General features: G+C 69.2%; 44 protein-coding genes. 22 read left to right on the plus strand and 22 right to left on the minus strand.

What is annotated here, in order from left to right:
- Nucleotides 1-127 precede the first annotated feature (127 nt).
- Nucleotides 128-973: a hypothetical protein gene (locus A5767_RS01400; protein WP_006554307.1), complete on the minus strand. Its 846-nt coding sequence runs from the start codon at nt 971-973 to the stop codon at nt 128-130.
- Nucleotides 974-1,047: 74 nt separating this feature from the next.
- Between A5767_RS01400 and A5767_RS01405 the strand changes: the two genes are divergently transcribed.
- Entirely contained in the window at nt 1,048-1,638 is a 591-nt protein-coding gene (locus A5767_RS01405; RefSeq protein WP_006554308.1) for a suppressor of fused domain protein, read from the plus strand.
- A 52-nt stretch (nt 1,639-1,690) separates the two neighbouring features.
- Here A5767_RS01405 and A5767_RS01410 read toward each other — a convergent pair whose 3' ends face one another.
- On the minus strand, nt 1,691-3,499 hold the full coding sequence (locus tag A5767_RS01410) for a hypothetical protein (RefSeq protein WP_064851484.1): 1,809 nt from the start codon (nt 3,497-3,499) through the stop codon (nt 1,691-1,693).
- Nucleotides 3,496-4,551 carry a magnesium and cobalt transport protein CorA gene (locus tag A5767_RS01415; protein ID WP_064851501.1) on the minus strand — a complete coding sequence of 352 codons (1,056 nt, stop codon included), beginning with the start codon at nt 4,549-4,551 and terminating at the stop codon, nt 3,496-3,498. The genes A5767_RS01410 and A5767_RS01415 overlap by 4 nt, the downstream gene beginning before the upstream one ends.
- 132 nt (nt 4,552-4,683) lie before the next feature.
- Between A5767_RS01415 and A5767_RS01420 the strand changes: the two genes are divergently transcribed.
- From A5767_RS01420 to A5767_RS01435, 4 genes are all read left to right on the plus strand, one after another.
- On the plus strand, nt 4,684-5,538 hold the full coding sequence (locus A5767_RS01420; protein WP_006554311.1) for a PHP domain-containing protein: 855 nt from the start codon (nt 4,684-4,686) through the stop codon (nt 5,536-5,538).
- Entirely contained in the window at nt 5,535-5,957 is a 423-nt protein-coding gene (locus A5767_RS01425; RefSeq protein WP_006554312.1) for a hypothetical protein, read from the plus strand. The genes A5767_RS01420 and A5767_RS01425 overlap by 4 nt, the downstream gene beginning before the upstream one ends.
- Before the next feature lie 469 nt (nt 5,958-6,426).
- Nucleotides 6,427-7,620, plus strand: coding sequence for an NAD(P)-dependent malic enzyme (locus A5767_RS01430; RefSeq protein ID WP_033097302.1), 1,194 nt, complete (start codon nt 6,427-6,429; stop codon nt 7,618-7,620).
- Between the two features lie 132 nt (nt 7,621-7,752).
- Nucleotides 7,753-8,709 carry a glycine betaine ABC transporter substrate-binding protein gene (locus A5767_RS01435; protein ID WP_064851485.1) on the plus strand — a complete coding sequence of 319 codons (957 nt, stop codon included), beginning with the start codon at nt 7,753-7,755 and terminating at the stop codon, nt 8,707-8,709.
- An 18-nt stretch (nt 8,710-8,727) separates the two neighbouring features.
- On the opposite strand, the gene A5767_RS01440 is transcribed toward A5767_RS01435, so the two are convergent.
- From A5767_RS01440 to A5767_RS01450, 3 genes are read right to left on the minus strand one after another with little or no spacing between them, the layout of a single operon-like run.
- Nucleotides 8,728-9,639 (minus strand): alpha/beta hydrolase, encoded by a 912-nt coding sequence (locus A5767_RS01440; RefSeq protein WP_006554316.1) that lies wholly within the window; start codon nt 9,637-9,639, stop codon nt 8,728-8,730.
- Between the two features lie 8 nt (nt 9,640-9,647).
- Nucleotides 9,648-10,475, minus strand: a complete 828-nt coding sequence (locus A5767_RS01445) for an SDR family NAD(P)-dependent oxidoreductase (protein WP_006554317.1) — start codon at nt 10,473-10,475, stop codon at nt 9,648-9,650.
- A complete protein-coding gene (locus tag A5767_RS01450; RefSeq protein WP_064851486.1) occupies nt 10,472-12,034 on the minus strand; it encodes a flavin-containing monooxygenase in 1,563 nt (520 codons plus the stop codon). Before A5767_RS01450 ends, A5767_RS01445 begins: the two co-directional genes overlap by 4 nt.
- Before the next feature lie 70 nt (nt 12,035-12,104).
- On the opposite strand from A5767_RS01450, the gene A5767_RS01455 reads away from it, so the two are divergent.
- Nucleotides 12,105-12,800, plus strand: coding sequence for a TetR/AcrR family transcriptional regulator (locus A5767_RS01455; protein WP_033097304.1), 696 nt, complete (start codon nt 12,105-12,107; stop codon nt 12,798-12,800).
- On the opposite strand, the gene A5767_RS01460 is transcribed toward A5767_RS01455, so the two are convergent.
- The 7 genes from A5767_RS01460 to A5767_RS01495 form a co-directional block, all read right to left on the minus strand.
- Nucleotides 12,757-14,550 (minus strand): thiamine pyrophosphate-requiring protein, encoded by a 1,794-nt coding sequence (locus A5767_RS01460; RefSeq protein WP_064851487.1) that lies wholly within the window; start codon nt 14,548-14,550, stop codon nt 12,757-12,759. The genes A5767_RS01455 and A5767_RS01460 overlap by 44 nt on opposite strands.
- A gap of 170 nt (nt 14,551-14,720) precedes the next feature.
- A complete protein-coding gene (locus A5767_RS01465; RefSeq protein WP_082937566.1) occupies nt 14,721-18,497 on the minus strand; it encodes a multifunctional oxoglutarate decarboxylase/oxoglutarate dehydrogenase thiamine pyrophosphate-binding subunit/dihydrolipoyllysine-residue succinyltransferase subunit in 3,777 nt (1,258 codons plus the stop codon).
- 203 nt (nt 18,498-18,700) lie between these two features.
- Nucleotides 18,701-22,543, minus strand: coding sequence for an ABC transporter ATP-binding protein (locus A5767_RS01470; RefSeq protein ID WP_064851489.1), 3,843 nt, complete (start codon nt 22,541-22,543; stop codon nt 18,701-18,703).
- Between the two features lie 81 nt (nt 22,544-22,624).
- Nucleotides 22,625-23,404: an ABC transporter permease gene (locus A5767_RS01475; protein WP_024103462.1), complete on the minus strand. Its 780-nt coding sequence runs from the start codon at nt 23,402-23,404 to the stop codon at nt 22,625-22,627.
- Complete coding sequence (locus A5767_RS01480; RefSeq protein WP_064851490.1) at nt 23,401-24,477, minus strand: ABC transporter ATP-binding protein; 1,077 nt, start codon at nt 24,475-24,477, stop codon at nt 23,401-23,403. Before A5767_RS01480 ends, A5767_RS01475 begins: the two co-directional genes overlap by 4 nt.
- A 217-nt stretch (nt 24,478-24,694) precedes the next feature.
- Nucleotides 24,695-25,489 (minus strand): alpha/beta fold hydrolase, encoded by a 795-nt coding sequence (locus A5767_RS01490; protein ID WP_064851492.1) that lies wholly within the window; start codon nt 25,487-25,489, stop codon nt 24,695-24,697.
- Between the two features lie 2 nt (nt 25,490-25,491).
- A complete protein-coding gene (locus A5767_RS01495; protein WP_006554327.1) occupies nt 25,492-26,226 on the minus strand; it encodes a hypothetical protein in 735 nt (244 codons plus the stop codon).
- A gap of 57 nt (nt 26,227-26,283) precedes the next feature.
- Here A5767_RS01495 and A5767_RS01500 point away from each other — a divergent pair, with 57 nt between their 5' ends.
- The gene (locus A5767_RS01500) at nt 26,284-27,144 is read left to right on the plus strand and encodes an AraC family transcriptional regulator (RefSeq protein ID WP_033097311.1); all 861 of its coding nucleotides are present in this window, start codon (nt 26,284-26,286) and stop codon (nt 27,142-27,144) included.
- Nucleotides 27,141-27,605: a VOC family protein gene (locus A5767_RS01505; protein WP_039586280.1), complete on the plus strand. Its 465-nt coding sequence runs from the start codon at nt 27,141-27,143 to the stop codon at nt 27,603-27,605. The genes A5767_RS01500 and A5767_RS01505 overlap by 4 nt, the downstream gene beginning before the upstream one ends.
- A 33-nt stretch (nt 27,606-27,638) precedes the next feature.
- Here the strand turns inward: A5767_RS01505 and A5767_RS01510 are convergent, their stop codons facing one another.
- Both A5767_RS01510 and A5767_RS01515 read right to left on the minus strand, forming a co-directional pair.
- Nucleotides 27,639-28,658, minus strand: a complete 1,020-nt coding sequence (locus tag A5767_RS01510; protein WP_006554330.1) for a glutathione S-transferase family protein — start codon at nt 28,656-28,658, stop codon at nt 27,639-27,641.
- A gap of 25 nt (nt 28,659-28,683) precedes the next feature.
- Nucleotides 28,684-29,379 carry a hypothetical protein gene (locus A5767_RS01515; protein WP_024103467.1) on the minus strand — a complete coding sequence of 232 codons (696 nt, stop codon included), beginning with the start codon at nt 29,377-29,379 and terminating at the stop codon, nt 28,684-28,686.
- Between the two features lie 94 nt (nt 29,380-29,473).
- Between A5767_RS01515 and A5767_RS01520 the strand changes: the two genes are divergently transcribed.
- From A5767_RS01520 to A5767_RS01535, 4 genes are all read left to right on the plus strand, one after another.
- Nucleotides 29,474-30,949 (plus strand): MFS transporter, encoded by a 1,476-nt coding sequence (locus A5767_RS01520; protein ID WP_064851502.1) that lies wholly within the window; start codon nt 29,474-29,476, stop codon nt 30,947-30,949.
- A gap of 133 nt (nt 30,950-31,082) precedes the next feature.
- Nucleotides 31,083-32,126, plus strand: coding sequence for a class I adenylate-forming enzyme family protein (locus tag A5767_RS01525; RefSeq protein WP_082937569.1), 1,044 nt, complete (start codon nt 31,083-31,085; stop codon nt 32,124-32,126).
- Nucleotides 32,127-32,204: 78 nt separating this feature from the next.
- Nucleotides 32,205-32,966 (plus strand): crotonase/enoyl-CoA hydratase family protein, encoded by a 762-nt coding sequence (locus A5767_RS01530; protein ID WP_024103470.1) that lies wholly within the window; start codon nt 32,205-32,207, stop codon nt 32,964-32,966.
- A gap of 77 nt (nt 32,967-33,043) precedes the next feature.
- A complete protein-coding gene (locus A5767_RS01535) occupies nt 33,044-33,976 on the plus strand; it encodes an adenosine deaminase (RefSeq protein WP_019288092.1) in 933 nt (310 codons plus the stop codon).
- Between the two features lie 27 nt (nt 33,977-34,003).
- Here A5767_RS01535 and A5767_RS01540 read toward each other — a convergent pair whose 3' ends face one another.
- Nucleotides 34,004-35,311 (minus strand): D-arabinono-1,4-lactone oxidase, encoded by a 1,308-nt coding sequence (locus tag A5767_RS01540; protein ID WP_033097315.1) that lies wholly within the window; start codon nt 35,309-35,311, stop codon nt 34,004-34,006.
- A 76-nt stretch (nt 35,312-35,387) separates the two neighbouring features.
- On the opposite strand from A5767_RS01540, the gene A5767_RS01545 reads away from it, so the two are divergent.
- Genes A5767_RS01545 through A5767_RS01555 form a run of 3 tightly spaced genes read left to right on the plus strand, consistent with a single transcriptional unit; the run spans nt 35,388 to nt 37,958 of the window.
- On the plus strand, nt 35,388-36,032 hold the full coding sequence (locus tag A5767_RS01545) for a TetR/AcrR family transcriptional regulator (RefSeq protein ID WP_024103473.1): 645 nt from the start codon (nt 35,388-35,390) through the stop codon (nt 36,030-36,032).
- Between the two features lie 30 nt (nt 36,033-36,062).
- Complete coding sequence (locus A5767_RS01550) at nt 36,063-37,256, plus strand: alanine racemase (protein ID WP_064851494.1); 1,194 nt, start codon at nt 36,063-36,065, stop codon at nt 37,254-37,256.
- Between the two features lie 27 nt (nt 37,257-37,283).
- Nucleotides 37,284-37,958 (plus strand): alpha/beta hydrolase, encoded by a 675-nt coding sequence (locus A5767_RS01555; RefSeq protein ID WP_064851495.1) that lies wholly within the window; start codon nt 37,284-37,286, stop codon nt 37,956-37,958.
- Nucleotides 37,959-37,986: 28 nt separating this feature from the next.
- Here A5767_RS01555 and A5767_RS01560 read toward each other — a convergent pair whose 3' ends face one another.
- The 3 genes from A5767_RS01560 to A5767_RS01570 all read right to left on the minus strand — a co-directional run bounded on the left by A5767_RS01560 (nt 37,987) and on the right by A5767_RS01570 (nt 42,034).
- Nucleotides 37,987-39,789, minus strand: coding sequence for an AMP-dependent synthetase/ligase (locus A5767_RS01560; protein WP_019288095.1), 1,803 nt, complete (start codon nt 39,787-39,789; stop codon nt 37,987-37,989).
- 151 nt (nt 39,790-39,940) lie between these two features.
- The gene (locus A5767_RS01565; RefSeq protein ID WP_024103477.1) at nt 39,941-40,651 is read right to left on the minus strand and encodes a phosphoribosyltransferase; all 711 of its coding nucleotides are present in this window, start codon (nt 40,649-40,651) and stop codon (nt 39,941-39,943) included.
- A gap of 39 nt (nt 40,652-40,690) precedes the next feature.
- A complete protein-coding gene (locus A5767_RS01570) occupies nt 40,691-42,034 on the minus strand; it encodes a TrpB-like pyridoxal phosphate-dependent enzyme (RefSeq protein WP_064255826.1) in 1,344 nt (447 codons plus the stop codon).
- Between the two features lie 158 nt (nt 42,035-42,192).
- Between A5767_RS01570 and A5767_RS01575 the strand changes: the two genes are divergently transcribed.
- Nucleotides 42,193-44,073 carry a DEAD/DEAH box helicase gene (locus tag A5767_RS01575; RefSeq protein ID WP_006553923.1) on the plus strand — a complete coding sequence of 627 codons (1,881 nt, stop codon included), beginning with the start codon at nt 42,193-42,195 and terminating at the stop codon, nt 44,071-44,073.
- A gap of 60 nt (nt 44,074-44,133) precedes the next feature.
- Here A5767_RS01575 and A5767_RS01580 read toward each other — a convergent pair whose 3' ends face one another.
- Together A5767_RS01580 and A5767_RS01585 are read right to left on the minus strand one after the other, a co-directional pair.
- On the minus strand, nt 44,134-46,035 hold the full coding sequence (locus A5767_RS01580; protein WP_064255825.1) for an ABC transporter ATP-binding protein: 1,902 nt from the start codon (nt 46,033-46,035) through the stop codon (nt 44,134-44,136).
- Between the two features lie 89 nt (nt 46,036-46,124).
- Nucleotides 46,125-46,715: an AMIN-like domain-containing (lipo)protein gene (locus tag A5767_RS01585; RefSeq protein ID WP_064851496.1), complete on the minus strand. Its 591-nt coding sequence runs from the start codon at nt 46,713-46,715 to the stop codon at nt 46,125-46,127.
- A 125-nt stretch (nt 46,716-46,840) separates the two neighbouring features.
- Here A5767_RS01585 and A5767_RS01590 point away from each other — a divergent pair, with 125 nt between their 5' ends.
- Genes A5767_RS01590 through A5767_RS01600 form a run of 3 tightly spaced genes read left to right on the plus strand, consistent with a single transcriptional unit; the run spans nt 46,841 to nt 48,938 of the window.
- Nucleotides 46,841-47,578, plus strand: coding sequence for an ABC transporter ATP-binding protein (locus A5767_RS01590; protein WP_064851497.1), 738 nt, complete (start codon nt 46,841-46,843; stop codon nt 47,576-47,578).
- The gene (locus A5767_RS01595; protein ID WP_033097325.1) at nt 47,575-48,330 is read left to right on the plus strand and encodes an ABC transporter permease; all 756 of its coding nucleotides are present in this window, start codon (nt 47,575-47,577) and stop codon (nt 48,328-48,330) included. Before A5767_RS01590 ends, A5767_RS01595 begins: the two co-directional genes overlap by 4 nt.
- Nucleotides 48,327-48,938, plus strand: a complete 612-nt coding sequence (locus A5767_RS01600) for a TetR/AcrR family transcriptional regulator (protein WP_019288104.1) — start codon at nt 48,327-48,329, stop codon at nt 48,936-48,938. Before A5767_RS01595 ends, A5767_RS01600 begins: the two co-directional genes overlap by 4 nt.
- A gap of 100 nt (nt 48,939-49,038) precedes the next feature.
- On the opposite strand, the gene A5767_RS01605 is transcribed toward A5767_RS01600, so the two are convergent.
- Nucleotides 49,039-49,809 (minus strand): deoxyribonuclease IV, encoded by a 771-nt coding sequence (locus tag A5767_RS01605; RefSeq protein WP_064851498.1) that lies wholly within the window; start codon nt 49,807-49,809, stop codon nt 49,039-49,041.
- 78 nt (nt 49,810-49,887) lie between these two features.
- On the opposite strand from A5767_RS01605, the gene A5767_RS01610 reads away from it, so the two are divergent.
- From A5767_RS01610 to A5767_RS01620, 3 genes are all read left to right on the plus strand, one after another.
- The gene (locus tag A5767_RS01610) at nt 49,888-50,664 is read left to right on the plus strand and encodes an SDR family NAD(P)-dependent oxidoreductase (RefSeq protein WP_064851499.1); all 777 of its coding nucleotides are present in this window, start codon (nt 49,888-49,890) and stop codon (nt 50,662-50,664) included.
- A gap of 91 nt (nt 50,665-50,755) precedes the next feature.
- Nucleotides 50,756-51,517: an ABC transporter ATP-binding protein gene (locus A5767_RS01615; RefSeq protein WP_006553930.1), complete on the plus strand. Its 762-nt coding sequence runs from the start codon at nt 50,756-50,758 to the stop codon at nt 51,515-51,517.
- A gap of 11 nt (nt 51,518-51,528) precedes the next feature.
- Nucleotides 51,529-54,054, plus strand: coding sequence for an ABC transporter permease (locus tag A5767_RS01620; protein ID WP_064851500.1), 2,526 nt, complete (start codon nt 51,529-51,531; stop codon nt 54,052-54,054).
- The last annotated feature ends 163 nt before the right edge of the window (nt 54,055-54,217 follow it).

The raw sequence follows: 54,217 nt of genomic DNA on the forward strand, positions 1-54,217 counted from the left end.
TGGCGGGCGGCCCCCCGCCCCCCCGGCCGGTTTCTCCCCCGCCCCGCCCCCCCCCCCCCCCCCCCAGCCCCCCCGGGGGGGGGCCCCCCCCCCCCCCCCCGGGGGGGCCCCCCCCCCCCCCCCCCCGTCAGCGGGGTGCGCGGCTACGGAGCTCGTCGACGATCTCCTCGCTCCACACGTGCCGCCGCACGAGCCGGTACCGCTCGCTCGCGATCCACAGATACACCTCGGCGTCGGTGCGTGAGCGCAACATCCCCGCTTCCCGGGCCATCGCGACGACGGGGACGAATTCCTCCTCGTACCAGCGCCGCGCGACCTCCTCGCGGGTGAGGTACTCGCCGAGATCCTGCATCAAGCGGAAACCCCACGCCTCGACGGCCTCGGCCAGTTCGGCGTATCCCCACGGGTCGGACACGCGGATCGTGTCCTGGGCCGCGCCGTGCAGGGGAACGCGGCCGAGAAACATCCTGAAGTGGTCCTTGCGCACGAGATCGGGACGGGCGGTGATGCCCTCCGCGGGCACCTTCGTGGTGATCTCGGTGACGTAGGCGTCGATGGTGCGGTCGCCCTGCGCGTAGGCGATGGACACACGGTGGTGCCCGTCCTGCACGAAATGCATCGGTCCCACCCGGTACACGGAGATCGGGGGCATGGCCTCGCCGCGCCGCCGCGCGGCCGCGATGCGTTCCCACCTGGCGCGCAGGCGTGCCGAGGTGGGGCGGAAACGACGGTCGAAGTCGTCGGCACGGTCGACGCTGCCGACGATCGAGGCGACCTCGATGATCTGCAACCCGAGTCGCCGTTCACCGAGGCGTCCGAGGGCTGCGACGACGTCGTCGAAGGGCAGCACCGTGTTGACGTCGGCCGGTTCGCGGCGCAGCCATGCGATCAGCCGGGCGTACTCGGCGCGCCGGCGTTGCCGGGCGAAATCGTCGCCGGCATCGGAGACCGGAAAACCGGTGTCGCGAGCCACGCGTCGACGGTACCGCGCGGTGCACAGGTCCGGGTGTGAACCGCATGTGCGGGGACGGGGACTACATTGCAGGGGTGACCGACGCAGTTCTCGCCACCGTCCGCAGCCACCTCACCGAGCATCTGACCGTGCCGGGGGATCCGGAGCCGGAATCGGCGTCGGTGACCTTCCTCGGTCTCGAACCGATCGAGGTCCTCCGCTTCCGTGGTGCAGAGCTCCTGCGGTACGCCACTCTGGGGTGCTCACGGCATCCGATGGGCGATCCGACCGACATGGTGGCCGACCCGACGCGCGGGCCGCGGGCCGAACTGGTCCTCAGCCTGCGCGACGACGAGGGCGTCACCGCCGGTGTCCACCGCACCCTCGCGGTGCTCGCTGCGCTGCCCGCCGTGGAGGGCGTGGTCCTCACCGACGACGCCCTGCTCGATCTCGGGGAGCCGCTGTGGCCGGGCGCTCCGTTCACCGCGGTGTTGCTCGAGACGGCCGACGTGCCGTCGCTGGAGTTGCCCGAGCCCTCCGATCCGGTCCACTTCTTCGAGGCCCGCCCGATCACCGGTACCGAGGCGGCCTGGAAGCGGCTGAAGGGAACCGAGGCGCTGCGCGAGGCGTGGGAGGAAGCGGGCATCGACCTGAGCGACCCGCGCCGGGCGCAAGCACGTCTGTGACCGTCCCGGTTCTCACGGACCGCGCGCTCGGACGCGCCACGCTGGCCCGCCGTCACCCCCGCGGCACGACCACTCCGAGCGATCCGGCACCGAGGCACACGGTCGTGCCGGGGGTGGACGAGCGCGCCTGCAACGCCGACCCGTCCCCGGAGACGCGGACGTACACCGTCCCGAGTCCTTCGGTGACGGGGACCGGAACGGATGCGCGGCCGGGGAAGCCGAGGTCGATCGTGCCGTCGGCGGAGGCCCGGTAGTTCACCTGCACGGTCCACTCCCAGTCGCCCGCGGGGGAATCGAGCGGCACGGCCGTGACGGCGTCGGTGGTGACGCGATGGCCACAGTCGGGCTCGGGGCCGGGCGGGACGAGGCGCAGCGGCAGCAGGTCGGCAGGAGTGCGGTGACCGAGATCGTCGAGGACCCACAGGTCGGTCGCGTGGTTGCGGATGTCGGACCGGACGGGCAGCGCGGAGAAGACGGACCCCACCAGGTTGTGCGGGTAGGTGACGGGCAGCAGGATCCATACCGACACCGGGTGATCGAGCACGGGCTCGTCGGGCCGGGCCGTGAGCGCCGCCTTCGCCGCCCCGAGATAATCGCCCGTCGGATTGTCCGACCAGCTGCGCGCGAACGTCGCGGTCGACCACAGGGAGCCGACGGTGAACACGGCCGCGCAGGTCCAGGCGGCCGCACGCACGGCACGAGGACGGGACGTCGTGCCTCGTCGCGGGGCGCGCAGGATCAGCGCCGCGGCGATCGCGACGACCACGGCGGAGTCGGCGAAGTAGCGCAGAGTGCGCGCGAGTTCGTAGGTGGTCTCCGGACCGAAGCGGGTGCTGATCATCGCCGCGAGCGAGGCCAGGATGTAGGCGATCACAGCGAACCACACGGGCCCGGTCCGCCGTCGCCGGCGCACCGTCCACGCTGCGGCGCCCGCGACAGCGAGCCACGCGACCACGACGAGCACGAGCGGGGGATCGGCCCAGGGCGGGCTCGGATTCCACCGCTCCCATTCCCAGGGACCCCCGAGCAGCGACGGCAACAGCCCGTAGGAGATGCCGTGATGGGTCAACCCGGCCACCATCGACCACGGCGGGATCCCGAACCGGGATTCGACGATCGTCGAGTAACAGACCGCCCACACGACCAGCACGGCCGCCGAGCCGAGCCACAACGGCCGGGCCTGCGCCCACGTGCTGCGGATCGGCCGAACGAGTCCGTCGACGTGGTGTGCGAGGGCGACCGTCGCGAACGCGGCGAACGGAACGAGGACCGACTTCTCGAAGAACACCAGCGCCACAGCGGTGACGACGAGGGCGCTCACGATATGACGGCGCCGGCCGGTCCTGCTGTACTGCAGCGCATCTCCCGCCACCCAGGCCAGTGCGGCCTGCAGCGGCAACGCGTTGAGCGCGGCCGACCACCACGCGAAGGCCGGAAGCGTCAGCGGCGTGAGGAGATAGAACAGCAACGGTCCCCACAGAGCGCGTCGCGGGCCGAGCAGCAACCAGAGCACCCGCAGCACCGCCAGCGAGGCGAGCAACTGACCGATCACGAGCGAGGCCGCCGCCGGCCACCATTCCAGCGGCGCGATCGCCGTGGCGATCCCCGCCACGAGGAAGGCGGCGGGCATCAGGTGACCGTCGTGGTCATACCGCAGGAAGGCGTCGGACAGCAGCGGATACGACCCCGCGCGCCCGACGAGGATCAGGTCGTCCCAGTAGAACTCGCCGGTCGCGGCCACCACGGTCCGGAGGATCGTCTGCAGCAGGATCAGCGCGAGGGCGACGGCGAGCACGTGGCGCCGAGGAGATCGCGCAGCCTGCGCAGCGCGTGTCGAGGGGCGGTCGAGTTCGGTGGTCACAACCAGTTGTTGCGCCTGAAGGTGACGAACAGTCCCACGGTGATCGCGACGATCGCGGAGAGCACGACGTAATAGCCGTATTGCCAATGCAGTTCGGGCATGCGATCGAAGTTCATGCCGTAGATCCCGGCGATCATCGTCGGCACGGCGGCGATCGCGACCCACGCGGAGATCTTGCGCATGTCGGTGTTCTGCTGCACGGTGACCTTCGCGATCGCCGCGTCGAGCAGCGTGCCGAGCGTCTCGTCGAAGGCCGCGATGCGGTCGGACACCGTGGTGTGGTGGTCGGCGACGTCGCGGAAGTAGCGCCGGACGTCCTTCGGGATCGGGTTGCCCGGCGCCCGGATGAGTTGCTGCAGTGGTTCGGCGAGCGGCAGGACGGCGCGGCGCAACTGCACGATCTCGCGCTTGAGCATGTAGATCTGGTCGACCGCGATCCGCGTGTCGGGGGTGAACACGAGTTCCTCGATGTCGTCGACGTCGGGTTGCACGGCCGTGGTGACGGCGAGATAGGAGTCGACCACGTGGTCGGCGATCGCGTGGAGCACGGCCGCCGGACCGCGGGACAGATGATCGGGGTCGCGTTCGAGGCGCTTGCGCACGTGCGAGAGCTCGGAGTGGTCGCCGTGCCGCACGCTCACGATGAAGTCGGGGCCGGTGAACAACATGATCTCGCCGGTCTCGACGATGTCCTTGGTGGTCGTCACCGACTCGTGCTCGATGTAACTGACGGTGCGCAGCACCAGGAACAGCACGTCGTCGTAGCGCTCGAGCTTCGGGCGCTGGTGGGCGTGGACGGCGTCCTCGACCATCAGCTCGTGGAGTCCGAAGGTGTGCGAGACGTTCGTCATCTGCTTCTCCTCGGGGTGGTGCAGCCCGAGCCACACGAATCCCGTACCGCGCCGACGTACCTCTGCCACCGCCTCGGTGTGGCTGTAGCGGCCGGGCAGGCGGTGCCCGTCGACGTAGACCGCGCAGTCGACCACCGCTTGCTCGGTGGGGACCGGGGGAGTGGGGCCGCGACGGGTGGCACGAGAAGGCTGGTGCGGCATGTTGTCCTTCCTCACGGCATGCCGCTGGGACGCGGCCCGGTCGCAGGCCCGCGGCGCGGCGGTCGCCCGTCGACGGGGACCGGGCGGGGCAGCTCCAATCATGCTAGCCCGCCGACCTGACAGACTGGTGGCGTGCGTATCGATCTCCACACCCACTCGTCCGCATCGGACGGCACCGACCGTCCCGCGGAACTGGTCCGTGCCGCTGCCCGGGCGGGTCTCGACGTCGTGGCCCTGACCGACCACGACACGACCGCGGGATGGGACGAGGCCGCAGCGGCCCTGCCGACGGGCCTGCGTCTCGTCCGGGGAATGGAGATGTCCTGCACGGGACGCGGGGAGGACGGCGCCCCGGTCGCCGTGCACCTGCTGGCCTATCTGTTCGACCCGCACGATCCGGTCTTCGTCGCCGAACTCGAGCGGCTCCGTGGTGAACGGGTGTCGCGGATCCGGGCGATGGGTGTGCGGATGGCGGACGATGGTCTGCCGATCGACATCGACGCAGTGCTCGCCGAGGCGGGCCCCGCCGCGGGCCGGCCCCATCTGGCGCGGGCGCTCGTCGCCGCCGGTGTGGTGCCCACGGTGGCCGACGCCTTCACCGAGCTGCTGTCGCCGCGCGGCCGTTACTACGTACCGAAGGCTGATACCCCGCTCGCCGACGCCGTGAAGATGGTGACGGCCGCGGGCGGTGTGCCGGTGGTGGCGCACGCCCGGGCACGTGCGCGTGGGCGGCTCCTCGCCCTCGACCACATCGAGGAACTCGCCGAACTCGGGCTCGGCGGTGTCGAGGCCGATCATCCCGATCACGACGAGCAGGATGTGCGGACGATGCGCGATCTCGCGCGGTCGCTCGGGGTCGTCGTCACGGGATCGTCCGACTATCACGGCGACAACAAGACCATCAGGCTCGGCAGCTTCACCACGGCTCCGGCGGCGTACGAGGCGTTGCTCGACTGCGCGACCGGTGTGGAGGTGCTCGAGGGATGAGGCGACGGGGTGCGCGGTATCCGGACGAGGAGTACGGGTCGCCGAACGACGAAAACTACTACGACAGTGAGTACTACAACGAACCGTATTACCCGGACGAGGGGTACTACGCCGATCCGTACGAACCCGCATCGCGCCGCGCGAGTCTGCCCGTCCGCGCCCTCCGCGCTCTCTCCGGTGTGGTGTGCGGGGCGGTGCTGGTCCTGACGTTCGTGGTGTGCGGGGCCCAGTACCTCGCCGGCGACCGCGGTTTCCCCGGCCCGGGCGCCACCTCGGTCGCCGCGCACGTCGTCGCCGCGCTCGTGGCCGTGATCGCCCAGGTGACGGCGGATCGACGCTCGGGTGGCACAGCACTCCTGTCGAGCCTTGTGGTGATCTTCACTGCATCGATTCTGATGATCACTCAGTGGTGGGGATGACGGCCCCGAGTGCCGTCTCGGCTACCCGTCGGTAGCCATCGTGTAACTGCGGAAATTCATCGCGGTGCGCCCGCGGCGCGGTGTTCACGGCACGTAAACTCACAGGTGAGGCGACAAAACCGTGAGACCTTCGCAATCGATGCCGATTTGATTGTTCGTCTGCGAAGGTGGCAAACTTGCGGCAATCCGAAAGCCGGAATACCCCGGAATCGGACGAAGGATGGCAGACCCACCCAGGGCTAGATCACCCAGGGCTCGATGCCAGGGCCACCCGCCCCGGCTCCATCACGTTCCGGAAGCCGTACAGCGTTGTACAGCGGCAGTCGTGATCGCGCCCGGAAGCTTCAATCCAATGTCCTTGGCGAAGCGCTGCAACTCGATGCATGCACGTGTGTGAGATGCATCGAACTGCGGTGTTTTCGCAGCAACCGAGTCCAGAGGTCGACTCGGAACACGCAGGAGTGTCATCGTGTCAATTGTGTCTGATGCACCTACCCCTCAGAAGCTCGAGTTGACGGACGAGGAGATCTTCTCGAGTCACGTCGACGGCAAGCTGTCGGTCGAACTGACCGCGCCGCTCGAGAACCAGCGCGATCTGTCCATTGCATACACCCCCGGTGTCGCCCAGGTCTGCCGGGCCATCGCCGCCGACGAGACCCTCGTCGACCGTTACACCTGGACCAACCGCCTGGTCGTCGTCGTCTCCGACGGCACCGCGGTCCTCGGTCTCGGCAACATCGGCGCACGTGCCTCGCTGCCGGTGATGGAGGGCAAGTCCGCGCTGTTCAAGAAGTTCGCGGGCCTGAACTCCATCCCGCTGGTGCTCGACACCACCGATCCCGACGCGATCGTCGAGACCCTCATCCGGCTGCGTCCGTCCTTCGGCGCCGTCAACCTCGAGGACATCTCGGCTCCGCGCTGCTTCGAGATCGAGAAGCGCGTCATCGAGGCGCTCGACTGCCCGGTCATGCACGACGACCAGCACGGCACCGCCATCGTCGCCCTGGCCGCCCTCAAGGGTGCGGTGAAGGTGCAGGGCCGCGACATCGCCGACCTGCGCATCGTGATCTCCGGCGCCGGAGCTGCCGGCGTGGCGTGCACGAACATCCTGCTCGCCGCCGGTGCGCGCGATGTGGTGGTGCTCGATTCGAAGGGCATCATCTCCTCCGACCGCACCGATCTCGGTGAGATCAAGGCCGATCTGGCCTCCCGCACCAACCCGGAGGGCCGCAAGGGCGGCATCGCCGAGGCGCTCGACGGCGCCGACGTCTACCTCGGCGTGTCGTCGGGCACCGTGCCCGAGGAGATCGTCGCGACGATGGCCGACGACGCCATCATCTTCGCGATGTCGAACCCGGATCCGGAGATCCACCCCGACATCGCCCACAAGCACGCCGCGATCGTGGCGACCGGTCGCAGCGACTTCCCGAACCAGATCAACAACGTGCTGGCTTTCCCCGGTGTGTTCAAGGGCGCTCTCGACGCAGGTGCCCGCCGCATCACCGAGGGCATGAAGCTCGCCGCCGCCGAGGCCATCCTCTCGGTCGTCGGTGACGAACTGGCTGCGGACAAGATCGTCCCGAGCCCGCTCGATCCGCGCGTGGCGCCCGCCGTCGCCGAGGCCGTCGCGGCCGCGGCGAAGGCCGAAGGCGTCACCGACTAGGGATTCGCTCCCGGCGAGATCGCACCGAACGCCCCGATCCGAACCGCACAAGGGTTCCGGACCGGGGCGTTCGGCGCCTCGGCGGGCCGGACGGTCGGGCACGTGCGGACCGTGGCGCACCGGTGGGCGACAATGACCGCCGTGGCGAACGAAGCGAGACGGATCCGGCCGGTCGCGGCGACGGTGCTCACCGCATGCGCGGCGGCGGCCGTGCTCCAGGGGTGTGCGTCGCCCGTTCTCGACGAGGCGGCACCGTCGACGACAGTGATCGTCGGGGCGGGGGAGCGGCCCGACGAGGAACTGCTCGCGCAGCTGTACGCGGGAGCGCTGCGCAGTAGCGGGATCGACGTGCAGGTCCGCTCCGGCGTCGCCGATCCGACCCCAGCGCTCGACGCCGCCGATCTCACACTGATCCCCGGCTACACGGGACGGCTGCTCGCGTCCTACGATCCCGGTGCCGACGCGACCGACGCCGAGGACGTCTTCGAAGCGCTGGCGCGCGCACTGCCCGACGAACTGACCATCTCCGATTACGCCTCGGCGCAGGACCGCGCGGTGCTGCTCGCCGACCGCGAACGGCTCACGCAATGGTCGGTGAGCCGCGTGGCCGACCTCGCCGGCCGCTGCGCCGACCTGACCTTCGCGGTGACCGAGGACTTCGACACCGCCGGTGGACTCACCGCCCTCGAACGCGCCGACTGCCGCCCGCGCGAGGTGCGACGGATCGAGGATGCACAGTCCGTCGCCGTCGCGTCGGAACCCGACACGGTCGTCGGAACCACCACGACGTCGTCCGCCCTCGCGGAGATCGACGCGGATTCGCCCGTGAGCACCGTGCCCGACGCACCCGACCGCAGCCCGCAGGACGACACGAACGCCGACGATGTGCCCGCCCCGGTCCTGCCGGCCCAGAACGTCGTCCCGGTCTTCCGCAAGGGCACCCTCGACGAGGCACAACTCGACGCGTTGCGGACCATCGCGGGTGAACTGACCACGAGCGATCTCACCGAACTGCGTGCGCGTGTCGAGGAGGGAGACGATCCCGAGACCGTGGCCCGCGAATGGATCGACGAACACGCCGGAGCGTGAACGGCACCCCGCGAGTACTCAGCCCGCGCGGGTGCCCATCCGGTCGCGGAGGAACACACCGAAGTCGGAGATCGCCGCGGCGGCCTCGGGAACGAGCGACGCCTGCAACGGCGCGACGTGCCACAGCTCGGGTTGTTCGACGAGGGTGACCTCGACGCCCGCCGCCCGGAGCTTCTCGGCGTACTGCCGCACCTGTGGGTGGAACATCTCCGCGGTGCCCACCTGGATGAGCGTCGGCGGCAGACCCGTGGGATCGGCGTGGATGGGCGCGTAACCGGGATCGGTGGGATCGCCTCCGGCGAGATACGCCTCGGCCGAGGAATACACCCAGCCCTTGTTCAGAACGACGTCGTTCACGTCGGGCAGGTCGCGGGCGGCCGGATCGGTCCACGGCGACAACAATCCGAGCGCCGGCGGGGTGATCCCGTGACGGTCGACGAGCCGGTGTGTGGTGGCCGCGGCGAGGCCACCGCCGGCCGAGTCGCCGGCGATCGCGATGCTCGACACCTCGAAGCCGTGCTCGCTGACGAGTTCGAGATAGGCCGCCTCGGCGTCGTTCAACGCCGCCGGATAGGGATGCTCGGGCGCGAGCCGGTAGTCGAGGACGTACACGGCCGCTCCGGACGCGGCGGCGAGATGCGCCGCGAGCGAGCGGTGCGTGGCGAGCGACCCGCCGGTGTACGCCCCGCCGTGCAGGTACAGGATCGCCGTGGTCCGCTCGGTGGCGCCCACCGTGATCCGCTCGGCGGGGCGTCCCGCCAGACCGATCGGGCGCACCACGGTGTCCTTCGGGAGGAACTGCAACGGCGCCGCGAGGTCGAGCAACCGGCGCTGCGTGGCGAACGACCAGCGCGGCGACAGCAGGGCACGGAAGAGAGGACGCAGGGCGGTACGCGCCACCCGCGGTGACAGCTGCGGTGTCGGAGGCATGCCGCAGCCTATCCCCTCGGCACGACCCGGGAGGTCACGGTGGCGACGACACGCTGATAGGCCGGTCCGGCAACGCGGACGAAGGCGTCGAGCAGCTTCGCATCGGCGCCGATCAGTACACGCGCCTTGTTCTTCCGCACACCGGTGAGGATGGTCTTCGCCGCGTCCTCGGGGGTCGTGCGTGCGAGCTTGCGGTCGAAGAACTCCGCGAAGGTCGCCTGGTCGTCGCCGTCGGGGACGGCGGCGTTGCGCGCGATCGCGGTTTTGATACCACCGGGATGCACGCACGTGACCTGTACGGGATGCCGCGCGACGAGCATCTCCTGCCGCACCGCCTCGGTGAAGCCGCGCACGGCGAACTTCGCCGAGTTGTACGCCGCCTGACCCGGGATGCTCAGCAGACCGAACAGGCTCGAGACATTGATCAGGTGGCCGTCGCCCGACGCGATGAGATACGGCAGGAAAGCCTTGGTGCCGTTGACGACTCCCCAGAAGTCGACGTCCATCACGCGCTCGATGTCCTTGAACTCGGTGCGCTCGAGGTCGCCGTGATAGGCGATGCCCGCGTTGTTGTACACCTGGTTGACCGCGCCGAAGTGGGCGGCGACCTGCTCGGCGTACTCGAGGACCTTCTCGCGCTGGGTGACGTCGAGATGGTCGGCCTTCACCTCGGCGCCGAGTTCCCGTGCGCGACGCGCGGTCTCCTCGAGCCCTGTGGTGTCGACATCCGAGATCGCCAGGCGGGCGCCTCGGGCCGCGAGGGCGAGGACGAGGGCCCGGCCGATCCCGGAACCCGCGCCCGTGACGACGACGACCCGGCCTGCGACATCACTCATCGAACTGCTGCCTCTCGGGACGTGCGCTCCTGCGCGGGACGGTCGGTGGCGACGGGGAGATCCGATTCGGCGACGCTACGGTACGCCTCGAGGTCGAATCTGCGGGTGATACGGCGGAATTCGAAGGTGAATCCCGGCCACAGCGTGGTGTTGTTGCCGTGCTTGTCGAGATACCAGCTCGCGCACCCGCCGTTGTTCCACACGCTCGACCGCATCGCGCGCTGCAGGTCGCGGTTGTACTCGTCCTGCACGTCCTCGCGGACCTCGACCGTGCCGATGCGGTTGCGATCGATCGTGCGAATGGCGTCGACGACGTATTCGAGCTGCGACTCGATCATGTACACCATCGAGGTGTGGCCGAGTCCGGTGTTCGGTCCGACGAGGAAGAACAGGTTCGGGAAGCCGGCGACCGAGCTGCCCTTGTACCCCCGCATGCCGGTCTCGTCGAAGACCTCGGCGAGCGAACGGCCTTCCTCGCCGAAGATGCCGGCGAAGGTCGGCGAGTCGGTGACGTGGAAGCCCGTCGCGACGACGATCGCGTCGACCTCGCGTTCGGTGCCGTCCTTCGTGACGATGCCGCGCGGGGTGACGCGGGCGATGCCGTCGGTGACGAGGTCGACGTTCGGCCGGTCGAGCGCGGGGTAGTAGTTGTTCGAGATCAGCATGCGCTTGCAGCCGATACCGTAGTTCGGCGTGACCTTCCGGCGCAGTTCCTTGTCGCGGATCTGCCGCCGGACCTGGATGCGCGCGGCGAGCTCGAGCGGCTTCATGAAGGCCTGCGCCTTGGCCAGACCCACGACCTGCGTCTCGCGGGCGGTGTACTGCAGGGCGCGTGAAAGGCGCTGGAAGCCGGGGATGAACCGGAAGGCGAACCGCTCGGGAGCGGTGTACTCGCGGTCGAAGCGGGGGAGGATCCACGGTGCCGTGCGCTGGTAGACGTCGAGATGGCCCACGGTGCCGGCGATGGCCGGCACGATCTGGATGGCGGAGGCGCCGGTGCCGATGACCGCGACGCGCTTGCCGGCGAGGTCGGCGTCGTGGTTCCACCGTGCCGAGTGGAAGATCTCGCCCTCGAAACCGGAGATGCCCTCGATGTCGGGCAGCGACGGCTCGCACAGGGCGCCCACCGCGGAGATCACGACCTTGGCGCTGTACTTCCCGCGCGTGGTGGCCACGTCCCAGCGGTGCGTCGCGATGTTCCAGCGGGCCGTCTGCACGTCGCACTCGAAGACAGTGCGTCGCCGCACGTCGTACCGGTCGGCGACCGAGCGGATGTACTCCTGGATCTCCGGCTGCGGCGAGAACGAGCGCGTCCAGCCGGGGTTGAGGGCGAACGAGTAGGAGTACAGGTTCGACGGCACGTCGCACGCCGCGCCGGGGTAGGTGTTGTCGCGCCAGGTGCCGCCCACCTCGGAGGCGCGTTCGAGCACGAGGAAGTCCTTGCCCGCCTGCGACAGTCGGATGGCCGCACCGAGCCCGGCGAACCCGCTGCCGATGATCAGCGTGTCGACCTGACGGATCTCCGCGTCGGCGACGGTATCTGTAACCGGAAGACTCATGTACTCGAGGTTAGAGCGTTCCAGTGACCTGGTCAACACTTGTTGACCATAATTCAATAACGGTGTTTGCATGGTGGACGTGACAGACGACAGTCCCGGACCCCGCCGGACCCGCCTCGGTCCCGCCCAACGCCGGGCCCAGCTGATCGAACAGGGTCTCGAACTGCTCGCCGACCGGCCCCTCGAGCAGATCTCCGTCGACGAGGTCGCCGACCGGGCCGGGGTCTCGAAGGGGCTGCTGTTCCACTACTTCGCCTCGAAGCACGACTACCACGTCGAACTCGTGCGATGCGTCGGCCAGGACCTCGTCGAGTACACCGCACCGGACGAAGGTCTCGAACCGATCGAGATGCTGCGCGGCACGCTCGTCGCGTACGTCGACTACGTCACCCGGCGCCGCGACATGTACGTCTCGATCCTGCGCGGCGCCACCAGCGGCGACCCCGACATGCGGGCGGCCTTCGAGGACACCCGCACAGCGCTCGTCGACCGGACCGTCGCGCACCTGCCCGCCATCGGGATCGAGCCGACGCCCGCCGTGCGGCTCGCCGTGCGCGGCTGGGTGGCCTTCGTCGAGGACACGACCATCGCGTGGCTACGCGATCCCGAACTCACCCGCGACGAGTTCGTCGAACTGGCCATCGCGGCGCTGTCCGGCGTTGCGCTGGCGGCACATTCGCTCCACTCATCGGCTGGTGACGCTGCTCCGGCCGGTGGGTTTCTCAGCGATCGTTTCCGGGAAGGTACTCCTGCAGCTTCGTCTTGACGCCCTGTTTCACGAAGCCCCAACGGTTCTCGTCACCGGCGAGCACGGCCTTGGCGACATCGGTGAACTGCTCCCACGTCGCGTGCGGCGGGATCGGCGGCATGTCCGGATCGGTGTACACGTCGAGCACCGTCGGACGGTCCGCGGCCAGCGCGCGATCCCAGGCCGAGCCCATCTCGTCCGAGGACTTCACGGTTTCGCCGCCCAGCCCGAGACTGCGCGCGAAGGCAGCGTAGTCGACGTCCGGAAGCGACTGGGACTCCGCGAATTTCGGTGCCCCACCCATCGCACGCATCTCCCAGGTGACCTGGTTGAGATCGTTGTTGTGGATGATCGCGACGACGAGCCGCGGATCGGTCCATTGCTGCCAGTACCGCTGGATGGTGATCAGCTCGGCCATGCCGTTCATCTGCATCGCCCCGTCGCCGGCGAACGCGACCACCGGACGACCCGGATGCGCGAACTTCGCGCCGATCCCGTACGGCACCGCCGGACCCATCGTCGCGAGGGTGCCCGACAGCGAACCGCGCATGTCACCGCGGAACTGCAATTGGCGCGCATACCAATTGGCGGCCGAACCCGAGTCGGCGGTGACGATCGCATCGTCCGGCAGTCGTGGTGAGGCCTCGGCGAACATCCGCAGCGGATTGACGAACTCCGTCTCGACCTCCGCCTGCTGTCCCATGGTCTGCCACCAGCGCTGCACGTTCTGCTCGATGCCCTCACGCCATGACCGGTCCTCCTTGCGCTGCAGCAGCGGGACGAGCGCGTCGAGCGCGGCGGCGGCATCCGCGACGAGGTTGACCTCGTTCGGATAGCGCATCCCGATCATGTTCGGGTCGATGTCGATCTGCACGCAGCGGGCCTGGCCGTATTCGGGCAGGAACTGGCTGTAGGGGAGGGACGAACCGACGATGAGCAGCGTGTCGCAGCCGGTCATCATCTCGTGGGTGGGCCGCGTGCCCAGCAACCCGATCGATCCGGTGACCCACGGCAACTCGTCCGACAGCACGTCCTTGCCCAGCAGGGCTTTCGCCACCCCGGCGCCGAGCAGATCCGCGACCTGCTCGAGTTGCGCCCGCGCACCGCGGGCGCCGCTGCCGACGAGCATCGCCACCTTGCCCCCGGCGTTGAGGATCTCCGCGGCCCGCCGGATCGCGTCGTCGTCCGGTGCGATCCGGGGACGGTCGAAGCCGACGCTCGACGGCACCATCTTGAACTCGTGGCCGGGCGGGGAGTACTCGAGTTCCTGCACGTCGCCGTGGATGATGACTGCCGTGGGAGTGCGGTACGCGATGGCGGTGCGCATCGCCCGGTCGAGGACGTTCGGCAACTGCTCGGGCACCGTCACCGTCTCCACGAACGCCGACGCCACATCCTTGTACAGCGTGTGCAGGTCCACTTCCTGCTGGTACGACCCGCCCATCGCTGAACGGTCGGTCTGGCCCACGATCGCCACCACCGGAACGTGGTCGAGTTTCGCGTCGTACAGGCCGTTGAGCAGATGGATCACGCCCGGGCCGGAGGTCGCCATGCACACCCCGGGCCGGCCCGTGAACTTCGCATAGCCCACGGCTTCGAAGGCGCTCATCTCCTCGTGCCGGGACTGCACGAAGACCGGATCGTTGCCGGTGCGCGTCCAGGCGGCGAGGATCCCGTTGATGCCGTCACCGGGATATCCGAAGACGTGGTCCACCCCCCACGCGCGCAGGCGGTGCAACAGGTAGTCGGCCACGGTCGGATTTGCCATCGGTAGCTCCTCGCAGGACACGATCGGGGGTCCTCCGGAGGGTGCCCGTCGTGCCCGGTCCGAAACACACCGGAAAAAGGCGTGAGCCGGGTCGATCGCCCCTCGCGGGGACGAACCGACCCGGCTCACATGAGAACCGTCAAGGACCCGAAGGATCCGAAACGGAGCTTCTAGCGACCGAAGGCCTTCTCGATGATCTCCTGCTGCTCGACAGCGTGGACCTTGCTCGAGCCGGACGAAGGTGCCGACATCGCGCGACGCGACACGCGCTTGATACCGCTGAGCTTGTCGGGCAGCAGTTCCGGCAGCGCGAGGCCGAGGAACGGCCAGGCACCCTGGTTCGCCGGCTCCTCCTGGACCCAGAAGAACTCGGTGGCGTTCGGGTACTGCTCGAGCGTCTCGGCGATGCGGCGACGCGGCACCGGGTACAGCTGCTCGATGCGCACGATCGCGACGTCGTCACGACCTTCCTTCTGCTTCTTCGCCAGCAGTTCCCAGTAGATCTTGCCGGAGGTGAGCAGCACACGAGTGGCCTTCGACCGGTCGGCCGTGCCCTCCTCGTAAGGAACCTCTTCGAGCAGCGAGCGGAACTTGCCCTGCGTGAAGTCCTCGATGTTGCTGACCGCGGCCTTGTTGCGCAGCATCGACTTGGGCGTGAACACCACCAGCGGGCGGCGGATGCCGTCGAGGTGATGGCGGCGCAGCAGGTGGAAGTAGCTCGCCGGGGTCGACGGAACCGCGACCGTCATCGAACCCTCGGCGCACAGCTGCAGCCAGCGCTCGATGCGGCCCGAGGTGTGGTCGGGACCCTGGCCCTCGTGGCCGTGCGGCAGCAGCAGCACGACGTCGGAGAGCTGACCCCACTTGGCCTCACCGGACGAGATGAACTCGTCGATGATGGGCTGCGCGCCGTTGACGAAGTCGCCGAACTGCGCCTCCCACAGCACGAGCGCGTCGGGGTTGCCCACCGAGTAGCCGTACTCGAAGCCCAGACCCGCGAACTCGGTCAGCGCCGAGTCGTAGACCATGAAGCGGCCGCCGTTGCCGGCCTGGTTGGCCAGCGAGGCGAGCGGGTTGTACTCGTCGCCCGTCTTGCGGTCGATGATGACCGAGTGGCGCTGCGTGAACGTGCCGCGACGCGAGTCCTGACCGGCCAGGCGCACCAGGGCACCTTCCTCGGCCAGCGAACCGAACGCGAGCAGCTCGGCGAACGCCCAGTCGATCTTGCCGTTGCGTGACATCTCACGACGCTTCTCGAGCACCGGCTTGACGCGCGGGTGGACGGTGAAGCCCTCGGGCGCCTCGGCGAAGGCGTCGCCGATCCGCTCGAGCACCGGCCGGTCGACGGAGGTGTCGAGACGCTTCGGCGGGGTCTGGTCGAGCTCGACCGACTCCGACGGCTCCGGCGGGTACTTCTCGAGTTCGCGGACCTCGTTGAAGACCCGTTCGAGCTGTCCCTGGTAGTCGCGCAGGGCGTCTTCCGCTTCCTTGAGCGAGATGTCGCCGCGGCCGATCAGGGCCTCGGTGTAGCTCTTGCGCACGCTGCGCTTGGTGTCGATCACGTCGTACATCGCCGGCTGGGTCATCGACGGGTCGTCGCCCTCGTTGTGACCGCGGCGGCGGTAGCAGATCATGTCGATGACGACGTCCTTGTGGAACTTCTCGCGGAAGTCCACGGCGAGCTTCGCGACCCACACGCAGGCCTCGGGGTCGTCGCCGTTGACGTGGAAGATCGGCGCGCCGATCATCTTCGCCACGTCGGTGCAGTACTCGGACGAACGCGAGTGCTCCGGCGCGGTGGTGAAGCCGACCTGGTTGTTGACGACGATGTGCACGGTGCCGCCGGTGCGGTAGCCGCGCAGCAGCGCGAGGTTGAGGGTCTCCGCGACGACGCCCTGACCGGCGAACGCAGCGTCGCCGTGCAGGAGCAAGGGCAGGACGGTGAAGCCGTCCTCGCCCTTGTCGAGGATGTCCTGCTTGGCGCGGACGAGGCCCTCGAGCACCGGGTTGACCGCCTCGAGGTGCGAGGGGTTCGCGGTGAGCGAGACCTTGATGTCGTTGTCGCCGAACATCTGGATGTAGGTGCCCTCGGCGCCGAGGTGGTACTTCACGTCGCCGGAACCGTGCGCAGCGGCCGGGTTCAGGTTGCCCTCGAACTCCGAGAAGATCTGCGAGTACGGCTTGCCGACGATGTTCGCGAGCACGTTCAGGCGACCGCGGTGCGGCATCGCGATGGCGACCTCGTCGAGCGTGTGCTCGGCGGCCTGGTCGATGATCGCGTCCATCATCGGGATGACGGACTCGGCGCCCTCGAGCGAGAAGCGCTTCTGACCGACGTACTTGGTCTGCAGGAACGTCTCGAACGCCTCGGCGGCGTTGAGGCGGCTCAGGATGTACTTCTGCTGGGCGACCGTCGGCTTGACGTGGTGCGCCTCGACCCGCTCCTGCAGCCACTGCTGCTGCTCGGGCTCGAGGATGTGGGTGTACTCGACACCGACGTGGCGGCAGTACGCGTCGCGTAGCACCGACAGCACGTCGCGCAGCTTCATCTTCTGGCGGCCGTGGAAGCCACCGACATTGAACTCGCGATCGAGATCCCACAGCGTCAGGTCGTGGGTCGTGACGTCGAGGTCGGGATGCGACCGGAACTTGTCGCGCACGAACTGCAGCGGATCGGTGTCGGCCATGAGGTGGCCGCGGCTGCGGTAGGCGGCGATGAGCTCGAGCACACGGGTGTGCTTGTCGACGAGACCTTCCGGCACGTCCTTGCGCCAGCGGACCGGCTCGTAGGGGATGTGCAGGGTGTGGAAGATGCCGTCGTAGAAGTCGTCGCTGATGAGCAGCTCGTGGATCTTCTTCAGGAACTCACCCGACTCCGCGCCCTGGATCACGCGGTGGTCGTAGGTGGAGGTGAGCGTCAGCAGCTTGCCGATGCCGATCTCGGCGAGCCGCGCGTCGGACGCACCCTGGAACTCGGCCGGGTACTCCATGGCGCCGGCGCCGATGATCGCGCCCTGGCCCTGCATCAGACGCGGGACCGAGTGCACGGTGCCGATACCGCCCGGGTTGGTCAGCGAGATCGTGACGCCGGAGAAGTCGTCGCCGGTGAGCTTGCCGTCGCGGGCGCGGCGCACGATGTCCTCGTAGGCCGAGTAGAACTGCGCGAAGTTCATCGTCTCGCAGTTCTTGATGGCCGCCACGACCAGCGAACGCTGGCCGTTCTTGCCGGGCAGGTCGATCGCGAGACCGAGGTTCGTGTGCGCGGGCACGACGAGGTTCGGCTTGCCGTCGACCTCGGCGAAGTGGTTGTTCATGTTCGGGAACGCCTTGACCGCCTGGACGATCGCGTAACCGAGGATGTGGGTGAACGAGACCTTGCCGCCCCGGGTGCGGGCGAGGTGGTTGTTGATGACGATGCGGTTGTCGAACATCAACTTCGCGGGCACCGCGCGAACACTGGTGGCGGTCGGGATCGACAGCGAGGCGTTCATGTTCTTCGCAACGGCAGCAGCGGCGCCGCGCAGAACCTTCTTGTCCTCGGTGGCCTGGCCCGACGGGGCCGCAGCGGGCTTGGGAGCCGGCTTCGCGGGCGCGGCCTGGGCCTTCGGCTGCGTCGCAGGCTTGGTCTCCGCCTTCGGTGCAGGCTTGGCCGGCGCGGCCTCGGCCTGCGGTGCGGGCTTCGCCGACGCGGTCTCGGTTTTCGGTGCAGGCTTGGTGGGGGCCGAAGCGGAGGAACTCGGCGCAGATGCTGTGCTCGGCGCGGGCTTCTCGGTCGTGGCGGTGTCGGAGCCGTTGGTGCCTCCGGCCACCGCGGCTTCCGGCGAATAGTCGGTGAGGAATTCGTGCCAACTCGCGTCCACGGACGAAGGGTCGTCCTGGAAGCGCTGGTACATCTCGTCAACCAACCACTGGTTCTGTCCGAACTGTGATGTAGAGCTGCTGCTCACGGCAGTTGTTCGCCTCGTTTCTTTCTTCGGTACCCGATCGGAGCGCCTGTGAATATGAGGCTAGCCCGTGGCATGTGACGATCCGAACTGACCGCGCATGTCGGTGGGCTACCTCACAATCTGGTGCGATGGGGTCTCCATCGATGACGGTTCTCGAGAGCCGATTATTCCCTCTAAGGTGCATCGGCGCAGCGCGCACCCCGTTACAAACGTGAGGACGATCTCATGTTCGATCCTTCCGTCGTCGAAGTGAGCAGGATCTCGGGCTCCTCCGGAACGAGACCACCGGTAGCGAGTTGCCACAAAGTGGTGTACAGACCTCCCGCTCGGCGGAGCTCGTCGTGGGGCCCGCACTCGACGATACGGCCGTCGTCGACGACCACCACGAGATCGGCGCGTGCGGCAGTCGCGAGACGGTGCGCCACCACCACGGCCGTCCGCGAGCGGGCCACCCGCGCACCCGCCTCGAGCACCGCCTTCTCGGTGGCGGGATCGAGGGTCGCGGTGGCCTCGTCGAGCAACAGAAGATCGGGGTCCACCAGTTCGGCGCGCGCGAGTGCGATGAGCTGACGCTGCCCTGCCGACAGACCCTGACCGCGCTCACCCACCGGATGGTTCATGCCGCCGGCGAGTCCCGCGATCATGTCCAGCGCCCCCACGGCGCGCGCGGACGATTCGATCTCCTCGCGCGTCGCCTCGGGTCGGCCGTAGGCGATGTTGGTCGCCACCGTGCCCGTGAACAGGTGCGCCTCCTGCGGCACCACCCCGAGCCGGCCCCGATAGTCGCGCAGACGGTAACTGCGCAGATCGGTGTCGTCCACCCGCACCGAACCGGAGGTCGGGTCGTAGAACCGGGCGAGCAGTTTGACGACCGTCGACTTCCCGGCACCGGTGCGGCCCACCAGGGCGACCGTCGAACCGGCCGGGATCGACAGGTCCACATCGCTCAACGCGTCACGGTCGGCCTCGCTGTACCGGAAGCCCACCTGCCGCAGGTCGACGTCGCCGCGGAGGTGCCCGGTGATGGCGACCGTGCCCTCCTCGGCAGACTCGAGCGAGCTCTCGGTCCGCAGCAGGTCGCCGATCCGGCGCAGACCGACGCGCGCCTGCTGGTAACCGTCGAAGACCTGCGACAACTGCTGGATGGGTGCGAACAACAGGTTCAGATACAGCACGAACGCGATCAGCACACCGGGGCCGACCGCGCCCGACGCCACCTCGCGGGCGCCGACGAAGACGACCGCCGCGAGCGCCAGATCGGACAGGAAAGTGATGAAGGGGAAGTACAGCGAGATGGCCCGCTGCGACCGCAGGCGACTGCGCCGATAGGCCTCCGCGCGCTCGGCGAACCGCCGCGCCGCGGACTCCTCCCTGCGGTAGGCCTGGGCGGCGCGCAGACCCGTGACGTTCTCCTGGAAATCCGCGTTCACCAGGGAGATGCGTTCGCGGGACTGCGCGTACGCCGTCCCGGAGACCTTCCGGAACCACAGGGTCGCGCCGACCAGCACGGGCAGCACCGCCAGCACTACCAGGGCCAGCGACAGATCGGTGGCGATCAGCGCGATCGAGATACCGGTGAGCGTCAGCACCGCCACGACCGCGGTGGACAGGCCGGTCTGGATGAACTGCGACAGCGCGTCCACATCGGTCGTCATCCGCGTCATGATCCGGCCCGACAGTTCGCGTTCGTAGTAGTCGAGCCCGAGCCGTTGCAGGTGCGCGTACGAGCGCACGCGCAGCCCGAACAACACCCGTTCGCCCGCCCGCGCGGTGAGCACCGTGAGGATCGCGACCACGAACCAGCCGAGCAGCGCGAGCACCACACCCGCGGCGGTCGCCTGCCACAGCCGGGACGGATCGCCCGGGGTCACCCCGCGGTCGACGGCGTACCGCACCAGCGACGGGAACGCGATGCTCGTCAGCGACTCCACCGCCAGGCACAGCACGACGACCGCCAGCAGTGCGCGCACCGGGCGCAGCGTCGTCCACAATCGGAACTGCGGGTCGGGCAGGCGCAGGGCCTCGGACCGCAGGGCCGGATCGCGTCCGGGGGTCTCGGTGGCCGGGGGAAGCGCATCGACGGCCGCGCGCAGTTCCGGGGTCGGAGCCACCGCGCCGAGCGCCCCGGACACCGGCCCGCCGCGGCCACCACTGCCCGCCGGTCCGCCGCGACCTCCACCGACCGCCGGAGGATTCCGAACGGTACCGGACGGCTCATCGTCGTCCGGTTCCTCGGGCCACAACTCACCGGCGGGAACCGGGCGTTCCGGTGCCGGTGCGGCGTCGTCGTCGGTCGAGAGCAGACGCCGGAAGACGGGACTGCGCTCCTCGAGTTCGTCGACCGTCCCGATGTCGACGATGCGTCCCTCGTCGAGCACGGCGACCCGGTCGGCGAGTGCGAGCGTCGACCGCCGATGGGCGAGCACGAGGGTCGTGCGGCGCCGACCCGCCCGCAACGCGCCGTAGATCGCAGCCTCGGTCTCGGCGTCGACCGCAGAGGTCGCGTCGTCGAGGATCAGCACCCGCGGATCGACGAGCAGTGCCCGCGCCAGCGCGACCCGCTGCCGCTGCCCACCGGACAGTGTCAGGCCGCGTTCACCGACGACCGTGTCGTAACCCTCGGGGAGGGCCTCGACGAAGTCGTCGGCGCGTGCCGCCGCGGCCGCGGTTCGGATCTCGTCGTCCGACGCGTCGGGCCGGCCGAGCGCGATGTTGGACGCGACCGTGTCGGAGAACAGGAACGGCTCGTCGAAGACGAGGCCGACCGCCCCGCGCAGATCGTCGGCGCGGAGCGTGGCGACGTCGATGTCGCGGCCGTCCGCGGTCAGGCACACCGACCCGCGGTGTGGCGCGTAGAAGCGGGGGAGCAGCAGCGACAGCACGGTCTTGCCCGACCCGGCCGGGCCGACGATCGCGACGGTCTCGCCGGGCGCGATCTCCAGGTCGAGGCCGCGCAGTACGTCCCGGTCGTCGTCGAAGCCGAACGTCACGTCCTCCAGGTGCACCCCGAGCGGACCGTCGGGCAGTTCGACGGGATGCGGGGGATCGGCGACGTCGGGTTCGGTGTCGATCACCTCGTACACCCGCTCGACGGCGGCGCGGGACAGCTGCGCCATGATCACGACCTGCGAGAGGGTGCGGGTCGTCCCCGTCATCGTCGCCACATAGGCGGTGAACGCCACGAAGGTGCCCACGGTGATTCCGCCCTCGAGGGCGAGCCAGCCGCCGAGAGCGATGGTGGCGACGAGCCCGAACTGCGGGATCGCACCCATCGGCGCCGAGAACCACGCGTTGATACGGGCGGCACGCAGACGCTCCGCGTACAGCCTGCGACCGTGCTCCTCGAGTTGGTCGACCGCGTGCGATTCCTGCCCGAATCCCTTCACGACCCGCACGCCCGTGACCGTCTCCTCGACGTGCTGGGCGAGATCGGCCGCGCGCTGCTGCGCCGACCAGGTCGCGGCGAACAGCCTCGGGCGCACGACCCGCACGAGACCCGCGATGATCGGGACGATGACCACCGCGACCAGCGTGAGCAGCGGCGAGAGGGTCGTCATGATCACCAGCGCGAGCACGAATTGCAGCAGCGCACCCGCCGACATCGGCACCATCGCGAGCAGCCCTTGCACGAGCTGCAGGTCGGTGATGGACCGCGAGACCACCTGACCCGTGCGGATGCGGTCCTGACCGTGGCCGTCGAGACGTTGGAGTGAGCCGAGCAGGCGCAACCGCAGGTCGTGCTGCACGTCGAGCGACAGGCGTCCGGCGAGCATGCGGCGCCCGTACTGGCAGCCGAACCGGATCACCGCACCTGCCGCGATCGCAGCCGCGGCCAGCCCGATCAGGCGCAGGTCGTCGGCGGGCACGTCGCCCTGCCCGGTCGCGCTGTCGACCGCGACCTTCGTCAGCAGTGGGAAGGTGATGTCGATCAGGGCGGCGACGACGGTGACGGCCAGCGCCCCGACGGCTGTTCTGCGGTGTTTCAGGCATTCGGCGACGAGCCGGGAAATCCATCCCGGCGAGCGCGGAATCGGGTCGTGTGCCATCGAACCGACATTAGCGCCGAGCGACGACAGGGCACGTCGGAGCCGCCCGGGGAGGGCCGGTGACGCAGGTGATCGAACGTGTCAGACGACGTCGGCGGTGCGGGCGCGCCACCAGCCGAGGCCGCCCAGCACCACGGTCCAGAGGAGCAGGAGCAGCGGGGCCGCCGGCCACGTCATCTCGAGTGTCACGTCCTCGGGCATCGACACCGCGGAGAACAGCACGTACCAGGTCACCTGCGCCGGCAGGTACGACGCGATCGCGCCGAGACCGAGACCGTGCAGGACGACCGAGACCATCAGCTCCCCGAACGGCACCCACGCGCAGATCGCGAGCACACTGCCCGTCGTCGACCGTGTGAGCAGACCCAGCCCCGCTCCGATGAGCGACCACATCAGCGCGCAGAACAGACCGATGCCCATCACCTTGGCGACCGATCCGAGGTCGGCACCGTCGAAGCCCCCACCGAACAACACGAGCGTCGCGGCCGCCGCGACTTCCGTGACGATGCAGTACAGCAGCCCGATCACGGCGACGGTCGCGAACTTCACGCCGACGACCCGGTCGCGTCCCCGCGCGGTGAGGAAGGTCGTCACGATCGTTCGGTGCGCGAACTCGCTGCCCGTCGCCACCGCGCCGAAGATCGCGGCGAACAGGAACACCAGCGACAACGAGAGGGAGATGCCGACCGCGGCGGCGACGGCCTCGGCGAAACCGTCACCGAAGCCGAGTTCGAGTTGCCGCGCGACCGGCAGCGTCAGCGCCCCGCAGAACAGTCCCACCAGCAGCGGTGCGATGCCGAGGATCCACCAGTAGCGCAGGCTCAGGACCTTGCGGAACTCGGCGGTGAGAAGCGCGGTCATGCGGTAGGACCTCCTTGCCCGGTCGGCGGTCGGTTCGGCTGTCCCCACTGCGACTGCGGGTACTGCTGTGAGTTCGGGTACTGCTGTGAGTTCGGGTACTGCTGTGCGGTCGGGTACTGCTGATACTGCTGGCCGTTCGGATACGGCTGGGCCTGCGGGTGCTGCTGGGCACTCGGGTACTGCGGGCCCTGCGGATACTGCCCGCCCGGCGGATGGTGGGCTCCGTGCCCCGGATACTGCGCGACCGGCGCGGCCGCGTAGCGACCGGCCGTCATCGCCAGGTAGACCTGCTCGAGATCGACGTGCTCGACACTCGTCCCGAACAGCGTCACCTCCGCGGTCGCGGCGATCTCGGCGATGCGGTCGGAAGTCACACCGACGACCGCGAGCCGTCCGTCCTGCTGCACCTGCGCGTCGGTGTGCCCGGCCGCGGCGAGTGCGGTCGCGAGACGGGCCGGGTCGGAGGCCGCGGCGAACACCCGCGAGCGGTAGGCGTCGCGCAGATCGGTCATCGAGGTCTCCGCGACCAGGTGACCGTTCGCGATGATCACGAGGCGGTCGGCCATCTGCTCGATCTCCCGCAGGATGTGGCTCGAGATCAGCACGGTCCCGCCGTTGGCGGCGAATGCGCGGAGGAAGTCGCGCAGCCAGGCCATGCCCTCGGGGTCGAGTCCGTTCGCCGGTTCGTCGAGCACGAGATAACGCGGTTGTCCGAGCAGGGCCGTCGCCAGGGCGAGTCGCTGCCGCATGCCGAGGGAGAACTCGCCGATGCGACGCCGCGCGACCGACCCCAGGCCGACGAGGTCGAGCATCTGCCTCGCCCGTTCGTCGGGCACGCCGATCGCGGCACAGTAGATCTGCAGGTGTGTCAGCGCCCGGTGTTTGGGGTGGGCGCTGCGCGCGTCGAGCACCGCTCCGACGACCTGTGCAGGCTGCTGCAGGGAGGTGAACGGCACGCCGTCGACGAAGGCGTTCCCGGCGCTCGGCCGGACGAGGCCGAGCATCATGCCGAGGGTGGTGGTCTTGCCCGATCCGTTGGGTCCGAGGAAGCCGGTGATCGAGCCCGGCGGCACCGTGAACCACAGATTCGATACGGCCGTGTGGTCACCGAACGTCCTGTTCAGGCCGTGGACGGCGATCCCCGCGCCCGGTGCCCCCGGTGCCCCCGAGGGCACCCGGGGATCGGGTGTGCCGTACGGCGGTTGCGTTGACGGTGCTGTCACGGATTCGGACCCCCGCGTCGTCGAGATATGGGTGCGGCTGGTGCCGCGGTCGCCGTGAGCTTACGGGTCAGTCCAGGAAGGGCAGGACGGCGTCGAGGAATTCGCGGGGCGCGTCGAGCTGAGGACAGTGCCCGGCATCGGGGATGATCACCACCCGTCTCCGGCCGCCGGCCTGCACCCGTCGTGCGGCGTGAGCGGGCGTCAACCGGTCTTGTGCACCCCACACCAGCAGGGCCGGCATGTCGAGGGCGTGCACCATCTCCGGGATCGGCAGTCGGCCGAGCTCACCGATCGCGTGCCGGCCCACGGTCAGCAGCGTGTCGACCTGCTCGCGGGTCGCGTAGTTCGCCGCGAACGCCGTGCGCGCCGCCCGGTCGAAGGTGCCGCGCCGGTGCACGGCGGCCCGCGCGTACAGGGCACCCATGGCCTGCTGCATCACCGGAGCGGGCAGCAGGCGCGACAGTTCGACCGGCATGCGTGCACCCTGCGTCCACCACCGGGGGATCCCGGCGAGACCCGGCATGTCGGCGAGCACCACGCGGTCGACCCGGGACGGGTGGACCGACGCGAACACCAGTGCGGTGACCGCACCGAGCGAGTTCCCGACCAGCGACACCGGTTCGGGAACGTCGTCGACGAGCTCGTCCAGGACGTCGACATAGTGGTCGAGCACGGGGGTCTCCCAGTGCTGCGCGCTACGCCCGAAACCGGGCAGGTCGACCGTGAGCACCCGGTGCCGTTCGGCGATCGCGGGCGCGACCTTGCACCACGTACCGCCGTGATCGGAGAAGCCGTGCAGCAGAACGACGGTGCGTGGTCCCGCACCGGACTCCCGTACGAACACCTTCCCGTCGGCCGGCACGGTCAGTCCTTCGGGACCGGAACACCGGTGTCGAGCGCCGGTGCCTCTCCGCTCGCCGGGAGGACGGGACGTGCGACGGGCCACGCGGCCGGCGGTGGACCGAAGGCGTCGCGGGCGTTCTGGATCGTGCGCTTGCCCAGCGCACGGTTGCCGACGCCACCGATCGCGGCGCCGATACCAGCGGGGACGAGCTTGCCGATCAGCAGCGGACTGCGCTTGGCGAAGTACCGGCGGATGAATTTCTTGACCAGGGAATTGTTCAGCGTCTTCAGCTGGGTGCCGCCCGCGCCGGTGGTCAGCGCCTTGGGCCAGTTGCGCAGCGACGCGCCGGTCGCGGTCGCGACGATCTCCCGGCCGGCGTCACCGAGGGAGACGGCGAGCACCAGCGCGCGGCGCTGCTCGTGGTTGTGGGGTTCGATCCCGTGCACCGATGCGATGGCCAGGGTGAGCAGCGCGGACGCCTCGAAGAAGAAGGCCGTCTCGGCGCCGACCGCGCCGATGGCCGCGAGTGTCCCGATGCCGGGGAAGGCTGCGGTCGCGCCCGCCGCGGACCCGCTGCCGGTGACGGTCAGCAGGAACTGCTTCTCGAGCCGCTCGATGATCTGCGCCGGGGACTCGTCGGGGTGCGAGCGCCGCATGAGATCGACGTACTTGGCCACCGCAGGGCCCTGCAGCCTCGCGCCGTTGTCCAGCATCTTGACGATAAAGGCCTCTGCGACGCCTGCCTTGTTGCTCATCGTGCCCCTGTTCTCCGGTGCTCTTGTCTTCCGGACTGCTCTCACTACGCTGGTGCCATGACCGGGTCCGCAGTCGGTGAGTCTGACGGCGCCAGGCGGCGTCCGACACCCCTGCTGACACCCTACGTACGGTCGTACGAGGGGTATCGGCTCGACGGTTTCCCGTCGGGGACCCATCTGGGTATGCCCTCTCCGGAGGTCACCGTAATCCTCACGATCTCCGAACCCGTCGAACTCTCGCGGGGCGACGGACGGTGCCCGGAACGTTTCGACGCGCTCGCCGGAGGGTTGTCGACGCAACCGGTGCCCATCGTCCACCACGGCCGGCAGCACGGGATCCAACTCGCGCTCACCCCCGCGGGTGCGCGCGCCCTGCTGGGTGTGCCCGCCGCCGCGCTCGGGCCGTGGGCCGTCGATCTCGAGGACGTCATCGGCGCCGACGGCCGGGAGTTGTTCGACCGGATCTCCGCGGTCGAATCGTGGGACGAGCGGTTCGCCGTCCTCGACCGGATTCTCACCCGCCGCCTGGTCGCCGCACGGTCGACGAGTCCGGACGGGCACCTCGTCCACGCCTGGCACCTGCTCGTGACGCACCCGGCTCGCCCGGTCCGCGCTGTTGCGGACGAACTCGGATGGAGCAGGCGACACCTCGCGAACCGGTGCGCCGCCGAGTTCGGACTGTCCCCGAAGGACGTGGCCCGGGTGGCGCGCTTCGACCGGTCGCGACGGATGCTGCGGGCCGACCCCGGCCGCCGCCTCGCCGATGTCGCCGCCGAGTGCGGCTTCTACGACCAGGCGCATCTCGCCCGCGACTGGCGCGATCTGGCGGGCGTCCCGCCGTCGCGGTGGCTCGAGGACGAGGTGTTCCCATTCGTCCAAGACGACCGGGGGGTTCCGGGCCGACACTCGGAGACATGACGTACACAACGAATTCCACGCAGCAGTCGACCACCCTCACACCCACCGTCGACACGGTGTGGCCGTGCTTCGCCTACACCGACGCCCGGGGCGCGATCCGTTTCCTCGTGGACACCCTCGGGTTCGCCGAAGCGGAGGTCTACGGGGAAGGGGATCGCGTCGACCACGCAGCCCTGCTCTGGCCGCACGGCGGAGGGGTCATGCTCGGCTCGACCGGTCGCGGGTCGCCGCTCGACCAGCACGCCGACAGGGGCGCCGCCTATCTCGTGCTTCCCGACGACGTCACCGTCGATGCCCTGTACGAGAGGGTGCTCGCCTCGGCGCAGGCGGAGGACCCGGCGGTCCGCGCGACCGTGACCGTCGAACTCCGCGACGAGGACTACGGATCGCACGGGTTCACCTGCCGGGACCCGCACGGTGTGTACTGGACGATCGGCACCTACCGGCCCCGCCGGCCGTAGGAACCGTCGCAGGGGGGTCAGCGTCGCAGGGGATCAGCGGGCGACCGTGCCGTGCCCTTCGGGGACCACCTCGCTCGGACGCGGCGGGGGCGGCGGTGTGCCGTCCCCGAACGGCCGCCCGCCGAGCGCCTCACGGCCGTGCGGATCGAGCCAGTTCGACAGGTCCGGTCCCTTCGGCACGATGCCCGTGGGATTGACGTCGGTGTGCACGAGGTAGTAGTGCTGCTTGATCTGAACGAAGTCGATGGTGTCGCCGAAGCCCGGTGTCTGGAACAGATCGCGCGCGTAGGCCCACAGCGCCGGGAAGTCCGCCAGCCGGTTCCGGTTGCACTTGAAGTGCCCGTGGTAGACGGGATCGAACCGGACGAGCGTGGTGAACAGGCGCACGTCGGCCTCGGTGATGGTCTCGCCCACGAGATAGCGCTGCGCCCCGAGGCGTTCCTCGAGCCAGTCGAGGCGGGCGAAGAGACGGTCGAAGGCCTTGTCGTAGGACTCCTGCGAACCGGCGAAACCGCACCGGTACACGCCGTTGTTGACGTCCTGGTAGACGAGCTCGGCCACCTCGTCGATTTCGCCTCGTAGCTCCTCGGGATACAGATCCGGGGCGCCCTCGCGGTGGAACTGCGTCCACTCGGTGGAGAAGTCGAGGGTGATCTGCGGATAGTCGTTCGTCACGACCTGCCCGGTGGGCACGTCGACGACGGCCGGGACGGTGATGCCGCGGTCGTATCCGGGGAATCGCGCGAAGTACGCGTCCTGCAGTCGCGGGATGCCGAGGACGGGGTCGACCCCGCCCGGGTCCAGATCGAACGTCCAGCTGCGCTCGTCGTGCGTCGGGCCGCACAGTCCCAGCGACAGAGCGTCCTCGAGACCGAGCAGCCGCCGCACGATGAGGGTGCGGTTGGCCCACGGGCACGCCCGGGCGGCGACGAGCCGGTACCGCCCCGACTCGACGGGATAGCCGTCGCGCCCGTCCGCGGTGATGCGGGTTCGGATGTAGTTGGTGTCGCGGGCGAACTCCGCACCCGGCTCGACGTACTTGTTCTCGGTCACCTACGCATCCTTCCGTGCACACTCGTCACTTCCCGGGTGGAACCCGAACCGTCACGAGGGTTCCCCAGATGTCGTATCCCGACACCGCCGCGACCGTCCGGGCACCGCGGTTGTCGCGGCGCATGCGGGCCAGCGGGACGAGTCCGGCGTCGAGCGCGTCGTGGGTCGCCAGCGTCGCGACCGTCGAGGCGAGCCCGAGCCGGCGCGCCGGCGGTGTCGTCAGCACCCGCACATCGGCCAGCAACGACCCGAGTTCGCTGTAGGCCGCGCCGGCGAGGGGACGGTGATCGTCGTCGAGCAATACGAACACGCGCGACGGCCCGGTCGGCGACAGTTCGGCCTCGGTGACGTCGTCGGGCGGGCAGCACCGCAGCAGTTCGGCGAGGTCCTCGGGGTCGTCGGAGATGAGCGGGTTCTCGACGCGTGTCGCGTCGATCCAGTCGGTGCACAGGGCGAGGATCTCCGTGCGACCCGCGTGGCCTGCGACGACGAGCTCGGCGTTCGGGGCATCGATCTCGGCCGGGTCGGGTTCGGCCGCGAGGCGGGAGACCGCGGCGTCGGGTCCGACGATCGCGGTGGCGCGCCCCACGGCGAGCAGTCGGACGTCGCGGAACGAGTCGTCGACACGCGTCACGCACCCGGGTTCGACGAGTGCGCCGTCGGGTAGGCCCAGTGCACGACACCACGCGAGGGCGGCGATGCTCGAGATGTGCGGGTCCACCCCGCTACCGTAGACCGCCGACGAGGGGAGAGGTCCGGTGAGCGACGACAGCGGGGTGGACACGCGCGAACGCGGGTCCGATGTGGCGGTGGAGATGTCCGACGGTGCCCGCTGGGCGGCGTTGGGCGCTCTGTGCCTGGGCTTCTTCATGATCCTGGTGGACAGCACGATCGTCGCCGTCGCCAACCCGGCGATCATGCGGACCTTCGGGGCCGACATCGCCGCCGTCGTGTGGGTCACGAGCGCCTATCTGCTCGCCTACGCGGTGCCGCTGCTCGTGACGGGCCGCCTCGGCGACCGCTTCGGTCAGCGCCGGGTCTACCTCTGCGGGCTGGTGCTGTTCACGATCGCGTCGTTGTGGTGCGGTTTCTCGTCGACGATCGAGATGCTCATCGTCGCCCGCGTGTTCCAGGGATTCGGCGCGGCGCTCATGTCGCCGCAGACCATGGCCGTGGTGACCCGGATCTTCCCGCGTGAGCGGCGCGGGACCGCGATGGGCCTGTGGGGCGCCGTGGCCGGGGTCGCGACGCTCGTCGGGCCGCTGGCCGGCGGTGTCCTGGTCGAGGGGCTGGGCTGGGAATGGATCTTCTTCGTGAACGTGCCCGTCGGGATCGTCGGGTTCGCGCTCGCAGTGCGGTACGTGCCGGTGCTGCCCACGAGCCCGCACCGGTTCGACGTGCTCGGCATGCTGCTCAGCGGCGCCGGCCTGTTCTGCCTCGTGTTCGGGATCCAGGAGGGCAACTCGTTCGAGTGGACCGCCCGCGTGTGGGTGCTGATCGGGCTGGGCATCGTGTTGCTCGTCGTGTTCGTCGTCCAGCAGTCGCTCAACCGCGGTGAACCGCTCGTACCGCTGTCGCTGTTCCGGGACCGCAACTTCGGGTTGGCGAACATCGGTATCGCGACGATGGGTTTCGCCATCACCGGCGTCATGCTGCCGACCATGTTCTACGCCCAGTCGGTGCGCGGTCTGAGCCCGACCGGCGCCGCGATGCTCATGGTGCCGATGGCGGTCTTCAGTGGTGTGCTCGCGCCGCTCGTGGGCAGGCTCGTCGACCGGGTCCATCCGCGGCTGATCGCCGGCACCGGCTTCTCGCTGCTCACGATCGGGCTGGGTTGGCTCACGCTGGTGATGACCCCCGACGCGGAGATCTGGCAGTTGCTGCTGCCGATCGCCCTGATCGGGGTGGCGAACGCGGGCATCTGGTCGCCGCTCTCGGCCACCGCGACGAACGGTCTCGCACCGAGCCGGGCCGGGGCGGGTTCCGGTGTGTACAACACGACGCGTCAGGTGGGCGCGGTGATGGGGAGTGCCGCTCTCGGTGCGATCATGGCGGCGCGGTTGAGCGCCAACGGTGTCGGCGGGGGAGGAGGGGCGCCGGAGATGGAGACGTCCGGCTCCGTCCTGCCGGAGCCCCTGCACGAACCGTTCGCCGCGGCGATGGCCGAATCGTTGTGGCTTCCCGCCGGCATCCTGCTCATCGGGCTCGTGGCCGCGCTCGCCTTCGACCGTCCCGCGAGCCAGAAGGAACAGCGTGCCGCCGAGGAGCGTTCGGCGGCAGCGAGCGCCTGACGGACGTTCCAGCGACCACCCTGCGGCACCTTCCCCGGTTGTCCGTGACCCGCCGTTTCCTCACATGGCTGTGATCCACGCCATATAGTGCAGGCACGCACGCCGGGTGGGAGGTGGCATGTCGGTGGCCGTAGTGGAAATTCCGGCAGGGAGTCGTTGGCTCTGGGACGATCGGGTCACTCGCCGCGACAGCGGCATCCTCCAGTACGACTGCCTGGAGCCGTGCATCGCCGAGCTGCTCGATCGGAGTGCGTTGCGTTTCGCGAACCGCGTCGCGGTGGTCGACCGATGCGGCCGCGCACTCACCTACCGCGAACTGTGGGCCGCCGCCGCCCGCGTCGCCGGTGGTCTCCTCGATCAGGGGGTCGGCCCCACCGACCGGGTGGTCGTCTGTCAGCCGAACGGGGTCCGTTGGCTGATCGGGTTCCTGGGCGTGGTCCTTGCCGGAGGTGTTCCGGTGCTCCCCGACCCGAGCTGCAGCCCCGAGGAAACGGCGGAGATCGGGGTCCACAGCGGTGCGGTCCTCACCCTGGACTCCGATCTGCCCGACGGTGTCGCCTTCCTCGACGGAGGTGCGTCACCGGACGAGCTCGCGGTGCTCTACTACGTGCGCGTCGCCGGTGGTGGACTGCGCGGCGTCGAACTGACGAACACCAACGTGCTGTCGACGATCGAGGCCGTCGCCCACGCAATGGATCTCGTCGGCGACGGCGTACGGACCGTGCTGACGGCGCCGCTGTCCACGGCGGTCGGATGCAGCGTCCAGTTGCTGCCCACCCTCGCCTCCGGGGGAACCGTCGTGGTCTCGGGATCCCGCGTGATCCGCGCACCGTGGCGGCACCTCCGCGCAGCTTTCCCCACCTCGCGGTGTGTGCGGGGCTGGGGAGTCGCCGAGACGGGAGGGATCGGTCTGCTGCTGCCCTCGGAACACCGCTCCCGCCATCCCCGCAGTGTCGGAGTGCCGTTCGGAGGGATCGAGATCGCGCTGCTCGGGCCCGATGTCGAACACGGTGTCGGCGAACTGCTCTGTCGCGGACCGAGCGTGGCCCGCCGCTATTGGCGCGATCCGTGCGCCACGGACGAGACGTTCACGGAGGACGGCTGGTTCCGCACGGGCGATCAGGTGCGCATCGACGACGAGGGCTTCGTCGATCAGATCGCCGTCCGGGTGTCGTGAACCCTGCAACAGGTTCCCGTCCGGTATACAGCCTGTAACCCGATGAACCGGCATTTTTCGTAGTGGAGAGGTGTGTCCATGTCCGACGTAGTCCTGCTCGAACGACGCGATCGCGTTCTCGTCATCACCATCAACCGGCCCGAGGCGCGCAACGCCGTCAACGCCGCCGTGAGCCACGCGCTCGCCGAGGCGGTCGACCAGCTCGACAGCGACGACTCCCTGTCGGTCGGTGTGCTCACCGGCGCCGGCGGTAACTTCTGCGCGGGCATGGACCTCAAGGCGTTCGTCGCCGGCGAGAACGTGGTCGTGCCCGGTAAGGGTCTCGGCTTCACGGAGGCGCCGCCGCGCAAGCCGCTCATCTCCGCCGTCGAAGGATTCGCCCTCGCCGGCGGAACCGAACTCGTCCTGGCCACCGACCTCGTCGTCGCCGCGAAGGACGCGAAGTTCGGCATCCCGGAGGTCAAGCGCGGCCTCGTCGCCGGGGGCGGTGGCCTGCTGCGCCTGCCGTCGCGCATCCCTTACCAGAAGGCCCTCGAACTCGCCCTCACCGGGGACGCGTTCACCGCCGAGGAAGGCTACGGATACGGTTTCGTCAATCGTCTCACCGAACCCGGTGGGGCACTCGAGGGTGCATTCGAACTGGCCGAGCGCATCACAGCGAACGGACCGCTCGCCGTGGCGGCGACCAAGGAGATCATCGTCCGCTCGGCCGACTGGTCGAGCGACGAAGCATTCGCGAAGCAGATGGAGATCATGGCGCCCGTGTTCACCTCGGAGGACGCGCGTGAAGGCGCCACCGCCTTCGCCGAGAAGCGACCCCCTGTGTGGAAGGGTCGCTGAGCTCCGGTGTGGAAAGGTCGCTGAGCTCCGGTGTGGAAGGGTCGCTGAAAGACCGAACGAGAGATGACGAGGATCAGGTGACCGACGGATTCGCAGAACTGCACGTGCACATCGAGGGCACGCTCGAACCCGAGCTGATCCTCGCCCTCGCCGAGCGGAACCGCATCGAGTTGCCCTATCGCGATCTCGACGATCTGCGCAGCCGCTACGAGTTCACCGATCTGCAGTCGTTCCTCGACCTGTACTACGCGAACATGGAGGTCCTGCGCACCGCGCAGGACTTCGCCGACCTCGCCCGCGCCTATTTCGCTCGTGCGGCGCGGGCGGGTGTCACCCACGCGGAGTTCTTCTTCGATCCGCAGGCCCACACCTCGCGCGGTGTCCCGCTGCCAGAGGTCGTGGCCGGGCTCTCCGACGCGGTCGCCGGGGCACACCGGGAGTTCGGGGTCGATGCGGCGATGATCGCGTCGATCGTGCGCGATCGCCCCGTGCCCGAAGCGCATGAGGTGTTCGGCGAACTGCTGCGCCTCGGTGCGCCGATCATCGCTCTCGGCCTGGACTCGGCGGAGGTCGGTCACCCGCCGTCACTGTTCGAGGACGTCTTCGCGCGGGCGCGGGCCGAAGGACTGCACATCACCGCGCACGCGGGGGAGGAGGGACCTCCGGAATATGTTCGGCAGGCGCTCGATCTGCTCGGCGCCGAGCGCATCGACCACGGCATCCGCTCGCTCGAGGATCCCGAACTCGTCGCGCGCCTGGTCGACGAGAGCATTCCCCTCACCGTCTGCCCGTTCTCGAATGTCCGCCTCCGCGTGGTGGATACGCTCGCCGACCATCCGCTGCGCCGCATGCTCGAGGCGGGCCTGTCGGTGAGCGTGCACTCGGACGATCCCGCCTATTTCGGTGGTTACGTCGACGACAACCTCGCAGGGCTGAAGGATCAGCTCGGTCTGACCGATGCCGAACGGGATGTGCTCCGGCGCAATTCGTGGGACGCCGCCTTCCTCTGAGTCCGTCCGGGTGAGTCGGCTCGGGCGTCATTCGCCCAGGACGCGGCGCAGATACGGGTTCGTGAAGGTGCGGTGCGGATCCACGCGGTCGCGCACGGCGAGGAAGTCGTCGAACCGAGGGTAGAGCTCGCGTAGAGCGTCCGCGGTCAGGGAATGGAGCTTGCCCCAGTGCGGGCGTCCCTGCGCGGCGCGCAGGATCGGCTCGACACCGTCGAAGTAGGGCGTGTGGTCGCGCCGATGGTACTGGTGCACGGCCACATAGGCGGTATCGCGGCCCTGCGCCGTGGACAACCAGACATCGTCGCCCTGCGCGAACCGCACCTCCACCGGAAAACCGACACGAACGTCCGTGCGCTGCAGCCACGCATCGATCTCGCGCAGAACCGCTGGAAGGTGCTCGGCGGGGAGCGCGTACTCCATCTCCCGGAACCGCACCCGGCGGGTGGAGGCGAACACCCGGTAACTGCGGTCGACGAAGGTGCGCGGGGACAACGCCCGGGACGCGACCCGGTTCAGCGCCGGGATGGTGGCGGGAACCCGCGTCCCGACCTGCTGGAGGAGTGCGAAGGCGCCGTTGGAGAGCAGTTCGTCGTCGAGGAGGGTGCGCACCCGCCCGACCGGCTGCACCGGTGCCTCACCGGGGAGGCGGGTGTTGCGTTTGATGAGCACGCCGTCGGTGTGTGGGAACCAGTAGAACTCGAAATGGTCGACACCGCTTCGCAGTTCGTCGAGGACATCGAGTGTGGTGCGGAGCGACGAGGGGGCTTCCTCTGCGCGCAGGCGGAATGCGGGGACACAATCGAGCGTCACGGTCGCGAGCACGCCGAGGGCGCCGAGGCCGAGCCGGGCGGCCTCGAACAGGTCGGGCTCGTGCTCGGGGGAGCAGTCGACGATCCGGCCGTCGGCGAGCACGATCGTCGCGCCGCACACGGCTGCTGCCAGTCCGCGGAAGGTCGCGCCGGTGCCGTGGGTGCCGGTCGAGATCGCGCCGGCGACGGACTGCACGTCGATGTCGCCGAGATTCGGTACGGCGAGGCCCTGTGCCCACAGCAGGTCGCCCAGGCCGCGCAGTCGCGTCCCCGCCCGCACGGTGACGCGCGCGCCGGTGGCCGACGGTTCCACCGCGACGAGACCGGACATCCGGTCGAGTGAGATGAGCGTGCCGTCGGTGACGGCCGCGCCGGTGAACGAGTGCCCGGCGCCCACGGCCTTGACATGTTCGCCCTGCTCGGAGGCGCGGACGACGACGCGCGCGAGGTCGTCGGTGCTGCCGGGGGTCTCGAAACGGCGAGGTGCCGCACTCTCGGTGCGAGCCCAATTGTGCCAGGTGGCCATGCCTCATCTTCGACCTGGACAAGCGTCCAAGTCAACACCTGCTCGTGAACCTTTCCCGACCTCTACCATCAGGGTCATGCCGAATCGGTTGCCTGCTGACGAGCGCCGCGCCCAACTCGTGGCAGCAGCACTGGAACTGGCGGAGGGCGGGGGAGTCGGAGCCGTCACGGTCCGCGCCGTCGCCGAGAAGGCCGGAGTGTCACTGGGCGTTGTCCACTACTGTTTCGACAGCAAGGAAGCCCTCGTCGTCGCCATGGCGAACGCCGTCGTCGGCGAACTCGCCGGAGCCATGCACGCGGCCTTCGATGTGCCCGAGGACGCGCAGCAGACCGGCGGAGTCGACTGTCTCCGCTCGATGCTCCACACCGGCCTTCGCTCCATGTGGTCGACGATCGAATCCACGCCGGGGCTGCAGACCCTCACCTACGAGATCACCGCCTACTCGCTCCGGCAGCGCACCGATGGCAGTCCCGCCGGCGGCGACATCGCCGTGGAGCAGTACCGCCTGATGGACAAGCAGGCCCAGTTGTTCCTCGACACCTGCGCCGAGCGGTGCGGCGTCGAATGGTCGCTGCCCACTTCGACGCTCGCACGACTGTCGTTGTCCGTGCTCGACGGCGTCGTGCTCCGGTGGCTCGTCGATCGCGACGGCGAGGCGGCCACGGCCGAACTGGGAGTCGTCGCCGACATCATCGCGACCCGTGCCGTAGAACGTTCCTGACCCGACCCGACCTTTTCGAAAGGATCGCCCGTGCTCCGTGCTGCTTCCGTTCACGACGACGCCCTCGACCGGGTGCACGCGGCGACGGCCGACCTCGACCCGCCGTTCGCCGCGGTCGATCTGCCCACCCTGCGGCGCAACGCCGACGACCTGATCCGCCGCGCGAACGGTGTGCCCGTGCGGGTCGCGAGCAAATCGGTGCGCTGTCGTGCCGTCCTCGCCGAGGTCCTCGGCCCGGAACTGGCCACCCGCGGCGGGTTTCGCGGCATCATGGCGTACTCGCTACGGGAGGCGCTGTGGCTCGTCGAGCACGGAGCGCGCGACATCCTGATGGGCTACCCCACGGTCGACCGGGCGGCGCTCGGGAAACTCGCGGTGTCGCCGGACGCGGTGCAGGCGATCACGCTCATGGTCGATTCGGCCGAGCACCTCGACATCATCCGTACGGCTTTGGGGAAGAACACTTTCCGGACGAAGGTCTGCCTGGACATCGATGCGTCGTTGCGGGTGGGTCCGCTCCATCTCGGTGTGCGCCGTTCTCCGCTGCGCGACCCGGAGGCAGCCTCCAGCCTGGCCCGTCGCGCCGACGCCGCCGGATTCGACGTCGTCGGAGTGATGTTCTACGAGGCCCAGATCGCGGGCCTGCCCGACTCGTCGCTGCCGGTACGGCTCGTCAAGGGACTGTCGGCGCGGGATCTCTCCTCGCGCCGCCGCGCCGTGGTGGAGGCCGTGCGTGCGGTCGTGGGTGACCTCGAACTGGTCAACGGTGGCGGAACCGGCTCGCTCGAGGTGACCACCGCCGATCGTGTCGTCACCGAGGCCACCGCGGGATCGGGGCTGTACGTGCCCACCCTGTTCGACGGCTACCGGGCGTTCACCCCGAACCCGTCGATGTTCTTCGCGCTGCCTGCCGTACGCAAACCGTCACCGTCGGTCACGACGTTGTTCGGCGGCGGGTACATCGCGTCCGGCCCGACCGGCGCCTCGCGGGTGCCGCGCCCGGTCCGTCCTGCGGGATTGAAGTTGCTGGGGACTGAAGGTGCCGGCGAGGTGCAGACCCCGGTGCGCGGTCGCGCTGCCGCGTCGATCCCCGTCGGGGGACGGGTGTGGTTCCGCCACGCGAAGGCCGGCGAACTGTGCGAGAGGTTCGACCGGGTGTACCTCGTCGACGAGAACGGACGCACCGAGGTTCCCACCTATCGCGGTGAGGGCGGCTGCTGGTGACCTTCCGGCTCCGGCCACAATGAGGCCATGCCGTTGACGTTCTTCTCCGGGTCGGTCGGCCGGGTCCACTGGCGGTGCCGGACCGTCGACGACGCGAGAGCCGGTGTGGTGTTCGCGCACGGTTTCGGGCAGCACACCGGGCACTACCACCGTTTCGCCTCCGGCCTCGCCGCCCACGGCATCGCGTGGTGGGGACTCGACCTCGCCGGACACGGGCTCTCCGAAGGAGAACCCGGCTCACCGGGCAACGTCGAGTTCCACGCCGAGGACTTCGGCGTGCTCACCGGCCTCGCCGCCGAGTCCGGTCTGCCGCTGGTGGTGATGGGCCATTCGCTGGGGGCGGCGACGGTCCTGACGGCGCTGGATGCCGATCCCTCCGGTGGTAGCCGCCTCGCGGGCGTCGTGCTGTGCGGTACACCGCGCACCGCGGCCCTGCCGGAGACGGCCGAAGCGCTCGGCGCGAGCGACCTGCCGGTCCTGCTGGTCCACGGCGTCGACGACCGGCTGGCCCCCATCGACCCGGTACGCGAGTGGGCGTCGTCGCTGCCCGGGGCACAGTGGTGCGAGTATTCCGATGCCGGGCACGACCTGTTGCACGAACCCGTACATCGCAGGGTGACTTCGGATATTGCCGCGTTCGTGGGCGACGTGGCCGACCGGATTCCCAGATTCCCCGAGAAACGACCGGGCCCCACGCGGTGACGAGGGGCCCGGTCGACGGTGTGGAACCTCAGTTGTAGATCGCTGCGATCTCGGCGCCGTGCTTGTCGTGGATGATGTTCCTCTTGAGCTTGAGCGTCGGGGTCAGCTCGCCGCTCTCGACGCTGAAATCGGTCTCGAGGAGGCGGTACTTGCGGATCGCCTCGGCCTTCGAGACCTTCTTGTTGGTCTCGGCAACCGCCTCGTCGATCTCGGCGATCAGGTCGGGGTTCTTGATCAGATCGGCGACCGTGGTTTCCGCCGGCAGACCGTGTCGCTCGAGCCAGCCCGGCAGCGCCTCCGGATCGAGGGTGATCAGCGCGCCGACGAATGGCTTGGAATCACCGACCACGATGACCTGGCTGATCAGCGGGTGGGCGCGCAGCGAATCCTCGAGGACGGCCGGGGCGACGTTCTTGCCGCCCGCGGTGACGATGAGTTCCTTCTTGCGGCCGGTGATCGAGATGAAGCCGTCCTCGTCGATCGCACCGATGTCGCCGGTGTGGAACCAGCCGTCGCGGATGGCTTCGTCGGTGGCCTTGTCGTTCTGCCAGTAGCCGTCGAACACCTGGGGGCCCCTGAGGAGGAGCTCGCCGTCCTCGGCGATCTTCGCGGCGCAGCCGTTGAACGGCGTGCCGACGGTGCCGATCTTCTGGGCGGCCGGGGTGTTCATGATGATGCCGCCGGTGGTCTCCGTCAGGCCGTAACCCTCGTAGATGGTGACGCCGACACCGCGGAAGAAGTGGCCGAGACGTGCGCCGAGTGCGGCGCCGCCCGAGACGGCCCGGGTGACGTTGCCGCCGAGCGCGGCCTTGAGCTTGCCGTAGACCAGCTTGTCGAAGACGAAGTGCTGGATCTTCAGGCCGAGGCCGGGGCCGCCGTTCTCGAGGGCCTTGCTGTACTCGATCGCGACCTCCGAGGCCTTCTCGAAGATCTTGCCCTTGCCGCCGTCGTAGGCCTTCTGCTTCGCCGAGTTGTAGACCTTCTCGAACACGCGGGGCACCGAGAGGATGAAGTTCGGCTTGAAGACCGCGAACTGGTCGAGCAGCGTCGTCAGGTCGGAGGTATGACCGACGGTGACCTTGCTGTCGAATGCCGCGAACGAGATCAGGCGCGCGAAGACGTGTGCCATCGGGATGAACAACAGGGTGCGCTGGCCCTCGTGCATCGAGTCGGGCAGGGCCAGGCCGCAGGCTGCGGACTCCGAGGCGAAGTGGCGGTGCTTGAGCTGGACGCCCTTCGGCCGGCCCGTGGTGCCGGAGGTGTAGATGAGGGTCGCCGCGGATTCGGCCGTGACCGAGTTGCGCCGTTCCTCGACCTGCTCGTCGGTGACCGCTGCGCCGCGTGCGATGAGCTCGTCGACCGCGCTCTTGCCGCCCGGCGCCGGCTCGATCTGCAGGATCTCGCGCACGGTCGGGGCGTTCTCGGCGACCTCGCGGACGGTGTCGACGTGACCGGAGTTCTCGACGATGAGCAGCTTGGTCCCGGAGTCCTCGAGGATCCACTGGGCCTGGTCGGCCGACGACGTCTCGTAGATCGCCACGGTGGCACCGCCCGCGGCCCAGATGGCGTAGTCGAGCAGGACCCATTCGTAGCGCGTCGCCGACAGGACCGCGACGCGGTCGCCGAGCTCGATACCCGACGCGATCAGGCCCTTCGCCACGGCGCGCACCTCGGATGCGAACTGGCGGGCGGTGACGGGAACCCACTTGCCGTCGACCAGTCGCTCGAACGGCACGAACTCCGGCGACTCCTTCTCGTGCCGGAAGACGCTGTCGGCCATCGACGTGTTCTCGGGAATCGAGAACGACTGTGGTACGGCAATCTCACTCACTGTGACCCCTCCATCGTTAGGTGCTGTCGGTGTGCATTGCATCACACGCCGTTGGGAAATGCATTACCCTCGGACCGCTTTGCCCCCTTTTTACAGTCCGATAGGCAGTGATCCAGGTAACAATGCTACCCGCCGGTAACGAGGATTGCCACTATCGGATCGTCTCGTCGGATTTCCCGGTACCGGAAGTACCAGTATTTCGGAGAAGGAGAATCGCTTCGTCGTCGCCGAGCTGATGGAAGTCGTCGTAGGCGGCGCCGACGCTGTCGGTGTCCACCGGCGTCCACGGGCAGATCACCTCGTCGGCCGTCCGGCCGGCCCGGCGCAGTGCGTCGGGGGAGGCCACCGGCACCGCGAGGACGACCCGGGTCGCTCCGGAGGCGCGCGCGGCGAGGCATGCCACCGCGGCCGTCGCACCTGTGGCGATGCCGTCGTCGACGACGATCGCCGTGCGGCCCTCCAGCGGCACCCGGGTGCGGCCGGCACGCAGGCAATCGGCACGTCGAGCCAGTTCGGCCAGCTCGCGTCGCTCGACGGCCGCCACGGATTCGGGGGCGATCCGCCCGCGCCGGATCACGTCGTCGTTGAGGACCCGGAAGACGGCGTCCTGCGTGGTCGATTCCCCGGCGGTTCCGGGACCCGGTCCTTCGGCGATCGCGCCCATCGCGAGTTCGGGATGCCAGGGCACGCCCAGTTTGCGCACCACGAGGACGTCCAGGGGCGCATCGAGGGCTGCGGCGAGTTCACGGGCGACGGGAATGCCGCCGCGAGGTAGTGCGAGGACCACCGGGTCGGCGTCGCGCAGGTGCCCGGCCGACCGAGCGAGTCGCCGGCCTGCCTCCTCGCGCGTGGCGTACCCCACACCTCCAGTATGGGACGGTCCGCCCGGGCGGGCGAGCATTCACCGCCCGGACGGACCGAGGGGATCTCGGTCGAGCTCGCCCGACAGGTACGAGTGGTAGGCGGGCAGATCGAGCTGGCCGTGGCCGGACAGGCCGATCACGATGACCTCGGGTTCGGTGAGGCCCCGCGCGTACTCCGCGGCCGCGGCGATCGCGTGCGACGACTCCGGCGCCGGCACGATGCCCTCGTTCCGGGCGAAGAGCACCGCCGCGGAGAAGGCATCGGTCTGTGCCACGGACTGTCCCTGCACGTAGCCGAGCTCGACGGTGTGGCTGAGCAACGGCGCCATGCCGTGATATCGCAGCCCGCCGGCGTGGATCGGATCCGGGATGAAGTCCTGGCCGAGGGTGTGCATCTTCAGCAGCGGGGTCAGACCCGCGATGTCACCGTGGTCGTAGCGGTACTCGCCGCGGGTGATCGACGGGCACGCCGCGGGCTCGACGGCGACGACACGCGTGGTCGCCCGCTCGTGGATGACCTCGCGCAGGAACGGGAACGACAGGCCGGCGAGGTTCGAACCGCCGCCCGCGCAACCGAAGACGACGTCGGCCTGGTCCTCACCCGCGGCCCGCAGTTGCTCCACGGCCTCGAGGCCGATGACGGTCTGGTGCAGCACCACGTGGTTGAGCACGCTGCCGAGGGTGTAGCGGGCGGCGGCGTCCTTCACTGCGACCTCCACGGCCTCCGAGACCGCAATGCCGAGCGAGCCGGGTGTGTCCGGGTGCTCGGCAAGGACGGCGCGACCGGCCTCCGTCAGGTCGGACGGGCTGGGATGTACTGTGCCGCCGTAGGTCTCGATGAGGAAGCGGCGGTAGGGCTTCGAGTCGTAGGAGGCGCGGACCTGCCACACCTCGAGATCGATACCGAACTTCGCGCACGCGAACGACAGGGCCGAACCCCACTGTCCGGCACCGGTCTCCGTCGTGAGCCGGGTGACGCCGTCGAGCGAGTTGTAGTAGGCCTGTGCGACCGCCGAGTTCACCTTGTGGCTGCCCACCGGGCTCACGCCCTCGTACTTGACGTAGATGCGGGCCGGGGTGCCGAGTGCCTTCTCGAACGAGCGGGCGCGGAAAAGGGGCGTGGAGCGGTAACCGGCGTAGACCTCGCGCACGGCCTCCGGGATCTCGATGTCGGTCTCGGTCGACAGTTCCTGCTCGATCAGTCCCGAGGCGAACAGAGGTGCGAGATCGTCGGCGGTGATCGGTTCGCGGGTGCCGGGGTGCAGGTGCGGCGGCGGGGCCACCGCGAGGTCGCCGACGATGTTGTACCAGTGCGTCGGAATACCCGAATCGGCGACGGACGGGGGTGTCGCGGACGCGTGCGCGGAGGGGGAAGCCGTCACTGTGGAATCCTTCGGTCGAGGACGGTGAACCTGCCCAGTGTGACGCGCCCCGGGTGCCGGCGACGGGGTGGGGTGAGTCATTGTTCGCGCGCTCGAGCCCAGGTCGCGGCCGGGTCCGGGCGCGAAGAGGTGAGTTCATCCGATAAACTGCTGGTCAAATGAGTGATATTCAAGACGCCCCCGACCAGGAGACCGCAGCTCTCACGTTTGCCGATCTCGACATCGATGCACGTGTGCTGCAAGCTCTTTCGGATGTGGGTTACGAGTCCCCGTCGCCGATCCAGGCGGCGACCATCCCACCGCTGCTGGAGGGACGGGACGTCGTCGGTCTCGCTCAGACCGGCACCGGCAAGACCGCCGCCTTCGCGGTGCCGATCCTCTCGCGTATCGACACCTCCGTGAAGCGGCCCCAGGCGCTGGTGCTGGCGCCCACCCGCGAGCTCGCGCTGCAGGTCGCGGAGGCTTTCGGTAAGTATTCCGTCCATATCCCGGGCCTGTCCGTCCTGCCCATCTACGGCGGTCAGGCATACGGTGTACAGCTGTCCGGCCTCCGCCGCGGCGCCCAGGTCATCGTCGGCACCCCCGGACGTGTGATCGATCACCTCGCCAAGGGCACCCTCGACATCTCCGAACTCGAGTTCCTCGTCCTCGACGAGGCCGACGAGATGCTCACCATGGGCTTCCAGGAGGACGTCGAGCGCATCCTCGCCGACACCCCCGACACCAAGCAGGTCGCGCTGTTCTCCGCGACCATGCCGGGCGCGATCCGCCGGCTGTCGAAGCAGTACCTGAAGGATCCGCAGGAGATCACCGTCAAGTCGAAGACGACGACGTCGGCGAACATCTCCCAGCGCTGGGTTCTCGTCTCCCATCAGCGCAAGCTCGACGCGCTGACCCGAATCCTCGAGGTCGAGACCTTCGAGGCCATGATCATCTTCGTGCGCACGAAGCAGGCCACCGAGGACCTGGCCGAGCGCCTGCGCGCCCGCGGTTTCTCCGCCGCCGCCATCAACGGCGACATCGTGCAGGCCCAGCGCGAGCGCACGATCAACCAGCTCAAGAACGGCACGCTCGACATCCTCGTCGCCACCGACGTCGCCGCGCGTGGTCTCGACGTCGAGCGCATCAGCCACGTCGTCAACTACGACATCCCTCACGACACCGAGTCGTACGTGCACCGCATCGGCCGCACAGGCCGCGCCGGCCGCACCGGCGACGCGCTGCTGTTCGTCGCTCCGCGCGAGCGTCACCTGCTCAAGGCGATCGAGCGGGCCACCCGCCAGCCGCTCGCCGAGATGCAGCTGCCCACCGTCGAGGACGTCAACGCCCAGCGCGTATCGAAGTTCAACGACTCGATCACCGAGGCGCTCGCCTCCGATCACCTGCAGCTGTTCCGCACCTTCATCGAGGACTACGAGCGTGAGCACGACGTGCCGCTCGCCGACATCGCGGCCGCGCTGGCGGTGCTGTCTCGCGACGGCGAGTCGTTCCTCATGGAGGCCGAACCCGAGCCGGTCGCACCGCCGCGCCGCGAGCGCGAACCGCGCGAGCGTCCGCCGCGTCGCTTCGACGACGGGCCGAAGGTCGGTCGCGACGGCCAGGAGATGACCACCTACCGCATCGCCGTAGGCAAGCGTCACCGCGTGCAGCCCGGTGCGATCGTCGGTGCCATCGCCAACGAGGGCGGACTGCGCCGCGGCGATTTCGGGCACATCAGCATCCGTGCCGATCACAGCCTCGTCGAGCTGCCGAAGGATCTGTCGCCGCAGACCCTCGACGCGCTGCGCTCCACCCGAATCTCGGGCGTGCTCATCCAGCTGCAGCCCGACTCCGGCGCACCGTCCGGACGTCCCAGCTCGTATCGCGGACGCGACGACCGTCGCGGCGACGATCGACGCGGGGGAGACCGTCGCGATCACGGCAAGCGCGATCGTGGCGGCAAGCGCGAGTACGGCGACAGCCGTGGCGGCCGCTCCGGCGACTTCACGCACCGCAGCGACCGCAACGATCGTGGTGGTCGCGGCGGATACCGCGACTGAGACCGCCGGCCGATCCACTCGGCCGGGACGTCGGCGGTGGCACCGTCGACGTCCCGGCGCTCATGCGTCGAGTATGGGGGCTCCCACCGATACCTTCGGTCCCGAATCGGCGAACTGCGTGCGGTACAGCTCCGCGTAGCGGCCGCCCGCCGCCAGGAGATCGTCGTGGTTGCCGCGTTCGACGATGCGCCCGGCCTCGACGACCAGGATCTCGTCGGCGGCGCGGATGGTCGACAGGCGGTGCGCGATGACCACCGACGTGCGACCCTCGAGCGCCTCGGTCAACGCCTCCTGCACAGCGGCCTCCGAGGTCGAATCGAGATGGGCGGTGGCCTCGTCCAGGATCACCACCCGCGGATGGGCGAGCAGCAGTCGCGCGATCGTCAGCCGCTGACGCTCACCACCCGAGAGCCGGTAGCCGCGTTCGCCGACGACCGTGTCGAGTCCGTTCGGCAACGACGCGATCAGGGGCTCGAGGCGTGCGCGACGTAGGGCGTCCCACAGTTCGTCCTCGCCGGCTTCGGGGCGGGCGAGCAGCAGGTTGTTGCGGACCGTGTCGTGGAACAGGTGACCGTCCTGGGTGACCAGCCCGACCGTCGCGCGGATCGAGTCGGCGGTCAGTTCGCGGACGTCCGCTCCGCCGAGCAGCACGGCGCCGGAATCGACATCGTACAATCGCGGGATCAGTTGTGCGATGGTCGATTTGCCCGCGCCGGACGATCCGACCAGTGCGACCATCCGGCCCGGTTCCACGCGGAACGACACGTCGCGCAGCACCTCTTCGCCGCCCCGCGAATCGAGCACCGCGACCTCCTCGAGGGAGGCGAGCGAGACCTTGTCGGCGGACGGATACGCGAAGGTGACATCCCGGAGTTCCACCGAGACCGGACCGTCGGGCACCGGCCGGGCGTCGGGCGACTGCTCGATCAGCGGCTTCAGATCGAGGATCTCGAAGACCCGCTCGAAGCTCACCATCGCACTCATGACGTCCATGCGGGCGCTGGCCAGCGCCGTCAGCGGCGAGTACAGGCGCGTGAGGAGCATCGCCATCGCGACCACCGAACCGGGATCGAGCTGGTCGCGCAGGGCATAGAAACCGCCGAGGCCGTAGACGAGTGCGAGCGCGAGCGCGGACACGAGTGTCAGAGCGGTGACGAACACGCTCTGCAGCATCGCGGTGCGCACCCCGATGTCGCGGACCCGTTTCGCCCGGACGGCGAACTCCCTCGACTCCTGTGCCGGACGGCCGAACAGCTTGACCAGGGTGGCGCCTGGAGCCGAGAACCGTTCGGTCATCTGCGTGTTCATCACCGAGTTGTGGTTGGCGGCCTCCCGGCTGAGCTGCGCGAGCCGGGCGCCCATGTGCCGGGCGGGAATCACGAAGATCGGGAGCAGCAGCAGTGCGAGAAGGGTGATCTGCCAGGATATCCCGATCATCACCACCAGGGTGATCGCGAGGGTGACGATGTTGCCGACCACGCCGGACAGGGTGTCGCTGAAGGCACGCTGCGCACCGATGACGTCGTTGTTCAGGCGCGAGACGAGCGCGCCCGTACGGGTTCTCGTGAAGAAGGCGACCGGCATGCGCTGCACGTGGTCGAAGACCGTGGTGCGCAGATCGAGGATGAGATCCTCGCCGATGCTCGCCGACAACCAGCGGTTCGCGATCCCGAGGCCGGCCTCGATCAGTGCGATCGCGGCGATGATCACCGCGAGCAGCACCACGACCGAGACCGCAGCGCCGTCGACGATCGCGTCGATCACCCGCCCCGCGAGTACCGGTGTCGCGACGCCGAGCGCCGCGATGGTCACGCTCAGGACGAGATAGAAGGTGATGTTACGGCGGTGCGGCCGGGCGAACTCGGCGATCCGCCGCAGGCTCGCTCGGGAGAACGGCCTGCGGTCGCTCTCGGCGTGCATCGCGTTGTACATCGCGTTCCACGCGGTGACTTCCATGCTCATGGTGTCGGCCTCCTCGGGTCGCAGCCGAGGCTAGGACCTCGAGTGCGCTCGAGGTCAAGCCTAGGCTCGCACCACGACAGAACGAGGCGTCAGCGAGCCACGTCGATCACCACGCGGGTCGGTCCGGTGAGGGAGTACACCGAGAACGGCGTGCCGTGCGCGGCGACGCCGATGAACGACTGGGTGACACCTTCGAAGACACCGGACCCGCTGACCTCCACCACGGATCCGCCGGCATCGGCGAGCACGGGATCCGGGCCGTCGTACGGCTCGACACCGCTGTCGAACGGATAGGCCGAGCCGTCGATGAGCACCTGCAGCACGGCGTCGCCGGCGACGGGGACCTCGTTGCCGCTGCCCTGCTGGAGTGCCTCGTCGACGTAGCCGACCCGCCACCCCGGTGTGCCCTCGCCGCCGAGTTCGTAGACCACGCGGTCGAAGCCCTCGTGACGTCCGGTGCGGATGTCGACGACCGTGAGTTTTGCGCCCTCGCCGGCCGGGGAGACCTTCTCGCGCGCGTCGCGCGGGACCTCGTCGGAGGTGGTGGTCTCGGGAGCCGAGGACGTCGGCGTGTCGACCGAGACGGCGGGGGAGGGTGCGGGCTCGTCGGCACCGGCGGAGCATCCCGCCAGGACCAGTGCTGTTGCGGTGACGGCCAGGGCGAGACGCGTGTGCTTCATGGGACTCATGGTACGTCGGAGCTCCCGTCGGCCACTGGCGACGCTCGCGGGGGTTGACCGGATCGAGACGTGAGGCGCACAATTCATCCGAGGATGATTTCAACACTCGATGAATTGAGTGGATCATGGCCATCGACCACATCTCCGACGCTGTCGACATCCGCGATCTGCACGTTCGGCGTGGCACCCATCGAGCTCTCGAGGACGTGAGCGTGCGCGTCCCGCGCGGGGCGATCACCGGACTGCTCGGCCCCTCGGGCTGCGGGAAGACCACCCTGATGCGCACGATCGTCGGCACCCAGATCGTCGAATCCGGCACGGTCACGGTGCTGGGCCTGCGCGCGGGCAGCGCCGAACTGCGCCGCCGCATCGGTTACGTCACCCAGTCGCCGAGCGTCTACCCCGACCTGACCGTCACCGAGAACGTCTCCTATTTCGCCTCCCTCTACGGGCGGAAGGGCGCCGCGGTCGCCGACACCCTCGCGGCGGTCGGGCTCACCGACCACGCCGGCAACCGGACGGCGGCCCTCTCCGGCGGTCAAATGGGCCGGGTGTCGCTCGCGTGTGCGCTGGTGGGCGATCCCGAACTGCTCGTGCTCGACGAACCCACCGTCGGACTCGATCCACTGCTGCGCGCCGAACTGTGGGAACACTTCCGCGCACTCGCCGACCGCGGCACCACCCTGCTCGTGTCGAGCCACGTCATGGACGAGGCCGGCCACTGCGACGAGCTCGTCCTCCTGCGCGAAGGCCGGCTGGTGGCCCAGCTGACCCCGGCCGAGCTGCGCGAACAGACAGGGGAAACGGGCCTCGAGAACGCCTTTCTCCGACTCATCCGGAACCGGACGGGAGCACGACCGTGAGCGCCGTCATCTATGCCACCACGACCACCCGCATCCTGCGTCAGTTGCGAGCCGACCATCGCACCGTCGCGATGATCGTGCTCGTCCCGAGCCTGTTGATGACGCTGCTGTACTTCATGTACCAGAACGCGCCCACCGGCCCGGGCGGAGTCTCGCTGTTCGACCGGATCGCCGTCACGATGCTCGGGATCCTCCCGTTCGTCGTGATGTTCCTGGTCACCTCCATCGCGATGCAACGCGAACGCAGTTCGGGCACCCTCGAACGGCTTCTCACCACACCGCTGACGAAACTCGACCTGCTCGCCGGTTACGGCAGCGCCTTCTCGCTCGCGGCGGCCGTCCAAGCCGGTCTCGCATGCGTGGTGGCCTTCTGGCTGCTCGACGTCACCAGCGCCGGATCCGTGCTGTGGGTGCTGGTCGTCGCGGTTCTCGTCGCCGTCCTCGGGGTCTCCCTGGGGCTGCTGTGCAGCGCCTTCGCCCGCACCGAGTTCCAGGCCGTGCAGTTCATGCCGGTGATCGTCATCCCGCAGTTCCTGCTGTGCGGGTTGCTCGTCGCCCGGGACGATCTGCCCGACTGGCTGCGCTGGATCAGCAACGCACTGCCGTTGAGCTACGCGGTGGAGGCGCTGCAGGAGATCACCGTGAATCCGGGGGTCACCGCCGTCATGGTGCGGGATCTGATCGTCGTCGCGGCGTTCGCCGCCGCGGCCCTCACACTCGGTGCGGCGACGCTGCGCCGTCGCACCCCGTGACGAGCGAGGCCGGGACGCGGCGCCCCGGCCGCCGTCCCGGGAACTCGGGCGCGCGCGGCGACATCCTCGCGAGCGCCCGGGAACTGTTTGCCGCCAACGGTTTCGACAAGACGACGGTGCGTGCGGTAGCGGCCCGTGCAGGGGTGGACCCGGCGCTCGTGCACCACTACTTCGGCACCAAGCTGCAGCTGTTCACCGCGTCCATCGCGCTGCCGGTCGATCCGCGCGACGTCCTCGCCCCCGTCTACGCGGCCGAACCCGAGGATCTCGGCCGTGCCCTCACGACCGCCCTTCTCGGTGTGTGGGACTCCCCGCACCGCGACGCGGCCGTGGCGATGTTCCGTGCGCAGATCGCCGGGGGCGACAGCGGTCTGATCCGCTCGTTCCTGCTGGAAGTCGCGCTCGCACCGCTGTTCGAGCGTATCGACCGACCCGTCGGCACCGGCCGGCTGCGGGCCGAACTGGTGGCCACCCAGATGACCGGGATCATGCTGGTGCGCTACATCATCGGACTCGAACCGCTCGCGTCGATGTCGTCGGAGCAGCTCGTCGAGATCGTCGCCCCCACTGTGCAGCGCTATCTGACCGGCGACCTGCCCGGCATGTGACCGCAGCTTCGGGGGCGTGCGCTTCGGTCGGAGACAGAGGCGCGCCGTCGACACGGTGCATCGGTCCGCGCACGACGCAAACGTAGAACGGAGTGTGTCGTCAGGTCGAGTGCTCCCGCAGGAAGGCGATGTCCTCGGCGAGTCCCTCCGCCGGGGTCTCGAGCACGATCGGTGCGTCGGCCTGCACCGCGATCTCCGCGAGCAACTGCGGATCGATCTGCCCGTCGGCGAGATTGGCGTGCCGGTCGCGGGCCGAATCGAACTCGTCACGCGAATTGTTCAGGTGCACCAGATCGATCCGGCCGGTGACCGCACGCACCCGTTCGACGACACCGACGAGATCCTCACCGCCCGCCCAGGCGTGGCAGGTGTCGAGGCAGAAGCCGGGACCGTAGTCGCCGATGGCGTCCCACAGACATCCGATCGCGTCGATGTAGCGGGCCATCGCGAAGTCGCCGCCCGCCGTGTTCTCGACGAGGATCGGCACCCCGAACCCGCCCTTGTCCTCCTGCCGTTCGAACAGCTTGCGCCAGTTCTCCACCCCGGCGGCGACGTCCTCACCCGCGCGCACGTGCCCGCCGTGGACCACCAGCCCGAGCGCACCGATACGCGCGGCCGCCTCGGCGTGGTCGGCGACGGCCTTGCGCGACGGCATCCGCACCCTGTTGTTCAGGCTCGCTACGTTGATGACGTACGGCGAGTGCACCACCACGTCGACGTCCGATGCGAGGATCTCCTCGGTGCGCGGATGCTCACCGGGCTTCGTCCATTTCTGCGGGTCCGACAGGAACACCTGCACCAGATCGGCACCGAGATGTTCGCCCTGACCGATGGGATCGTCGTCCTGCCGGACGTGCGCACCTATCCGCATGTGCCACAGGTTAGGGCAGTGTCCCGCCGACCGGGACCGCAATACCCGGACGTGCCCGGAATCTGCTCGACTCCTCGCATGGGCACACTCGAAGGCGGCAAACTCGACGGCAGGGTCGCGCTGATCACCGGCGCAGGTCAGGGGATCGGTCAGGGGGTTGCGTTCGCGCTGGCCCGCCAAGGTGTGGCCATCGCGGTCGCCGGCCGGACCGAGTCGAAGCTGATCGACACCGCCGAGCAGATCCGCGCCTTCGGTGGCACCGCCGAGCCGGTCGTGTGCGACATCGCCGATCCGGATGCGATCGCCGCCGCGGTGGACCGCACGGTCAGAGCCTTCGGAGGTGTCGACATCCTCGTCAACAACGCGAGCTTCAATCCGCTCGGGCCGCTGCTCGACCTGAAGCCGGCCGTGCTGGAGAAGGCGTACCGCTCGGGTCCGCTCGCCGCGCTGCACGCCATGCAACTCGTCCACCCGATCATGAAGGAACGCGGTGGCGGGTCGATCGTCAACATGGTCACCTCCGCCGCGGTGCGCTGGGACGCGAGTGGTTACGGCGGCTACGCCTCGACCAAGGAGGCACTGCGGTCGCTGACCCGCACCGCGGCATCCGAATGGGGAGTCGACGGCATCCGAGTCAATGCCATCGCCCCGCACGCCCTTTCGCCGGGCCTGAAATGGTGGACGGAGAAGAACCCGGAGGAGGCCGCCGAGTTCGTGCAAACCATCCCGCTCCGCCGCATCGGCGACCCCGAAGAGGACATCGGGCGCGCCGTGGCGTGGATTGTGAGCGACGACGCACGCTATCTCACCGGCGCGACGATCCCGCTGGACGGGGGTCAGGCACGCTGGGCCTGAGCCACCGCCCCGGCATACACCCGTATCCCCGAATCGAAGATCGGGGTCATCCCCGATGGTGCGGTGGTCCCGGCACCGGGAAGATGGGTGCATGCCACTGCACTCGGCCCCAGCAGCCCGCGCCCAGGACCTGAAGAAGATCTACGGAACCGGAGAAACCGCGGTACACGCCCTCGACGGTGTGACCGCGGATTTCGCCGCCGGTGAGTTCACCGCGATCATGGGCCCCTCCGGATCGGGCAAGTCGACCCTCATGCACTGCCTCGCAGGTCTCGACAGCGCGACCTCCGGAGCGGTCTTCATCGGCGACACCGATCTGACGACCCTGTCCGACAAGGGGATGACCCAGCTGCGGCGCGACCGCATCGGCTTCGTCTTCCAGGCGTTCAACCTCGTCCCCACCCTCACCGCGCTCGAGAACATCACCCTGCCGGTGGACATCGCGGGCCGCAAGATCGATCAGGAATGGCTCGACACCGTCGTCACCCGTCTCGGTCTCACCGACCGTCTCGGACACCGCCCCGGCGAATTGTCCGGTGGCCAGCAGCAGCGTGTCGCGTGCGCGCGTGCCCTCGCGGGCCGGCCGGAGATCATCTTCGGCGACGAGCCGACCGGCAACCTCGACTCCCGCTCGTCCGGTGAGGTGCTGTCCATCCTGCGGGCGGCCGTCGACGAGTTCGACCAGACCGTCGTGATCGTCACCCACGACCCGCGCGCCGCCGGCTACGCCGACCGCGTGGTGTTCCTCGCCGACGGACGCATCGTCGACGAGATGCGCGAACCGACGGCCGAACGAGTGCTCGACCGGATGAAACAGTTCGATCCCGCCTCCGCGGCTCCCGTGGCGGAATAGGAGACACCGCGATGAGTGGGAATCCCATCCGCAGGGTTGCCCTGCGCAACCTCGCCGCACACAAGGTGCGGCTCGCCCTGACCGTGCTCTCCGTGGTGCTCGGCACGGCCTTCATCACCGGTTCGTTCGTCTTCACCGACACACTGCAGCGCACCTTCGACGGCATCTTCGGCGACGTCGCCCAGGGCGTCGACGTCCGCGTCAGCACCGAGCAGTACGGCACCAGCGGTGTCCCGATCGAGGCCGTCGACCAGGTCGTCGCCCTCCCCGGCGTCGAGCGCACGTCCCCGTCGATCGGTGGCGGCATCATCGTCCTCGACTCCGAGGGCGCCGCGATCCAGACCGGAGGCGCACCCGCCGAGGGTTACGCCTACATCCCGCCCGACCGTCTCGTCGGCGAACCGGAGACCTTCGTGGCCGGTGGACCACCCGCGGAGAGCGGGCAGATCGCGCTCAACGAGAGCGCGGCCGAACGCGGTGATCTCTCGATCGGCGACAGCACGACCGTGCTCACCATCTCGCAGGGCATGGTGCCGGTGACCGTCAGCGGCATCTACGAACTCGAGACCGACACCGGCGGCTACATCGGTGCGTTGTTCACCGAGGAACAGGCATCCCAGCTGTTCACCGACGGCCGGCACATCGGCTTCCTCGACGTCGCAGGCGACGGTTCGCTCTCGCCCGAGCAGCTGCGCGACGAGATTGCGGCAGCGCTGCCCGAGCTGAAGGTGCAGACCGGAGCCGAGGTCACCGAGGAGACCAAGTCGCAGGTCGCCGAGGCCCTGAACTTCCTCAACTACTTCCTGCTCGCGTTCGGCGCGATCGCACTGCTCGTCGGCACGTTCATCATCTACAACACCTTCTCGATGATCGTCGCCCAGCGACTACGCGAACTCGCCCTGCTCCGCGCGATCGGCGCGAGCCGCAAGCAGGTCGGCCGGTCGGTCACCCTCGAGGCCTTCGTCGTCGGTCTGATCGGCAGCATCATCGGTATCGCCGCGGGCGTCGCGCTCGCCTACGGTCTGCGCGCGGCACTGAACGCCGCGGATCTCGGACTGCCGTCGGGCCCGCTGCAGTTGTCCCCGCGCACCGTGATCGTCGCGCTGCTCGTCGGCGTGGTCGTGACGATGGTCAGCGCCTACGCCCCGGCGCGGCGCGCGACCCACGTTCCGCCCGTCGCCGCGATGCGCGAGGAATCCACAGCGACCGTCGAGTCGCTGCGCATCCGCACGATCATCGGTGTGCTCTGCGCGATCGTCGGTGCGGCACTCGTCGTGGTGGGCGCACAGCAGGTCGGTGGCGGCGCGGCCGCGACCGTCGGTATCGGCGCCTTCCTGCTGATCCTGTCGGTGCTGTTCGCGGCGCCGGCGTTGTCCCGGCCCGTCGTGAACGCGCTCGGTGCGGTCTTCGCTCGGCCGTTCGGGGCGATCGGCCGGCTCGCGCGCACCAATGCGACCCGCAATCCGCGTCGCACCGCCGCGACCGCGTTCGCCCTCACCCTGGGACTGATGCTCGTCTCCGTCATCGGGGTATTCGGGTCGTCGGCGAAGGCCAGTGTCGACGCGCTCGTCGACAACGGGGTCGAGGCGGACTTCATGCTCACCGGGCCGCAGATGTTCGGTGTCCCGGCCCCCGCCGCCGAGGCGGTCCGCGGAGTGGACGGCATCGAGGAGGTCGTGCCCGCCTACGGCGTGCAGGCCAAGATCGACGAGGACTTCGAGTTCGGCACCGGAGCGGGCGGGCCCCTCCAGGACGTTCTCGACCTGGACATGGTCGCGGGAGCCTTCGAGGTGACCGGGAACGAGATTCTCGTCTCGCAGACCTCGGCGGACGACCACGGCTGGGAAGTGGGCTCCACCGTTCCGCTCACCAGTCGCGACGGCGACACCGTCGACACCACGGTCGCCGGCATCTTCGCCGACAACCAGCTGATCGGTCCGTGGGTCGTCTCGCAGGAGCTGTTCGAGCAGTTCACGCCGCCGAACAACCGGTCGGCGCTCGTCGTCCTCATGAACACCGTCGACGGTGCCGATCCGGAGACCGTGCGCGCGTCGATCGAGGAGGCCGTCAAGGACTACGTGATCGTGCAGGTCCTCGACCGTGAGCAGTTCAAGGGTCAGCAGGCGCAGCAGATCGACATGCTCCTCGCGATCCTCTACGGCCTGCTCGCCCTCGCCGTAGTCATCGCCATCCTCGGCATCGTCAACACCCTCGCGCTGTCGGTGGTGGAACGGCGGCGGGAAATCGGCATGCTCCGCGCCGTCGGTATGCAACGCGCCCAGGTGCGTCGCACGATCTACCTGGAGTCGCTGCTCATCGCGGTCTTCGGCGCGGTCGTGGGTGTCGTGCTCGGTCTCGCGTTCGGCTGGGCGTTCGTACGCACCCTCGCCGATCAGGGACTCGACATCATCTCGGTGCCGTGGTCGCAGGTCGTCGGCATGCTCGTCGCGTCCGGCATCATCGGTGTCCTCGCGGCGCTGTGGCCCGGCCAGCGTGCGGCGAAGACGCCGCCGCTCGAAGCGATCAGCGACATGTAGGCAGAAAGTGCAGGTGGACACGAGTTGTCCACAGGCAGTGGAGTTGTCCACAGCGGCCGGGGCCCCGGGCCGGGGGGGGGGGGGGGGGGGGGGGGGGGGCGGGGGGTTTGGGGGGGGGGGGGGGGGGGGGGGGGGGGGGGGGGGGGGGGGGGGGGGGGGGGGG

It is taken from the genome of Rhodococcus sp. 852002-51564_SCH6189132-a (genome assembly GCF_001665495.1).
In the GTDB taxonomy this organism is placed as follows: Bacteria; Actinomycetota; Actinomycetes; order Mycobacteriales; family Mycobacteriaceae; genus Rhodococcus; species Rhodococcus pyridinivorans.

Coding starts and splice junctions, on each gene's coding strand:
- A5767_RS01415 (WP_064851501.1), bottom strand. CDS start 4,551: ATGCCGCACCAGCCTTCTCGTGCCACCCGTCGCGGCCCCACTCCCCCG.
- A5767_RS01425 (WP_006554312.1), top strand. CDS start 5,535: ATGAGGCGACGGGGTGCGCGGTATCCGGACGAGGAGTACGGGTCGCCG.
- A5767_RS01435 (WP_064851485.1), top strand. CDS start 7,753: ATGACCGCCGTGGCGAACGAAGCGAGACGGATCCGGCCGGTCGCGGCG.
- A5767_RS01440 (WP_006554316.1), bottom strand. CDS start 9,639: ATGCCTCCGACACCGCAGCTGTCACCGCGGGTGGCGCGTACCGCCCTG.
- A5767_RS01445 (WP_006554317.1), bottom strand. CDS start 10,475: ATGAGTGATGTCGCAGGCCGGGTCGTCGTCGTCACGGGCGCGGGTTCC.
- A5767_RS01450 (WP_064851486.1), bottom strand. CDS start 12,034: ATGAGTCTTCCGGTTACAGATACCGTCGCCGACGCGGAGATCCGTCAG.
- A5767_RS01455 (WP_033097304.1), top strand. CDS start 12,105: ATGGTGGACGTGACAGACGACAGTCCCGGACCCCGCCGGACCCGCCTC.
- A5767_RS01460 (WP_064851487.1), bottom strand. CDS start 14,550: ATGGCAAATCCGACCGTGGCCGACTACCTGTTGCACCGCCTGCGCGCG.
- A5767_RS01470 (WP_064851489.1), bottom strand. CDS start 22,543: ATGGCACACGACCCGATTCCGCGCTCGCCGGGATGGATTTCCCGGCTC.
- A5767_RS01475 (WP_024103462.1), bottom strand. CDS start 23,404: ATGACCGCGCTTCTCACCGCCGAGTTCCGCAAGGTCCTGAGCCTGCGC.
- A5767_RS01495 (WP_006554327.1), bottom strand. CDS start 26,226: ATGAGCAACAAGGCAGGCGTCGCAGAGGCCTTTATCGTCAAGATGCTG.
- A5767_RS01500 (WP_033097311.1), top strand. CDS start 26,284: ATGACCGGGTCCGCAGTCGGTGAGTCTGACGGCGCCAGGCGGCGTCCG.
- A5767_RS01505 (WP_039586280.1), top strand. CDS start 27,141: ATGACGTACACAACGAATTCCACGCAGCAGTCGACCACCCTCACACCC.
- A5767_RS01520 (WP_064851502.1), top strand. CDS start 29,474: ATGTCCGACGGTGCCCGCTGGGCGGCGTTGGGCGCTCTGTGCCTGGGC.
- A5767_RS01530 (WP_024103470.1), top strand. CDS start 32,205: ATGTCCGACGTAGTCCTGCTCGAACGACGCGATCGCGTTCTCGTCATC.
- A5767_RS01540 (WP_033097315.1), bottom strand. CDS start 35,311: ATGGCCACCTGGCACAATTGGGCTCGCACCGAGAGTGCGGCACCTCGC.
- A5767_RS01545 (WP_024103473.1), top strand. CDS start 35,388: ATGCCGAATCGGTTGCCTGCTGACGAGCGCCGCGCCCAACTCGTGGCA.
- A5767_RS01555 (WP_064851495.1), top strand. CDS start 37,284: ATGCCGTTGACGTTCTTCTCCGGGTCGGTCGGCCGGGTCCACTGGCGG.
- A5767_RS01575 (WP_006553923.1), top strand. CDS start 42,193: ATGAGTGATATTCAAGACGCCCCCGACCAGGAGACCGCAGCTCTCACG.
- A5767_RS01580 (WP_064255825.1), bottom strand. CDS start 46,035: ATGAGCATGGAAGTCACCGCGTGGAACGCGATGTACAACGCGATGCAC.
- A5767_RS01585 (WP_064851496.1), bottom strand. CDS start 46,715: ATGAAGCACACGCGTCTCGCCCTGGCCGTCACCGCAACAGCACTGGTC.
- A5767_RS01590 (WP_064851497.1), top strand. CDS start 46,841: ATGGCCATCGACCACATCTCCGACGCTGTCGACATCCGCGATCTGCAC.
- A5767_RS01605 (WP_064851498.1), bottom strand. CDS start 49,809: ATGCGGATAGGTGCGCACGTCCGGCAGGACGACGATCCCATCGGTCAG.
- A5767_RS01610 (WP_064851499.1), top strand. CDS start 49,888: ATGGGCACACTCGAAGGCGGCAAACTCGACGGCAGGGTCGCGCTGATC.
- A5767_RS01615 (WP_006553930.1), top strand. CDS start 50,756: ATGCCACTGCACTCGGCCCCAGCAGCCCGCGCCCAGGACCTGAAGAAG.
- A5767_RS01620 (WP_064851500.1), top strand. CDS start 51,529: ATGAGTGGGAATCCCATCCGCAGGGTTGCCCTGCGCAACCTCGCCGCA.